At 48.4% G+C, this 47,219-nt stretch carries 40 protein-coding genes, 1 tRNA gene and 1 rRNA gene (1 of these 42 cut by a window edge); 20 read left to right on the top strand and 22 right to left on the bottom strand.

From position 1 onward, the window contains the following. Positions 1-186, top strand: the 3' portion of a protein-coding gene (locus IEV19_RS10710; RefSeq protein WP_188370641.1) for a hypothetical protein. The gene continues 111 nt to the left of window position 1, outside the view; 186 of the gene's 297 nt are visible here — the last part of the coding sequence; its start codon lies beyond the left edge, outside the window; its stop codon occupies positions 184-186. A 133-nt stretch (positions 187-319) separates the two neighbouring features. On the opposite strand, the gene IEV19_RS10715 is transcribed toward IEV19_RS10710, so the two are convergent. Further along, positions 320-392, bottom strand: a tRNA-Met gene (locus tag IEV19_RS10715). A gap of 121 nt (positions 393-513) precedes the next feature. On the opposite strand from IEV19_RS10715, the gene IEV19_RS10720 reads away from it, so the two are divergent. Then, complete coding sequence (locus IEV19_RS10720; RefSeq protein WP_188370642.1) at positions 514-1,878, top strand: alanine/glycine:cation symporter family protein; 1,365 nt, start codon at positions 514-516, stop codon at positions 1,876-1,878. After that, entirely contained in the window at positions 1,859-2,749 is an 891-nt protein-coding gene (gene era, locus IEV19_RS10725; RefSeq protein WP_188370643.1) for a GTPase Era, read from the top strand. The genes IEV19_RS10720 and era overlap by 20 nt, the downstream gene beginning before the upstream one ends. On the opposite strand, the gene IEV19_RS10730 is transcribed toward era, so the two are convergent. Further along, positions 2,740-3,249: a GTP-binding protein gene (locus IEV19_RS10730; RefSeq protein ID WP_188370644.1), complete on the bottom strand. Its 510-nt coding sequence runs from the start codon at positions 3,247-3,249 to the stop codon at positions 2,740-2,742. The genes era and IEV19_RS10730 overlap by 10 nt on opposite strands. 128 nt (positions 3,250-3,377) lie before the next feature. Between IEV19_RS10730 and der the strand changes: the two genes are divergently transcribed. Beyond that, entirely contained in the window at positions 3,378-4,679 is a 1,302-nt protein-coding gene (der, locus tag IEV19_RS10735) for a ribosome biogenesis GTPase Der (RefSeq protein ID WP_188370645.1), read from the top strand. 3 nt (positions 4,680-4,682) lie between these two features. Here der and IEV19_RS10740 read toward each other — a convergent pair whose 3' ends face one another. Genes IEV19_RS10740 through IEV19_RS10765 form a run of 6 tightly spaced genes read right to left on the bottom strand, consistent with a single transcriptional unit; the run spans position 4,683 to position 8,395 of the window. Next, entirely contained in the window at positions 4,683-5,144 is a 462-nt protein-coding gene (locus IEV19_RS10740) for a hypothetical protein (RefSeq protein ID WP_194419548.1), read from the bottom strand. Positions 5,145-5,190: 46 nt separating this feature from the next. Further along, positions 5,191-6,003, bottom strand: coding sequence for a TPM domain-containing protein (locus tag IEV19_RS10745; protein WP_188370647.1), 813 nt, complete (start codon positions 6,001-6,003; stop codon positions 5,191-5,193). Beyond that, positions 5,984-6,427, bottom strand: a complete 444-nt coding sequence (locus tag IEV19_RS10750; RefSeq protein WP_188370648.1) for a TPM domain-containing protein — start codon at positions 6,425-6,427, stop codon at positions 5,984-5,986. The genes IEV19_RS10745 and IEV19_RS10750 overlap by 20 nt, the downstream gene beginning before the upstream one ends. 3 nt (positions 6,428-6,430) lie before the next feature. After that, positions 6,431-7,030, bottom strand: coding sequence for a LemA family protein (locus IEV19_RS10755; protein ID WP_188370649.1), 600 nt, complete (start codon positions 7,028-7,030; stop codon positions 6,431-6,433). 58 nt (positions 7,031-7,088) lie between these two features. Next, on the bottom strand, positions 7,089-7,418 hold the full coding sequence (locus tag IEV19_RS10760) for a MerR family transcriptional regulator (protein ID WP_188370650.1): 330 nt from the start codon (positions 7,416-7,418) through the stop codon (positions 7,089-7,091). After that, positions 7,418-8,395: a M23 family metallopeptidase gene (locus IEV19_RS10765; RefSeq protein ID WP_188370651.1), complete on the bottom strand. Its 978-nt coding sequence runs from the start codon at positions 8,393-8,395 to the stop codon at positions 7,418-7,420. The genes IEV19_RS10760 and IEV19_RS10765 overlap by 1 nt, the downstream gene beginning before the upstream one ends. 104 nt (positions 8,396-8,499) lie before the next feature. On the opposite strand from IEV19_RS10765, the gene alaS reads away from it, so the two are divergent. Both alaS and IEV19_RS10775 read left to right on the top strand, forming a co-directional pair. Beyond that, complete coding sequence (gene alaS / locus IEV19_RS10770) at positions 8,500-11,112, top strand: alanine--tRNA ligase (protein WP_188370652.1); 2,613 nt, start codon at positions 8,500-8,502, stop codon at positions 11,110-11,112. Between the two features lie 4 nt (positions 11,113-11,116). Then, on the top strand, positions 11,117-12,082 hold the full coding sequence (locus IEV19_RS10775) for a GSCFA domain-containing protein (protein ID WP_188370653.1): 966 nt from the start codon (positions 11,117-11,119) through the stop codon (positions 12,080-12,082). Here IEV19_RS10775 and IEV19_RS10780 read toward each other — a convergent pair. The 3 genes from IEV19_RS10780 to IEV19_RS10790 all read right to left on the bottom strand — a co-directional run bounded on the left by IEV19_RS10780 (position 12,077) and on the right by IEV19_RS10790 (position 14,769). Then, positions 12,077-13,831 (bottom strand): aromatic amino acid hydroxylase, encoded by a 1,755-nt coding sequence (locus tag IEV19_RS10780; RefSeq protein ID WP_188370654.1) that lies wholly within the window; start codon positions 13,829-13,831, stop codon positions 12,077-12,079. The two genes, IEV19_RS10775 and IEV19_RS10780, sit on opposite strands and share 6 nt — an antisense overlap. Positions 13,832-13,962: 131 nt before the next feature. After that, complete coding sequence (locus tag IEV19_RS10785) at positions 13,963-14,544, bottom strand: DUF4136 domain-containing protein (RefSeq protein ID WP_188370655.1); 582 nt, start codon at positions 14,542-14,544, stop codon at positions 13,963-13,965. A gap of 66 nt (positions 14,545-14,610) precedes the next feature. After that, positions 14,611-14,769: a C1orf53 family protein gene (locus IEV19_RS10790; RefSeq protein WP_188370656.1), complete on the bottom strand. Its 159-nt coding sequence runs from the start codon at positions 14,767-14,769 to the stop codon at positions 14,611-14,613. Positions 14,770-14,929: 160 nt separating this feature from the next. Here IEV19_RS10790 and IEV19_RS10795 point away from each other — a divergent pair, with 160 nt between their 5' ends. Genes IEV19_RS10795 through hemL form a run of 4 tightly spaced genes read left to right on the top strand, consistent with a single transcriptional unit; the run spans position 14,930 to position 18,312 of the window. Continuing rightward, positions 14,930-15,301, top strand: coding sequence for a hypothetical protein (locus IEV19_RS10795; protein WP_308418535.1), 372 nt, complete (start codon positions 14,930-14,932; stop codon positions 15,299-15,301). Then, positions 15,274-16,203 (top strand): 1-aminocyclopropane-1-carboxylate deaminase/D-cysteine desulfhydrase, encoded by a 930-nt coding sequence (locus IEV19_RS10800; protein WP_229732541.1) that lies wholly within the window; start codon positions 15,274-15,276, stop codon positions 16,201-16,203. The genes IEV19_RS10795 and IEV19_RS10800 overlap by 28 nt, the downstream gene beginning before the upstream one ends. Continuing rightward, positions 16,200-17,018: a glucosaminidase domain-containing protein gene (locus IEV19_RS10805; protein WP_188370657.1), complete on the top strand. Its 819-nt coding sequence runs from the start codon at positions 16,200-16,202 to the stop codon at positions 17,016-17,018. Before IEV19_RS10800 ends, IEV19_RS10805 begins: the two co-directional genes overlap by 4 nt. 4 nt (positions 17,019-17,022) lie before the next feature. Next, positions 17,023-18,312 (top strand): glutamate-1-semialdehyde 2,1-aminomutase, encoded by a 1,290-nt coding sequence (gene hemL / locus IEV19_RS10810; RefSeq protein ID WP_188370658.1) that lies wholly within the window; start codon positions 17,023-17,025, stop codon positions 18,310-18,312. 28 nt (positions 18,313-18,340) lie between these two features. Here hemL and IEV19_RS10815 read toward each other — a convergent pair whose 3' ends face one another. From IEV19_RS10815 to IEV19_RS10825, 3 genes are all read right to left on the bottom strand, one after another. Beyond that, complete coding sequence (locus IEV19_RS10815) at positions 18,341-18,784, bottom strand: DUF4890 domain-containing protein (protein ID WP_188370659.1); 444 nt, start codon at positions 18,782-18,784, stop codon at positions 18,341-18,343. A gap of 167 nt (positions 18,785-18,951) precedes the next feature. Continuing rightward, on the bottom strand, positions 18,952-19,116 hold the full coding sequence (locus IEV19_RS10820) for a hypothetical protein (RefSeq protein ID WP_188370660.1): 165 nt from the start codon (positions 19,114-19,116) through the stop codon (positions 18,952-18,954). Positions 19,117-19,313: 197 nt separating this feature from the next. Beyond that, positions 19,314-21,809, bottom strand: coding sequence for a zinc-dependent metalloprotease (locus IEV19_RS10825; protein WP_188370661.1), 2,496 nt, complete (start codon positions 21,807-21,809; stop codon positions 19,314-19,316). A 269-nt stretch (positions 21,810-22,078) separates the two neighbouring features. Here IEV19_RS10825 and IEV19_RS10830 point away from each other — a divergent pair, with 269 nt between their 5' ends. Both IEV19_RS10830 and IEV19_RS10835 read left to right on the top strand, forming a co-directional pair. After that, positions 22,079-22,690 (top strand): hypothetical protein, encoded by a 612-nt coding sequence (locus tag IEV19_RS10830; protein WP_188370662.1) that lies wholly within the window; start codon positions 22,079-22,081, stop codon positions 22,688-22,690. Positions 22,691-23,043: 353 nt separating this feature from the next. After that, entirely contained in the window at positions 23,044-23,472 is a 429-nt protein-coding gene (locus tag IEV19_RS10835; RefSeq protein WP_188370663.1) for a hypothetical protein, read from the top strand. Between the two features lie 57 nt (positions 23,473-23,529). On the opposite strand, the gene IEV19_RS10840 is transcribed toward IEV19_RS10835, so the two are convergent. The 3 genes from IEV19_RS10840 to lysS all read right to left on the bottom strand — a co-directional run bounded on the left by IEV19_RS10840 (position 23,530) and on the right by lysS (position 28,297). Further along, positions 23,530-24,963 carry an SLC13 family permease gene (locus IEV19_RS10840; RefSeq protein WP_188370664.1) on the bottom strand — a complete coding sequence of 478 codons (1,434 nt, stop codon included), beginning with the start codon at positions 24,961-24,963 and terminating at the stop codon, positions 23,530-23,532. A gap of 97 nt (positions 24,964-25,060) precedes the next feature. Further along, positions 25,061-26,458, bottom strand: a complete 1,398-nt coding sequence (locus IEV19_RS10845; protein ID WP_188370665.1) for a PKD domain-containing protein — start codon at positions 26,456-26,458, stop codon at positions 25,061-25,063. A gap of 150 nt (positions 26,459-26,608) precedes the next feature. Then, positions 26,609-28,297, bottom strand: coding sequence for a lysine--tRNA ligase (lysS, locus tag IEV19_RS10850; protein ID WP_188370666.1), 1,689 nt, complete (start codon positions 28,295-28,297; stop codon positions 26,609-26,611). A 149-nt stretch (positions 28,298-28,446) separates the two neighbouring features. Here lysS and IEV19_RS10855 point away from each other — a divergent pair, with 149 nt between their 5' ends. From IEV19_RS10855 to IEV19_RS10865, 3 genes are all read left to right on the top strand, one after another. Beyond that, complete coding sequence (locus IEV19_RS10855) at positions 28,447-28,602, top strand: YqaE/Pmp3 family membrane protein (RefSeq protein ID WP_188370667.1); 156 nt, start codon at positions 28,447-28,449, stop codon at positions 28,600-28,602. 20 nt (positions 28,603-28,622) lie between these two features. Further along, entirely contained in the window at positions 28,623-29,321 is a 699-nt protein-coding gene (gene lipB, locus IEV19_RS10860; protein ID WP_188370668.1) for a lipoyl(octanoyl) transferase LipB, read from the top strand. Positions 29,322-29,428: 107 nt separating this feature from the next. Then, positions 29,429-29,653, top strand: coding sequence for a hypothetical protein (locus IEV19_RS10865; protein ID WP_188370669.1), 225 nt, complete (start codon positions 29,429-29,431; stop codon positions 29,651-29,653). A gap of 97 nt (positions 29,654-29,750) precedes the next feature. On the opposite strand, the gene IEV19_RS10870 is transcribed toward IEV19_RS10865, so the two are convergent. Further along, positions 29,751-32,195, bottom strand: coding sequence for a ribonuclease HII (locus IEV19_RS10870; protein ID WP_188370670.1), 2,445 nt, complete (start codon positions 32,193-32,195; stop codon positions 29,751-29,753). Positions 32,196-32,223: 28 nt separating this feature from the next. Next, positions 32,224-32,826, bottom strand: a complete 603-nt coding sequence (gene rnhB / locus IEV19_RS10875) for a ribonuclease HII (protein WP_188370671.1) — start codon at positions 32,824-32,826, stop codon at positions 32,224-32,226. Between the two features lie 211 nt (positions 32,827-33,037). Between rnhB and IEV19_RS10880 the strand changes: the two genes are divergently transcribed. The 3 genes from IEV19_RS10880 to IEV19_RS10890 are packed head-to-tail and all read left to right on the top strand — an operon-like array spanning position 33,038 to position 38,426. Then, complete coding sequence (locus tag IEV19_RS10880; protein WP_188370672.1) at positions 33,038-36,052, top strand: SusC/RagA family TonB-linked outer membrane protein; 3,015 nt, start codon at positions 33,038-33,040, stop codon at positions 36,050-36,052. Between the two features lie 12 nt (positions 36,053-36,064). Continuing rightward, positions 36,065-37,567 (top strand): RagB/SusD family nutrient uptake outer membrane protein, encoded by a 1,503-nt coding sequence (locus IEV19_RS10885; RefSeq protein WP_188370673.1) that lies wholly within the window; start codon positions 36,065-36,067, stop codon positions 37,565-37,567. A 19-nt stretch (positions 37,568-37,586) separates the two neighbouring features. Then, positions 37,587-38,426, top strand: coding sequence for a hypothetical protein (locus IEV19_RS10890; protein ID WP_188370674.1), 840 nt, complete (start codon positions 37,587-37,589; stop codon positions 38,424-38,426). Positions 38,427-38,772: 346 nt separating this feature from the next. Here IEV19_RS10890 and IEV19_RS10895 read toward each other — a convergent pair whose 3' ends face one another. From IEV19_RS10895 to IEV19_RS10905, 3 genes are all read right to left on the bottom strand, one after another. Then, positions 38,773-39,438 carry a hypothetical protein gene (locus IEV19_RS10895; RefSeq protein WP_188370675.1) on the bottom strand — a complete coding sequence of 222 codons (666 nt, stop codon included), beginning with the start codon at positions 39,436-39,438 and terminating at the stop codon, positions 38,773-38,775. 75 nt (positions 39,439-39,513) lie between these two features. Next, on the bottom strand, positions 39,514-40,218 hold the full coding sequence (locus IEV19_RS10900; RefSeq protein ID WP_188370676.1) for a hypothetical protein: 705 nt from the start codon (positions 40,216-40,218) through the stop codon (positions 39,514-39,516). Continuing rightward, entirely contained in the window at positions 40,215-44,537 is a 4,323-nt protein-coding gene (locus tag IEV19_RS10905) for a thrombospondin type 3 repeat-containing protein (protein ID WP_188370677.1), read from the bottom strand. Before IEV19_RS10905 ends, IEV19_RS10900 begins: the two co-directional genes overlap by 4 nt. Positions 44,538-44,720: 183 nt before the next feature. On the opposite strand from IEV19_RS10905, the gene IEV19_RS10910 reads away from it, so the two are divergent. Then, a complete protein-coding gene (locus IEV19_RS10910) occupies positions 44,721-46,697 on the top strand; it encodes a putative porin (protein WP_188370678.1) in 1,977 nt (658 codons plus the stop codon). 340 nt (positions 46,698-47,037) lie between these two features. After that, a 16S ribosomal RNA gene (locus IEV19_RS10915) occupies positions 47,038-47,219 on the top strand; the annotation flags it as partial.

Below are 47,219 nucleotides of genomic sequence, written 5' to 3' on the forward strand. Positions count from 1 at the left end.
TTCCTCGCTATGTTCGGAAGCGGCCTGGGGGGTGGCTGTACAAAGAAAGCCATTCGCCATGCTGTGCATGGCGCTGCTTTTTCATTTGCTACAAGTTTAACCAATATTGAAATTGCTTTGCCAAGGGGATTGGATTCTTTCCTCCCCACCTTCGTTGAAAACTTCGGTGGATCGGAAAGGGCCTAAGGAGGTAGCTTTACAAAGAAAGCCATCAAACTCGCCAGGGCGAGTTTGCTCCTTTTCCTTTGCTCCCAAGCTGGAACAAGTTCCGCTTGTCCGCAAAGAAAAAGCCACCAACTTTCGTTGATGGCTTTCTTTGTAGCGGGGACTGGACTCGAACCAGCGACCTTCGGGTTATGAGCCCGACGAGCTACCTACTGCTCTACCCCGCGATGTGGACGGCAAATATACAACGGTTTTTTAGCAATATCAAGATTTCCCCGGAGAATTATTTGGAGCCGCCGGGATGGCCAAACCTGTAAAAATACCTACCTTCGGACGCGAAGAAACTCTATGGAAGCGATCAACGATTTTCTTTCCGCCCTCATCCCATATACGGAATGGCCCATGTTTATCCTGCTGATCGGTGGGGGGCTTTTCCTGGTCTTCTATTCTCGGTTTTTGCCCTATCGGTTCTTTGGGCATGCGATCGCCATAACCTCCGGGAAATACGACGACAAGAATGCCAAAGGTGATGTGAGTTCCTTCCAGGCCCTAAGTGCGGCTGTGGCTGCCACGGTAGGCCTCGGGAACATCTCAGGCGTGGCCATCGCCATACACGACGGGGGACCCGGAGTAGTCTTCTGGATCTGGGTTACCGCCCTCCTTGGCATGTGTATCAAATTCTATTCCTGCAGCCTGGCCATCATGTACCGGGGTACCGACTCCGAAGGGAAGATGCAGGGTGGCCCCATGTTCTACATCACCCAGGGAATAGGCCCAAAGGCCAAACCCCTGGCCACCTTTTTCTGTATCTGCGGACTGTTTGGCTTCCTGGGGGTCTTTACGGCCAACCAGTTTACTGAGACGTTTATGAGTGTGGTAGACCCAGTAGAAACGGTGTACGCTACCAGTGAATTCAACTGGAAACTTGGGATCGGGATCGTGCTTGCGGTGATCACGTCCTTTGTGATCTTCGGGGGGCTGACCAAGATCGCCAGGGTGGCTTCGGCCATCGTACCCTTTATGGTCCTGGTCTACCTGGTCTCTGTGATCGTCGTTATGGCCCTGAATTCAGAACTCATCTGGCCTTCCCTGAAAATGATACTCACCGAAGCCTGGAATTTCAATACTGTCGTAACAGGTGGGTTCTGGGGCCTGGTGATCATAGGGATCCGCAGGGCTATGTTCTCCAATGAAGCCGGACTCGGAAGCGCCCCTATGTACCATGGACAATCCAAGAATGACGAACCCATTAAAGAAGGCCTGGTGGCCATGCTGGGTCCCTTTATCGACACCATCATGGTCTGTACCTTTACTGCCGTGGTCATCATCCTGAGTGGAGCATACCTCGAAGACGGAAGCGGGATCGTCATGACCCTCACCGCCTTCCGAAGGACCCTCTTCGGATACGGAGATGAGCTCCTGATGCTGATCGTCACCGCCTTTGCCCTTTCCACCCTCTTTACCTATTCCTATTACGGGGTAAAGAGTTTGTCCTTCCTCTCCAATGCGAGGATAGGTAAATGGTACAATGTGTATTTTGTGGTCATGATCATCTTTGCAGCCGTAGCTTCCCTTGAACTGGTCAAGAACCTGATCGACCTCTCATACGCCCTCATGGTCATTCCCAATATGATCGCGGTGTTGTACCTTGCACCCAGGGTGAATAAAGCCGCCAAAAAATATTTTGCCCAACATGCCCAACGTAAAACATAAAGCCGGTTTCGTCAACATCATTGGCAATCCCAACGTGGGGAAATCTACCCTCATGAATGCCTTCGTAGGGGAGAAACTCTCCATCATCACCTCCAAGGCCCAGACCACCAGGCACAGGATCCTGGGGATCGTGAACGGGGAGAACTTCCAGGTGATCCTTTCGGATACTCCGGGCATCATCAAGCCGGCCTATGAATTGCAGAGCGCCATGATGGACTTTGTGAAATCGGCCTTTGAGGATGCTGATATCCTACTGTACATGGTCGAGATAGGTGAAAAGGCGTTGAAGGACGAGGCCTTCTTTGAAAAGATAAAGAACAGCCAAATCCCGGTACTGCTTTTGTTGAACAAGATCGATACGGCAGACCAGGCCCTCCTTGAAGAACAGGTGCAATACTGGCAGGAACAATTGCCTAAGGCTGAACTCCATCCGATTTCGGCCCTGAGCAATTTTAACGTAAAGAACGTTTTTGAGCGTATCATTGAACTGCTCCCTGAGAGTCCGCCCTATTTCCCAAAGGACCAGCTTACGGATCGGCCTGAGCGCTTTTTTGTGAACGAGACCATACGTGAAAAGATCCTGAAACACTACAAAAAGGAGATCCCTTATGCCGTGGAGATCGAAACAGAAGAGTTCCTGGAGGAAGAGGGGATCATCCGGATTCGCTCCGTGATCATGGTGGAACGGAATTCACAAAAAGGAATACTCATCGGCCACAAAGGCAGCGCCCTGAAAAGGGTTGGGGTAGAGGCGCGCAAGGACCTGGAGCAATTCTTTGACAAGCAGGTCCACATTGAGCTCTATGTAAAGGTCAACAAGGATTGGCGCAGCGACAGCAGACAGCTTCGGAGGTTTGGGTATCAATCCTGAGCCTTGGCCTTATCTCCCAGTACATTCATCAGGAATGTGTGGAGTTCTTTCATCTGGGGTTTCCCCTTTTTCTTCCCGGCCCTTCCCATCGCATAGAAGATAAACCAGAGGACCACCATGCCTCCCATGGCTCCTATCAACCACCCATAGGGTTTGTTCAGGACGGCACTGCTGTAGGCCCAGATCCCGAAGATGATAAACAAGGTGGCCACCCCGAAGTGGAGGAACATAAAGAAGGTCCACAGGGTAGGGTTAGGCCCGAAAAGCCCATATATCCTGCTCCCTCCGTTCTCTTCTTCAAGGATCTCCAGGTGGAGCTGGGGCGACCAGAAGTGGGCGTCATCCGATTTGAATTTAATAAACACATGATCGTCCATCCGCTTGATGTGATAAGGAACCCCTTCTAACTCTTCAAAGGCTTCCAGCAGGGTCTCCTTGGGTTCCCCCCGCTCCAGGTTGAAACGAGGGCGCAACACGATCTCATTGGGCAGTGGTTTCATAGTCATTTTATCAAACGAGAAGTTACAATATTAGGTGCAATTTTTAGCTTTTGAGATCATAAGAGTTCTGATATTTCTCATCTTGTTTGTCAATACATTAATACTACCTTTGCCCCAAGTTTTTAGCTATGAGTGCAATTGTGGCCATTGTGGGCCGACCCAATGTGGGTAAATCGACCTTCTTCAACCGTCTGATACAACGGAGGGAAGCCATCGTCGATGCTGTGAGCGGTGTGACACGCGACCGTCATTACGGGAAGAGCGACTGGAATGGGAGGGAATTTACCGTGATCGATACGGGTGGTTACGTACTCGGCAGTGATGACGTCTTTGAAAAGGAGATCGACAAACAGGTAGAGCTCGCCATTGGGGAGGCTGATGCGGTTATTTTTATGGTAGATGTGGAGACCGGGATCACCGGCATGGACGAGGACGTGGCCAAATTGCTCAGGAAAGTGGAAAAACCCGTATTCCTGGCCGTGAACAAGGTAGACAATACGCAACGGCTGCAGGATGCCGTGGAATTCTATTCCCTGGGGCTGGGAGAATATTACCCCATCTCCAGCATAAACGGTAGCGGTAGCGGGGAGTTGCTCGATGACCTAATAAAAGTACTGCCGGAGAAAATAGAGGAGAAAAGTGAACTGCCCCGGTTTGCCGTGGTGGGCAGGCCCAATGCCGGTAAATCGTCCTTTATCAATGCCCTAATAGGGGAGGATCGATACATTGTTACCGATATCGCCGGCACTACCCGCGATAGCATAGATACCCGCTACAACCGATTCGGATTTGAGTTCAACCTGGTGGATACGGCAGGGATCCGGAAGAAATCCAAAGTAAGGGAAGACCTCGAATTCTACTCTGTGATGAGGTCCATCAGGGCGATCGAACACTGTGATGTCTGTATCCTCCTTTTGGATGCCACCCGGGGTTTCGACGGGCAGGTGGAAAACATCTTCTGGCTGGCGCAGCGCAACAACAAAGGCATCGTGATCCTGGTAAACAAATGGGACCTGGTGGAGAAGGACACACAATCGGTAAAACAGTACACCAAAGCCATTAAACAGGCTATTGAGCCCTTTACAGACGTCCCGATCGTCTTTATTTCTGCCCTGACTAAGCAACGGATCTACAAGGCGATAGAAACCGCAGTGGAAGTATATAAGAACCGCAGCAAGCGGATCCCCACGAGGAAATTAAACGATGTGTTGCTGCCGATCATCGAGCAGACCCCGCCTCCGGCCTACAAGGGCAAGTACGTAAAGATCAAGTACATCACCCAGTTGCCTACGCCCTACCCGCAATTTGCTTTTTTCTGCAACCTGCCTCAGTATGTCCGCGATCCCTACAAGCGCTTTCTTGAAAATAAGCTCAGGGAGCACTTCGACTTTACAGGGGTGCCCGTGACCATTTTTATGCGCAAGAAATAAGGCCTAGATCAGAATGATGGTGAAGATACCGGAATTGACCCTGTATTCCACAATAGCATTCTGAGAAGTGAGTTCCCTTATTTCCAGCCGGTCGCCACAACACGGATAATCAGTCACCCCGAAGGTCACCGAAATGTCGACCTCAAAGTCATTCCCAAGAAAGATCGTGTAGTTATAATTACCCGCCTTCCAGTCGAAACTGGAGATCTCCAGGTATCCGGTGGTCGCTCCCTGAGTATTAGGGAATACCTTTATCTGCAGCTCTTCTGTGGTGGCCCCTGTCACTTCAATATTTTCCAGGGTATAGGTTTCGTTGGAGATCACATTCTGGCCTTCGGAGATCAGCTCCAGGTTGATGGAATCCCCTGCTGCGCAAAGGACCAGAGAGCAATCAATACCTTTTTCTTCCACGCAGCCCAAAAGAGAGAAGCAAACGAATCCGATAAAGAAGTATCTCAATGCCAAAGCATACTTTTTAGTGAGAGTCATGGTTCTCAAAGGGGTTGCGTTCCTACCATCCCCCAGAGGCCCCGCCACCGCCGAAACCTCCGCCACCGAAGCCGCCGCCGAAACCTCCGCCTCCAAAGCTGCCACCTCCGAAGCCGCCACCCCGGCCTTTATAGCTGCCCCGACCCATGTTGCTGAGGATGATCACATCCCAGATATCGAGCCCCTTGTGGCGTCCGCCGCCTTTTCCGCCCCCTTTGTTCTTTCGGTTGGCGTAGATGATCAGCAAGACGATAATAAAGATCACGAAGAGGATCACGATCAGGACAAAGATGGCCTTTACTTCCTTGGCTACGGGATTGGTATTCTCCTCCAGCGCTTTCTGGAACTCTCCACTCAGTACCTGGAAGATAACATCGGCCCCTTTGTTGAGTCCGCTTGCATAATTGCCATTTCTGAACTCCGGAACGATGACCAGGTCGATGATCCTGCTGCACATGGCATCCGTGAGCCGGCCTTCCACCCCGTACCCTGTACTGATGGCTATTTTGCGGTCGTCATTGGCTACGAGGACCAGAACCCCGTTGTCCTCTTTCTCCTGCCCGATCCCCCATTTCTGACCCCATTGGGCACCCAGATAATTGATGTTCTCCCCTTCCGTGGAAGCGATGATGGCCACCACGATCTGGGTGGAGGTGGTGTCTGAGTAGCGGATGAGCTTTTCTTCCAGGGCTTTTCGATCGCTCTGAGACAACAGGGAGACATAATCGTATACACTGGTCTGCAGCTCGGGTTTCTCCGGAATGGTGAACTGAGCTGTACCCTGTGAAAAGATGCACAGGAACAGAAGAAGGATACTAGCTTTTAGATACCTCATTGCTCAATTCGTTTGTATCGTCGCTTTTAAATGGGAAGTGTACTTTTAATTCTTCCCCGGCTTTCAGGATTCCTGCCACGATCCCCTGTTTAAATTCACCTTTTTTAAAATGTGCCTGTATGACCTCTTTTGTATCATTCCAAAAGGTCTTGGGAACTACCTCGTTTATACCCTTGTCTCCATAGATCACAAAGGTTCTGTCCAACACTGCAATATAGATAAGGACCCCGTTGGCATCCCGGGTCTTGTCCATCTCGAGTTCGTGGAATACTTCCTGAGCCCGTTCGTAGTGGTCCGAATCGGTATGGTGTTCAATGTGCACCCGGATCTCTCCGGAAGTATTCTTCTCCGCCTCGCGGATAGCACGGACGATCTCCTGTTCCTCTTCCTGTGTTAAAAACGCTTCAACCTTAGATTCGGACATGGATTAATCGAATTCGAAGTTCACATCAGGGGCATTCTCTGAACCCGGACTGGCCTGGTAACGGGCCATTTCCTCAAAGCCGAACCAGCCGGCGAGAATCTTGTTAGGGAATTTGGTGGTATGGATGTCGTAGATATTGACGGCTTCATTGTAGCGGTCCCTGGCCACGTTGATCCGGTTCTCGGTGCCCTCCAATTGGGATTGCAGGTCGAGGAAGTTCTGGTTGGCCTTCAGGTCGGGATAGCGCTCAACCGTAACCAGTAACCTGGACAAAGCTGACGACAATCCGGTCTGTGCTTCCTGGAAAGCGGCCATTTTTTCAGGGGTCAGGTCATTTACGTCGATGTTGGTAGAGGTGGCTTTGGCCCTCGCCTCGATCACATCGGTAAGCGTTCCCCTTTCAAAATCGGCTGCTCCCTGGACGGTTTTCACCAGGTTACCAATGAGGTCATTACGCCTCTGATAGGTGCTTTCCACGTTAGACCAGGCCGTTTTGGCATTGGCCTCATATTCTACCGCGGTGTTGTTAAATCCTACTGCCCACTGGTAGAGCCCGAATGCGACCACGACCAGGATAATTACGGGAATTAACCATTTTTTCATAAGTGTTCAGAATTAAAGTTAGGTATCTGTATGTCTAAAAAAAGCCCCAATTGTTACATCAGAGCTGGTTTTTGATCTTGATCAGTTCGGCCTTGACCTTCTCGAGTTTCTGGATGATCTCGAAGTTCGACAGGGTTTTCTTTCGCTCTTCCTTCAGGTGGATCTTGGCCCCTTCCAACGTAAAGCCCCGCTCTTTTACCAGGTGGTAGATCAGGTGGAGGTTCTTGACGTCCTCAGGGGTGAACTTGCGGTTGCCTTTTGCGTTCTTTTTTGGCTGAAGCACGTCGAACTCCTTTTCCCAGAATCGGATCAGGGAGGTATTTACATCAAAGGCCCTGGCTACTTCGCCAATGCCATAATACCGTTTTTCAGGAAGTTCTATATGCATCAGTCAAGGGATTGGTTCTCTTGGTTGGCGTATTTCAGCATGTTCTCGAATTCTTCAGCTGTCAAACTGCCGTAGTAGAAGTTGATAGGGTTGATCCGTTCCTCGTCTTTCCAGACCTCGTAATGCAGGTGGGGTGCTTCAGACCTTCCTGTACTGCCAATAAATCCGATCAGGTCGCCCCGCTTCACTTTCTGCCCTCTTTTGACGTTGTAATTGCTCAGGTGGGCGTAGAGCGACATATATCCATAACCGTGATCCACCCTGATATGCTTGCCGTACCCGGAGGCGTTATTATCCGCCCGGGTAACGATACCATCACCGGTGGCGTAGATAGGCACTCCCTTGGGGGCGGTAAAATCCATTCCCCAGTGCATTTTTCGCGCTTTGGTGAACGGATCTGACCTCCATCCGTACCCGGAGGCCATGCGGGTCAGGTCCTCATTTTTTACCGGTTGGATGGCGGGGATGGACGCCAGCAATTTTTCTTTGTCCTCGGCGAGTTTTGTGATCTCGTCCAGAGAACGGGACTGTATCACCATTTGCTTCTGGATCACGTCCAGTCTGCGCGTGGTGGCAATGATCATTTCGGAATTATTAAAACCTTCGAGGGATTTGTAGCGATTTACCCCACCGAACCCGGCACGTCTCTGTTCTTCCGGAATGGGGTTGGCCTCAAAATACAGGCGGTAGATGTTGTTATCCCGGTCTTCAATATTCGCCAATACCTGCTCAACCTGCTCCATTTTCTTGTTGAGCAGCTCAAACCTGAGTTCGTAATTCTTGAGTTCGCGGGCAAGGGATAATTCCCTGGGGGTGTTGAGGATATTCGTGTTGAGGAGGAAGATGAGTCCGAGGAACCCAAACAGGGCCGAACCCAGGATAAAAAGGAAGATGTTCCTGTAGCGTCGGGTTTTCTTAAGCTCTATTTTCCGATAGGAAAGCGTATCCGGATCGTAATAGTACTTAACTTTAGACATGAATGTAATTTATCCTATTTTTGTGCTTCCAAAGTATCAAAACAAACAAATATAAAAATTGTTTTGCAGAAAGCGTTAAAATTACCAAAACCTTAGCTTTTTCTATGACTTCCAGCGAGATACGCGAAAATTTCCTGGCTTTTTTCAAGGGTAAGGACCACACAATCGTACCCTCTGCTCCCATGGTGATCAAGGACGATCCCACCCTGATGTTCACCAATGCCGGGATGAACCAGTTTAAAGAGTATTTCCTGGGGAACAGCAAATCAAAATACCCCCGTATCGCAGATACCCAGAAATGCCTCAGGGTGAGCGGAAAGCACAACGACCTGGAAGAGGTGGGTAAGGACACTTACCATCATACCATGTTCGAGATGCTGGGCAACTGGAGTTTTGGTGATTATTTTAAAAAAGAGGCCATTTCCTGGGCCTGGGAACTCCTGACAGAGGTCTACAAACTCGACAAGGACAGTCTGTATGTTTCCGTTTTTGAGGGCAGTGAAGACGACGAGCTGGAGCTCGACAAGGAAGCCTATGATCTGTGGAAGGCTATTGTCCCGGAAGACAGGATCATCCTCGGCAGCAAGAAGGACAATTTCTGGGAGATGGGCGACCAGGGACCCTGCGGGCCCTGTTCAGAGATCCATGTGGATCTGCGTTCAGCAAAAGAAAAATCAAAAATACCCGGGGCCAGTCTCGTCAATCAGGATCACCCCGAAGTGGTGGAGATCTGGAACCTGGTCTTCATCCAATACAACCGCAAGGCCGATGGGAGCCTGGAATCCCTGCCCGAGAAACACGTAGATACCGGGATGGGCTTTGAACGCCTTTGCATGGCCCTGCAGGGAGTGAAATCGAATTACGATACAGATGTCTTCCGTCCTATCCTGAAAGAGGTAGAGACTATCACAGGGGAAACCTACGGATCTGATCCCAAAAAAGACATTGCCATGAGGGTCGTGGCAGACCATATCCGGGCGGTGGCGTTTTCCATAGCAGACGGGCAGCTGCCCAGTAATGGCGGGGCCGGATACGTCATCAGGCGCATCCTGAGAAGGGCCGTGAGGTATGGATTTACCTTTTTGGGGCTCCATGAACCTTTTCTTTACAAATTGGTGAAGGTATTGGTAACCCAAATGGGGTCTGCATTCCCGGAATTGAAAAAACAAACTGCTCTGATCGAGAATGTCGTCAGGGAAGAGGAGCATTCCTTCCTGAAAACTCTGGAGCAGGGACTTATACTACTGGATGAGGTGATAGCCCAGACCAAAGACAAGGAGGTAGACGGGCAGAAGGCCTTTGAGTTGTACGACACTTTCGGCTTTCCCATAGACCTGACAAGCCTGATCCTGAGCGAAAAAGGATATACCCTGGATGAAGCCGGCTTTGAAAAGGCGATGCAGGAACAGAAGTCGAGGTCGAGGTCGGCCTCCGAGGTGGCTAAAGACGACTGGCAGGTGGTGCACCCCAATGGGGAACAGGAATTCCTGGGGTATGATCAGCTCAAGGCAGAGGTCAGGCTGTTGAAGTACCGGAAGATCTCCACGAAAAAGGAAGGGACCCAGTTCCAACTGGTGTTCGACAAGACCCCGTTTTATCCCGAGGGTGGTGGCCAGGTCGGCGACAAGGGTTATCTGGAGGTCCCCAATGGGGATGTGGTGTATATCCTGGATACCAAAAAGGAGAATAACGAGATCGTACACTACGCGAAAAACCTCCCCAAACACCTTAATGATCCTCTTACGGCGGTGGTAGATGCCGAGTCCAGGGCCAGGACTGCCCGGAATCACAGCGCTACCCATTTGTTACACCAGGCCCTGAGAGAGATCCTGGGCTCCCATGTGGAACAAAAAGGTTCAGCTGTGCATGCAGGTCATTTGCGCTTCGATTTCTCACATTTTGCGAAACTGACAAATGAGGAGCTCAAAAGAGTAGAGGATTTTGTCAATGAACGCATTCACGAGCACTTGCCCTTGCAGGAAAACCGCAAGGTTTCCATGCAGGAGGCTATGAATGAAGGGGCGATCGCCCTGTTCGGAGAAAAGTACGGAGATCAGGTTCGCACCATACGCTTTGGTGATTCCATCGAACTCTGCGGGGGAACACACGTGCAAAACACGGCCGAGATCTGGCATTTTAAGATCGTCTCTGAAGGGGCTATCGCCGCAGGGGTGCGCAGGATCGAGGCTATCACTTCGGATGCGACCAGGGAATACTTCCGGGAAAAGGAAGAACAGCTAGACGAGATCAAAGCACATTTAAAAAGCAGTGGGGACCCGGTGAAGGCTATCGAAAGCCTCATGGAGGATAATGCCCAGCTGAAAAAAGAGTTGGAAGCCTTGCAAAAAGACAAGGCAAAAGGCCTGAAATCTGAGATCAAAAAGGAGCTGGAACAGATAAACGGCTACAAGTTCCTTTCGAGAAAGGTGGACATCGATGCTGGGGCTATGAAAGACCTTTCCTTCGAACTAGGGCAGGAGGAAGAGAATCTGTTTCTTCTCCTGGGAGCTGAGAAGGACGGCAAAGCCCTCCTCAGCTGTTATATTTCGAAGGACCTGGCGGCTTCCAAAGGATGGAACGCCGGACAGATCGTACGGGAGCTCGGGAAATACATTCAGGGGGGTGGTGGTGGCCAACCTTTCTTCGCTACGGCCGGGGGTAAGAATCCCGATGGATTAAAGGAGGCGCTTGATAAGGTGCGCACCCTCATATCCTGATCCCATGGAACTCCAGACACGCCTTAAGATACCCCAGCACCCAAACCCCATTTCCTATTCGAGTGAAACCCTGTTGATGGGTTCCTGTTTTGCGAGCCATATGGGAGGTAAATTGTCCTACTACCAGTTCAGGAATACACTGAATCCTTTTGGAACGCTTTTTCATCCCAGGGGGATCTGTAATCTCCTGGAAAGGGCAAAGACAGGACGATATTTTAAGGCAGAAGATTGTTTTTACCACATGGAGCGATGGCATTGTCATGAAGTGCATTCAGATTTGAGCCATGCCAACCGGGAGGAGATGCTCAAAGAGCTGAACGGCAAGGTGGACCTCACAGCCGAGTTGCTCTCCCGAGTCTCCCACCTGGTCTTGACACTGGGTACAGCCTGGGGTTATGTTCGAAAGGAAAGCGGGCAGTGGGTGGCGAATTGTCATAAGGTACCCCAGCGTGAGTTCGACAAGGTGTTATCCTCCCCTCAGGAGATACAGCAAGATCTCATAAAAGCCCTGGATCTGGTCCTGGAAGCAAATCCTGAGATTTCGGTGATCTTAACGGTTTCACCCGTGAGACATATGAGGGATGGCTTTGTAGAGAACCAGCGAAGCAAGTCGCACCTTTTTGTGGCCTTACATGAAGTTCTTGAGATGTATCAGGACGGGGGAGTCACCTATTTTCCGGCCTATGAATTGATGATGGACGAGCTCAGGGATTACCGGTTTTACGAGATGGATATGCTGCACCCCAATGCCCTGGCGGTGGACTATATCTGGGAGCGATTCCGATCAGCCTGTATTCAATCTTCAGAAAATCCCATCATGGCGCGCGTGGAAGAGATTCAAAAAGGCCTTAACCATCGGCCTTTTAATCCGGGATCTAAGGCTTATACCTCGTTTGCGAATGATCTTAAAGAGAAAATCGCAGGCCTGAAAAAAGAATATCCTTTTATGTCGTTTGACACCGGACTATGAGGCCACTTTTTCGGCATCCACCAGGCCGATCCCGTCATCGATCAGGTGACCTACTTCAGGCCGTCTCTGTTTTACATCCTGAAGGTGATCCAGGATTTCACCTGCAAAATCCTCATCCCTGTTATTCCTGGCCAGTTCATACAATTCTACGGAGAGCAGCCAGTCTTCCGGATAGTTCTCCCTGATTTCTTTAAATACCTTGTTCCTGGAGATGGTCGTATTGCTCCCTTCCCTGAACTCCCGAATCTGCCGATAAAGTTGCTGAAGTTTCTTTCGCTCAGCGGATATCACAGGTTTGATGGTGGTGCTTGTCACCTTATGGGTGATAAGATCGAAACTCGACAGGTCGGCCGGGCCATTGAAGGCCGAAACGATCTTGTCTCCCACAGCCATGTGATACAGGCCAAAGGAAGGTTCAAAAAGCACGGTATCCCCATGGGTCACCGTACAATCCTTAAAAGTGATCAGAATGATCTCCCCCCGGAGGTTACGGGTACCTGTAATGATCTCGCCTTCTACCTTAATTCCTCCTTCGAATTCAAGGGTCTTGCGTTCTCCTTCATAAATGTTGTACGCCTTCAGGTCGCGTGGGCTCATATCCTCTATCGCCAGGTTGATCCCCTTTAACTTTCCTATGGGTGATCCAAAACCTTCGGGATGGTTTTTGGTGCTGTGGCCCACCAGTTCCTTCTCACGGTACGCTAGGGCAGTGGGCCCTGTGGTCTGAATATAGACGGGAAGATTTTGGTGTTCGATGACCCGGGTAAAGGAGCCAGAGATCTGCAGTCCTGTACTCAGTTCCAGCGTACATAGTTCCCTGGAGGCGATTACTTTTTTCACCCCATCCAGTCCGCCTTTTCTCAAAGCCATGGTGTTGGCAAATTCCTCCAAAACCTGACTCAGGTAAGCGAAGTCAGGTGTTACGAACAATTGGGGTTGCGGTTTGGTAATGTCGAAAGAGGTGTGTGCCGCTTCAATCGAATAGGGGACCTTCTTCACCTTGTCGGTCATGCACCAGGCGCTTTCCCCTATGGAGGAAAGCAGGCCGGCCCCATAGATCTTGGGTCGGTCCAGTGTACCGATCAGCCCGTATTCCACGGTCCACCAGTGCAGGTTACGAATGAGAGCGATCTCGCTGGGTTCTCCCATATTGTTCTGGAGTTCCTCTATCTTCTTTTCTGCTTCCTCTATGGTCTTCTCTGGCGTTCCGGGCGCTTCCTTGATGATGGACAGGTGCCTCACCGCTTCGTACAATTCATGGTCCTTGGCATTGGAAAGCGCTTTGCACCCAATCTCACCGAACCTCCTCAGGTATTCTGCATATTCTGGGTTTGCTATAATAGGTGCATGCCCGGCCCCTTCGTGGATGATGTCCGGGGCGGGGGTGTATTCGATGTGTTCGAGCTGGCGGATATCCCCGGCGATCACCAGGACGTTATACGCCTGAAATTCCATAAAGGCCGAAGGGGGAATAAAGCCATCAACGGCCACCGCTGCCCATCCGATCTCCTTCAGGATCCGGTTCATCCCGTACATGTTTGGGATATGGTCAATTGAGATCCCGGTTTTTGCGAGCCCGTCCACATAAGAACGATGGGCCACCTTGCTGAGGTAGTCCACATTCTTCCGCATCACATATCTCCATACGGCCTGATCTATAGCCGTGTACTCCTCGTAATTCTGAGGTTTTATGTATTGCTTCAGATGCTCGGGTAATTTATCCAGGATGGGGTTGCTCTGGTAGCTCATAAAGTGAATTTTGATATACCCTCAAAGGTAAGAAATCACAGGCATAAATCCATGATACAGGAGTGTACTGACGCGCATTTCCGGTGCGTATATGGAGATAAAAAAACCGCCTTTGAAGGCGGTTTTATTTTTTAGCTTGAAGGTGCAGTATTGGGGGGATACCGCTCCATGATCTCGGAGACGAATTCCCGAATCCTCGCTTCCTTCTTGTCTATGTTGTCGATGTTACTAAGCGTTCCCACACCGCGACCCTGCCAGATAAGTTCTTTGGTCTTGGCGTCGATAAGGTCGATGTAAAGAGAACCTTCGGTACGGGTACTCACATTGTTACCCCATCCGGGTCCGCCCCACATCCAGGGATTCCAGAAGCCCCATCCGGGACCCCAACCCCAGCCCCAACCCCAGCCCCAGCCGGCGTTGTTGTAGACATCCACGCGTTCGCGTTCCTTGGTAAAAATGCTCACCATAAGATCGGGTCTTTCTGATTTCACAAAACCTTTATTGGCCATTTCCGTTTCTATGGCCCTCAGGATCCTTTTCTTGTCCAGGTCAGAGATCTGGGCCTTGTCTATCCCTGTCTTGTAAAAAGCGTAGGTCTTGTAGGAATTGAAATCTGCATTCCTGTCGTAGTCCGCAACTACTCGCACAGAAACACATGAACTTGCCAGCACAAGCAAGGCAAGAGGCAGTAATACTAAAATTCTCTTTTTCATAAATACAGTTTTTTAGGGGTAAGGAACACTAAAAAACGCTCAAATATCATGCCGAATAATCCCCGGTCAGCGTCTTTTAACCCTGGGATCGAAGCCATACGGACAGTGTCTGCAATTACTTTCACAACAATACCCCCTTTTGAGGAGGTATTGTTCCGTGAATACTTTATATCCTTCTTCAGAAAGGTAAAAATCCCCATCTTCCAGGGGTATGATCTTTTTCACTCTCGAACGTTCATTCAACCTCTTACAAAATTACGGGTTTTCATCTTAATATCCCATGCCTGCAAAGCAGTTGCTGGCTCAGGTGAGTTAGAACACTATCCTCTCATTTAACTCATATTCAAGGATGCCCGGGTTCCGTTCAAAGAAAAACACCTTATTTTTGAGTCTGAGGAAGGAAATACTCATGGTGATCATCAGCAGATACTTTTTTTACAGGAATTATGTGGCTCTTACCCTATGGCCTTTTATCATCCTCAAGACTCCGGAGTTAAGCCGCGATAAGGTACTGATCAACCACGAACGCATTCACTTAAGACAGCAGGCGGAACTCCTCATCCTCCCGTTCTATCTATGGTATTTGCTGGAATGGTTAATTAAGACCATCAGGTACCTCAGTCCTTATACAGCCTATCGCAACCTCAGTTTTGAAAGGGAAGCCTACAGGTATGAATCAGACCCCACTTATCTTCAGAGGAGAAAAAGATTCTCCTTTACACACTATCTTTGGAAGGCACAACCGAATCGTCCGTGACCACTCCCACTCAGGAAATACAACTCCCGCTACTTGAGGAAGCGGGGATCTGTCTCCGAATCCGGAGGGAGGACCTCCTGCACCCGGTCGTCTCAGGAAACAAATGCCGAAAGCTGAAGTACAATCTGGAGGAGGCCCTAAGACAGCGGCATGACACCCTTTTGACCTTCGGAGGGGCTTATTCCAACCACATCCCCGCCACAGCATTTGCCGCTGCAGAAAACGGGTTGAGATCCATCGGATTCATTCGGGGAGAAGAACTCGCAGATTCATGGAAGGACAATCCCACGCTAAAATACGCTTCGGAAATGGGCATGCAATTGGAGTTTGTTAGTCGGACTGCGTACCGAAAAAAGACGGATAAAGCATTTCTGCTGGATCTTGAAAACCAATACGGCCGCTTCTATATTGTCCCGGAAGGGGGCACCAACCTGCCCGGGATCAGGGGATGCCGTGAGATCCTGCAACCCGGGGATGAGGCATACGATGTCATCGCCTGTGCTGTGGGAACCGGTGGTACTCTGGCTGGGATAAGCATGTCGGCATCTGAAAAGCAAAAAGTCCTGGGATTTCCTGCCTTGAAAGGGGATTTTCTTCACAAGGTCCTGGAAGGTCTTACCCCCAATGACAACTGGACCCTCACCTGTGATTTCCATTTCGGGGGATACGGGAAAGTGACAGGAGAATTGATCGGCTTTATCAATGATTTTAAGGCGCAAACCGGGATTCCCCTCGACCCTGTATACACAGGCAAAATGATGTTCGGCCTGCTAAAAATGGTGGAGGAGGGACACTTTGAAAAAGGGACGCAAATCCTGGCCATTCATACGGGCGGACTTCAAGGGATCACTGGGATGAATGGCATTTTGAGAAAAAAGAACTTACCTTTGCTTACTGTATGAGGAAGATTTTTTTTACCTGTGCCCTGCTTGTGCTCATCTGGGGATGTGGCACCAAGAAAAAAACTACTTACGCCAAAGGGCCGGGCTCCGGTTTGGAAACTGAAAGATTCAGGGGAGATGCAGATCCCCAGTCCATGCCTGAAGATACAGGGAGGTTCATGGAATTCCCAATTGCTTCAATCGAAGATTACATAGATACTTTTTCCGAGATCGCCCAGAACGAGATGAGGGCCTACGGGATCCCCGCGAGCATAACCCTTGCCCAGGGAATTTTGGAAAGTGGTTTTGGGAGAGGGGAACTGACCCTGAAGACGAACAACCACTTCGGGATCAAATGTCATACGGGATGGGAAGGTCCTTATGCCCTGCATGACGATGATGAGGCAGGAGAGTGCTTCAGAAAATACAACCACCCTGTGTATTCCTTCAGAGACCATAGCCTCTTTCTTACCACTAGGTCGCGTTACGCTTCCCTGTTCGAGCTCAGGAAGGACGATTACAAAGGATGGGCACGAGGGCTCAAACAGGCCGGCTATGCCACCGACAGAAAGTATCCTGAGAAGTTGATCAATTTCATTGAACGTTACCGGCTTTACGAGTATGACAGGGCAGTGCTGCAGGGCGACCTCGCCGTTGCCAAAAGGTCATCTTCTGACCAGTATCAGGTTCACATAGTTCAGGAAGGGGATACGCTCTATTCCATTTCGAGGCGATATTTTACCACGGTAGAAGCATTAAAACAGCTGAATGCCCTGAATGATAATATTATTTCCGTAGGACAGGAATTGAGAATACAGTCCAACAATATCAGATAAGATCATGAAGTACCAAAGAAGCAGCGCCCTTTTCAGGGAGGCTCAACGCTATATTCCGGGTGGGGTGAATTCCCCGGTCCGTGCTTTTAAGGCTGTGGGGGGAACCCCGGTTTTTGTAAAAGAAGCCAAAGGCGCCTACATATACGACGTGGATGGAAACCGCCTGATAGACTACATATCCTCCTGGGGTCCGCTAATCCTCGGCCATGCTTTTGAACCTGTTCTGGAAGCTGTGATCGAGAAAGCCAAAAAAGGGACCTCTTTCGGCATGCCCACAGAGATAGAGACGGACTTGGCCAGGCTCGCCGTCTCCATGGCACCGAACATCGATAAGATAAGGTTTGTGAACAGCGGAACGGAAGCCTGCATGAGTGCGATCCGACTGGCCAGGGGTTTTACGGGAAAAGAAAAGATCATCAAATTCGCAGGCTGTTACCACGGCCATGCGGATGCCTTCCTGATCCAGGCAGGCAGTGGGGCGGTGACCTTCGGGAGTCCGAATAGTCCGGGTGTAACCCAGGGTACAGCCAATGACACCCTCCTGGCCCGTTACAATGACCTGAACAGTGTAGACGAACTCATTGCCGCCAACCAGGGTGAGATAGCTGCAGTTATTATCGAACCCGTGGCAGGGAATATGGGATGCATCATCCCGGAAGAAGCCTTCATTCAAGGATTGAGAGAAAGGTGCACCAAGGCGGGGATCCTGCTCATTTTCGACGAGGTCATGACCGGTTTCAGACTGGGACGCGGAGGAGCGCAGGAAGTATTGGGCATCCCTGCAGATATTGTCACGTATGGAAAAGTCATAGGTGGGGGATTACCCGTAGGAGCTTTTGCAGCCAGAAGCGAGATCATGGACCACCTGGCTCCTGAAGGTCCGGTCTATCAGGCGGGAACTCTCAGCGGTAATCCTCTGGCAATGAGTGCCGGATTGGCCATGCTCACTGCCCTAAATGAGAACCCCGGCGTCTTTGATAGCCTGGACAAGAAAACCCGGTACCTTCACAAAGGGATTGAAGAAATACTTATGGATCAAGAGATACCCCACCAGATCAACCGTTTTGGATCCATGATCTCCGTGCATTTCACGGAAGAGCCGGTGGTCGATTTCGAAGGGGCTGTCAGAGGGAATAACGATACATTCAAAGCCTATTTCCACGGGATGCTCTCAAAAGGTGTCTACCTTCCGCCCAGTGCTTTTGAAAGCTATTTCCTGAACGATGCCCTGAGTTATGAGGACATCGACTTTACCCTTGATGCCCTAAAGCAGATAGCACCGAAATTGAAATAAGAAAAGGACCCGCACGGGTCCTTTTTTGTTAATGTCTGCCCCGACCATCCCGGTCGCCTTTAGGCCTGTGGTGTTTCTTGTGATGCATGGCCTTTTCCCATTTTTCGAATTGCTCCTCGTTGAGGATCTTCTTCATTTTCTCCTTACTGGCGATCATGTGATCCAGGCGTTCACTTTCCCTGCTGAATCGTTCATCGGAGCTGAGGTCTTTACGCGACCTATCATCTCTCTCCTCTTTACGGGCCTCCATTTTTTCCTTGCGCAGGCGGGCATTCTCCAGATGAAGTTTCTGAACCTCCTCCTGCTGTGCCTTCGAGAGGTCGAGTGCAAGGGTCATACGTTTTGTTTTGAGGGTAGCGACCTGTTCCGGGGTCAGTGGGTCTTCTGAGTGCCTGGGACCGTGTTTATGTCCTTCCTGGGCCACTGCACTGTAACTGGCTATGACGAGCATAGCGATCATGATTTTTTTCATGTGTTGATGATTTAAGTTATACTCCTTTGACCTGTAACCGTATCAAAGGTTTAGTGCAGGAGGAGGATTTAAGACAGAATTAACGCTTGAGTTCTAAAACGAAAAAGCCCCGCTGGGTGCGGGGCAATTTCTATGGGTGATTTGGGGATATGTATTCTGGTAAACGCCTACAGAGCTTCGTCTTTCTGTTGTTGCAGATCTTCCGTCTGGGTCTGCACCAATTGGATATCCTCAGTTTTAAATTCTTCTGAGGATGTTTCCACCTGGCTGTAGATCAGTACAGAAGCGATGAAACAAATGAGGTAGATAAGACTTTTTACTTTGTAAGGCATGATCTGGGGTTTTTAATTTCATCACTAATATAGGACGTAAAAGCAGGTGGTTTCCCGGAATGTTGTCCAGCGGCAGCCTGGTTGTGGTGAAAAGGCCGAAAGTTGTGGTAAACGGTAAAATGACTTTGAGGTGATAAAAAACAAAAGGTACCGTTCACAGAGGAAACGGTACCTTTTACAGAATGCATTTTCAGCTTTTAGCTTGGATCCAGAATCTTTTCTATACGTTGCGCAATGTCCTGGAGGTGATATTTGCTCATCCGGTCAGAAGTCCTGTTCACCGCGTTCAGAGCAGCAGACCTGATGGTGCTCAGCTCAGCTCTGGCGATAGATCTCAGGTCGGATTGACTCATGGTTACTGCCGTCGACTTTCTGTATCCTCCAAAGTCGGGCAGCTTTCTCTGGTCTTCGGCCTTCATAATATACTCCAGTCGGTCTACATGAGCCTTTTGTAAGTTCCTTCGATACGTATCTATGGTCCTGCCGCTACGCAATTCAGACCAAAGCCCGCGCCTGATATCGGTCATCAGGTCGATGAGGGTATAAGCCTCGTTTCCGTGCAGGGCTTCGTATTCTACCAGCCGTTCCATTTTACCGAGGCTCAGCAGGTTGTTCAGGGTGCGCTCCTGCAGTCCTCTCAGCCTCTCTACAGAACCTGAATATTCGATCTTTGCAAACAGGTCTTTGTCGATAAGCCACTCCGGGGTCTCAAACAGCTGATCGTGCAGGAATGCCACGCAATTCTCCTGATGTTCTTTAGGTACATAGGTATATACAGGGCCTTCCTGCTCGTAGGTTTTATGGTTTTCATATACCCCACCTATATTGTTGGAAACATGTCCCATATAGCGGTTAAACTGTGAGAGCACCTGGCCGTAAAGCGTTTCCAGGTCGTCATAGTTCTTCCCATCTTCTTTGGTCCATTCAACCAGGTTGGGAACGATGCGTTTCAGGTTCTCGATCCCGTATTCACTGGCAAGGATCGCATTGTCACCCAGGTCCTCGGTCTGAGAGCTTGGGTCGACCACGTCTCCGGCCTGCTGGTGTCCGAATCTGTAGAGGGGATCTCCGGCATGCTCCAGTATCCAGGAATCAAGGACCGGCTTCTCCTCCTCGGCTGATTTATCTAAGATGGGACGGTATCCCCATTTAATGGCGTATTTATCATAGATACCGATGTTCGGCATCAGGGCCACATCCCCGTCCTCGGGCTGGGCGATGTAGTTAAAGCGGGCGTAATCCATAATGGAAGGAGCCGTGCCGTATTTTTTTGTAAAGGAGGGTGATCGAAGGGAATCTACAGGATAGGCCACGCTGCTACCCATATTGTGGGGCAGGCCCAGGGTATGTCCCACCTCGTGAGATGATACGAACCTGATCAGCCTTCCCATCACTTCATCCTTGAAGGCCACGCCCCGGGCATCCGGGTTGATGGCAGCTGTCTGTACAAAGAACCAGTTCCTCAACAGCGTCATCACATTGTGGTACCAGTTGATGTCCGATTCCAGGATCTCCCCGCTTCTCGGGTCACTCACGTGAGGTCCGTTTGCGTTGGGGATGGGTGAGGCCAGGTATCGAACTACCGAATAACGCACATCCTCGGGAGACCACTCAGGGTCTTCTTCAGGGGATGGCGGGTTTTTGGCGATGATCGCATTTTTAAAACCTGCCGCTTCAAAGGCTACCTGCCAGTCTTCGATCCCTTGTTTGATGTAAGGGACCCATTGTTCAGGGGTGGCGCGATCTACGTAGTATACGATAGGTTTCTTGGGTTCAACCAGTTCACCTCTCTTGAACTTTTCCATGTCCTCTTCTTTTACTTCCAGTCTCCATCGGTCGAGGTAAGTAATAGTCTTGCTCTCTTGTGCGTCTAGACCGTAATCTACCTGGCCTCTGGCGAACCAGCCTACCCGTCTGTCGAAATACCTTCTTTTCATAGGTTCCTTTGGCAGCAGAATCATAGAGTTGTTGATCTCAATGGAAATAGAACCGAGGCTCTCATTGGATGGAGGATCCCCGGCGTTGTATGTTTTCACATGCCTGGCTTCGATGTTCAGGGGATAGCTTTTAATGGATTCGATAAAACTCCTGCTGTCATCCAGCCTTGTAGCTTTGTAGCGTTTTTTATAGCGGTCGGGCATACCCAGGGCCTGAACGTCCTTGGTAAAGAGATCGTCGACCTCTATCACTGTGGCCGGGTTAAGGGAATCCTTATTAAATGCCTTGATATCGAAAGAATAGAGCACCGGTTCAAAATTGGAATTGACCACGGCCTCGTGTACGGGAAGACTGTCAGCGGCTACCACGTCGTGACTTACCACACGGAGGAGCACCTTTTTGGGCTTCTTTTCCCACCTCAGAACCTGAGTATTGATTTTTCCACCCCCAAAACCAATGCCTGAAGCTGTTTTGGAAATCCTGCTAACCATAAGCATCTCCCGGTTAAAGAGGGAATCCGGAATTTCGTAAAAATGGGTGTCATCCACCACGTGGACCTTAAAAAGGCCCTCATCGGTGACGGCCTCCTTGGTGATGACCTTGTCGTAGGGTTCAATATCACCTTTTTTACTTTTGGCTGCAGGTTTGGCAGCTTCTGTTTTTTTCTTCTTCTTAAAAAGTTGTGCATCGACCGATTGGGAGTATCCTGCAAAAAGTAGTATAACCAGGATCTTCGGAAGTAATTTTCTTATCATTTTCAGGTTCTTTTGATTTTGAAATTTTTCAAAGAACTGAAAAAATCACACAGGGTTCTGTTAAGGATTTCTTAAGTAGGGCAATGCAGGTCTGGCCCTGGGGATACCTATATAACTTTCTATAAATCATACTATTAAGATTAAAAAACACCTGAAAAATCTCTTCAGTTCTGAAGGTTTTCAAGTGTTAATTATCAGCCAACAATGTAACATCTTACGTTTTTTAAAGTCTTATAGACATAGAATTACAACCATCAATCAATCGAGAAATGAACAAACTATTTATCCTATGTGGAATGGTTTTCCTGGGGATAACCTCCACGCCGCAATCACCCGAAACTATTGAATCAGAATCTTTTGAAACCCTGTCACCTGTGACACTCAAGGCTACCTGGAAACAAGATCAGGTCGGGCATCTGAACCTTAAATCAAAGGTCTGTGAGGAAACGGTTTATGCAGAGGATCTGGATGTTGCTTCAATCCTCTATGAGGAAGACGAAGAACCTATTGAACTGGGGTTTGACACCCGGGAGTACCTGCCCGAGAATTTTAATCCTTATGTGACTTATGTCGACTTTAGTGCAATTCCTTATATCGAAGGGGAGGAAGAGGAAGTGTTCCCCGGAACATTGATGGCACTATTGCCTGAAGGATTCAATGCCTATGCAGCTCCTGTCGATGTTATGAATGTATCATATATCGAGGAAGAAGACCTGGACCTGGGCTTCGATACTAGTGAGTGGCTGCCCGAGGGGTTTGATCCTTATTTCCGCGACCTGGATCTGGACACCATTGTGTACATTGAAGAAGGTGAAGATCTCGACCTGGGATTTGATACCTCCCTCTACCTTCCGAAGGATTTTGATCCCTATAGTCTGTAAAGCATCTTTAAATGAAATAAAGATTTCATTGAGATATTTGAATTAGTTAGTTGAGAAGCCCCGCTGATGCCGGGGCTTTTTTATGGTGAGGGTGAGTTTTTAAACAGAGAGGCATCATTTGCAGCTGATTAACAAATGTTTAACTCACTGCATTGGTGGTAATAAAAGAGGGTCGCAACTGCCTTAAAATATCTAAATGAACCTCCTAATTATCAACTTGATAAGAAGAATCTATAGAAATTACGAAAGTCATAATCATGACTGATATTGCAGATTGTTAATCATTTCTGAAGGGCAATAAAAACGGGGTTTTTGGGTTATATCTTTGCCTTAAAATGTAACCAGAAAATGTTATGAATACACAAAATACATTACTTTATATCTTTCTTTTCTTCGGTTTTGGATTGAGTTCATCAGCCATGGAAAAGAATAACGAGATCAACCTGGAAGTGGATTCCATCACCTATATTGAAGAGGAGGACTCTGCATCTTTGGACTTTAATACGGAGGCTTTTTTACCGGAGGATTTCAACCCATACAGTGCGCCTGAAAACATTCTTCATGTAAGCTATATAGATGCTGAACAGGAAATCGATCTGGGGTTTGATACCGAGGAGTACCTGCCGGCCGGATTTAATCCTCACCGCTTTTTTTTCGATATCCATTCCATTGAATATATCGAAGATGAAGAGCTGTTCGATATCGATCTAGCGATTATAATCCAGGTACCGACATCAGGAATTATGATCGCCTATGACAGGGAGCCCGGCAAAGGCTTCTAACATCTGAATCAAGATTTTTCTACATCCCCGGAAGCACCTTTCTTCCGGGGATTTTTTTTAGAATAACAGGGGTAAAATAAACTGGAACATAAGCACCAGCAGGACCACCGAGATCAAATTCAGGATGACACCCACCCTGGCCATCTGGTGTACCTCGATATAGCCGCTGGCAAAGACGATCGCATTAGGTGGGGTGGCCATCGGGAGCATAAAGGCACAACTGCTGGCAATGGTAACAGGGATGAGCAGGTGCAGCATGGGAATCCCCAGTCCGATAGCGATACCCGCTACCACAGGGGCCAGGACAGCCACCAGGGCCACGTTGCTCATCAGCTCCGTCATAAAAAGCATCAGCAGGATCAGCAGGGAAGCGGTGAACAGGATCTGGAAGTCACTGTTGGCGATGGCTCCTGAGACCACATCTACCAGTCCGCTACTCGACATCCCGTTGGCCAGGGCCAAACCTCCTCCGAACAGGATCAGAATACCCCACGCCAGTTTATGGGTATCCCCCCAGGTAATTATAAAGTCGTTTTTCCTCAGATTATAGGGCAAAGCGAAAAGAGAGATGGCCCCGATCATGGAAATGATCGTATCAGAAAGCCCCAATGAAGGGAAGATACTGTTGATCACTGTGCGGAATACCCACAGAAATACGGTCACCCCGAAGATGGCCAGGACCATTTTTTCCTTCCCTGATGTAGGCCCCAGTTTTTTGAGTTCTTCCTGTATGACCTGGTGCGAAGCCGTAAACTGCAAATGCCGGTTGGGAAACATCCATTTTACCAGTACCCAGTAGCAGATCAGCAGCAAGATGGCTGAAAAGGGCAGGCCAAAGCTCATCCATTTCAGGAAGGAGATTTCGATCTGGTACTGGTTCTCCAGAAGACCTATCAATACGGAATTCGGAGGGGTGCCTATTACAGTGGCGATCCCGCCTGCATTAGCCGAGAAGGCGATCCCCAGCATCACACTGAGGGCAAAATTCCTGTCGTCCTTCGTGAATCCATCCTCGTCGTGAATCAGGAGGCGGATCACCGACATGGCGATAGGGAGCATCACAACCGTACTGGCCGTATTGCTGATCCACATGCTGAGGGTGGCCGTTGCAATCATAAAGCCCAGCACCACCTTGTTAGGGGTGGTCCCTGTGATCCGGATGATGGTCAGGGCGATCCGTTTGTGGAGGTTTACCTTTTCAAGGGCCAATGCCAGCACAAAGCCCCCGAAGAAAAGAAAAATGATCGGACTCCCATAGTTGGCTCCTACCTCCGTGATATTCATTACATCAAGGCTGGGAAAAAGCACCAACGGTAACAATGCAGTTACGGAAATAGATACTGCTTCCGTGATCCACCAGACCACCATCCACAAGGCCGTGGCGATCACGGCATTGGCGTGTTCCTTACCGGGCAGGAGGTCCGGGAGGTTGATCAAAATGAAGAAAAGGGCCGGACCCAGAAAGAGGCCGATTCTCTTACTCCAGGGCATAAGGTGTAATTTTGGCCTAATCTATAGGTTATTTTTCAGTTGGGAAAATAAAAAAGGGAGCGAACCGCTCCCTTTTCCGAACATGGCAACCAACCCTTTACGGAGTGAGATCAATGATCGAAAGATCACTGTCACAGGCTCCGTAGAAGATCTTAATTTCGTTTTCTACATCGTATCCCGCGATGAAATACAGCACGTTGTCTTTCTGTACGATCTCAGGCAGGTAATTTCCGTTGTATTTCACCTGGGCGATCTGCACCCCTTCAGCGCTGAATTTTCGAAGGTAATTATCCGTAGAGATCACAAATGAATTTCCGAGTGATATCAGGGCTTGTATGTTGGAAGTACCCTCGTAAAATTCTTCTTTTAGGATATTCCCCTCGCTATCCGTAACACGCAATTCTCCATTGGCGTACATGGCCAGGTTGCCATTGGAGAGTTCCACAAGCTGATAACTTCCGTTAAACCCATTACAGTCTGAGACCATTCCGGTAAGAGAGGAGTCCTCATAGATGACGTGGTCTGTCACATTCAGATCCCCGTCCATAAATACCAGCAGGGGTTTGTAGTTCGTGACATAGGGCAGGGTCGTGTTTTTGTTGAAAACAGCCCCGTAGGCAACGTAACCCCCGTCTACCTCAATCATGTCTCCTATCATGGAGTCGGCAGGCCCAAAGGAGTTCAGGGTAACCGCAAAAGCGTCTCCGCTGCTATTTCGTTTTTCAACCGCGGTCTTGTAGATCCCTCCATCTGCCTGTGTCCCGAAATATAGGTAATCTGCCCCTGCGGGAAGCTGACCGTAACTGTGTTTCGTCGCACTGCTGATGGCATTCAGCAAGGTCCATACACTGGTATAATTGACTTCCTGCGTTCCGTACAAGCTGCCGAGTGTCCTTGAGAAGACAAAATTCATTTTGCCGCTGGAGTAGAAGTTTACGAAACCACTACCCGAATTATAGGGTTTGTCGGCGATATAGTTGGAAGCATACTGAAGTTCTTCGTCGAATTCCCGGTAATAATATTTGGAGCCTCCTCCTCCTACATTGTCCTGTAATAGCTCCAGGGTATAGATGTTTCCGGTGATGGGATGGATCCCGGCCTCAAGAGGCAAGCCTGTATATCCTTGAAGGATCTCCGGGAAAAGATAGGAAGCTTCAATAACCAGAACGGTTACCGATTTTGACTGGGTTTTGGTTTCTTCTCCGTCATATACGGTAAGGGTGATCTCATAAGTTCCCCCTTCTTCAAAGCTGACCGAGGGATTCTCCAGTTCGCTGCCTGTACCATTGCCAAAATCGAAGGAATAGGAGGTGGCCCCTTCAGAACAGTTACTGATGGTCAGTACTTCCCCTACGCTCAGGGTGGTATTGCTCAACTCAAAACAGGCTTTCAGGGATACCCCGTCATCGGGATTGTCATCGATCAGTGTGAGGCCGTCCTTGGAACAACCCAAAAGAAATATAAGGCCCAGACCTAAGAGGTAGATTTTTTTCATAAACACAGATTTGAGGTTCCATGTTTATAAAACGTCTGCAGGCCCTTCTTATTTAAAAAATTAACAGGTTTTCGATGACTTGCATAGGCTGTAACCTACTGATAATAAATATTTTAGAAAATATTAACAGGTATTTCGTCGATAAAGTCCCTACAGCAGGGTACAAAGGAGATCCTCACCTTCTTTGACCACTTTTACCAGGCCATGTGCATTTAATCCTTTCATCCCCTTGTCCCAGGCTTTATTGCTCAATCCTGCTTTCTCCTTGAGGACGGGCAGGGAAACGGGATTTTCTTCCTTGAGAAGTCCGAGAATGGTCTTTTCATTCTCACTCAAGTCAGGTAACTTCTTTTCGGGTCGCATCTGAGGGAAGAAGAGCACTTCCTGTATGGAGGCGTTGTTCGTCATCAGCATGACCAGCCGGTCTATCCCGATCCCGATCCCGGAAGTGGGTGGCATACCGTATTCCAGGGCGCGCAGGAAGTCCTGGTCGATAAACATGGCTTCGTCATCCCCTTTTTCGGAAAGTTTTAATTGTTCCTCAAACCGCTCCCGCTGATCTATGGGGTCGTTCAGCTCAGAATAGGCATTGGCGATCTCTTTTCCGTTCACCATGAGCTCAAAACGCTCTGTGAGTTCAGGGTGGGTGCGGTGTTCCTTTGTAAGCGGACTCATCTCCTTTGGATAGTCGATAATAAAGGTGGGCTGTATGTAATGCATCTCGCATTTTTCACCGAAGATCTCATCGATAAGCTTGCCTTTGCCCATGCTGTCATCGATCTCGATATCGAGTTTTTGTGCGACTACCCTGATCTCTTCCTCGCTCATCCCGCGAAGGTCATAGCCCGTGTGTTCCTGAATCGCTGTCAGCAGTGATACCCTGGGATAAGGCGCCTTAAAATCGATCTCATTTTTTCCCACTTTTACTTTGGTGCTGCCATGGGCGTCCACAGCTACCTTTTCAAGCAGGCGTTCTGTGGTCTCCATCATCCAGTTGTAGTCCTTGTAAGCCACATAGAGTTCCATGACGGTGAACTCAGGGTTATGGGTGCGGTCCATCCCTTCATTCCTGAAATCCTTGGAGAATTCATACACCCCTTCAAACCCTCCCACGATCAACCGCTTGAGATATAGTTCATTGGCTATACGAAGATAGAGTGGAATGTTCAGGGCATTGTGATGGGTGACAAAAGGCCTTGCTGCCGCTCCTCCCGGGATGGGTTGCAGGATAGGGGTTTCCACCTCCAGGTAGCCCATCTCGTTAAAGAATTCCCGTATGCTGTTGGTGATCTTAGTCCTTTTGACAAAAGTATCCTTGACCCTGGGGTTGACCACCAGGTCTACGTAGCGCTGGCGGTACCGCTGTTCCGGGTCATTGAACTCGTCATAGACATGACCCTCGGCATCCACCTTGGGGAGAGGGAGGGGCCTTAGCGCCTTGCTCAGAATATCGAAATGCTTCACCATGACGGTCTTTTCCCCTACCTGGGTTGTGAAAAGGGTGCCATGAACACCAATGATATCCCCTATGTCCAGTAATTTCTTGTAGACGTCATTGTATAAAGTCTTATCCTCCCCCGGGCAGATCTCATCACGGTTGAAGTATACCTGTATCCTGCCTTCACTGTCCTGCAACTCGGCAAAGGAAGCCTTTCCCTGGATCCGCCTCGACATGAGTCGGCCTGCGATCACGACCTTTTTCCCTTCCTCGTAGTTCTTTTTGATTTGGGTCGATTTCGTATCCACCGGATACAGGGCAGCGGGATAGGGGTTGATCCCCATCTCCTTTAATTTGGCCAGTTTCTCCCTCCGTACTACTTCTTGTTCAGACAGTTGCATATTCCAAAAATTGAGCTGCAAATATAGCCAGATACAGGCAATCTTTCAATGAAAATCACCTTCAGGAAGTAAAAATAAAAAGAGGATGAGACTGTAACGTTTTAGGGATATGAGATACTGATAGAGTGCATCAATCAAAATACATCGCAATGAGCTTTTGGCGCGTCTTGCTGGCTATCCTTTTCCCTCCCCTGGCGGTTATCGGGAAGGGATGCGGCTCTATTCTTATCGTTTTCCTGCTCACCCTCTGCGGGTGGGTGCCCGGGGTAATCGCAGCCCTGATCATCTTGAATAATCCCAACTGATCCTCGTATCTTTGCTGCCTATGAACAAAAAGGTAGGCGTACAGGATCTGGGATTAAAAGACTACAAGGAAACCTGGGATTACCAGGAAGAGTTGTTCCAGGAGATCCTGGGGATCAAGATCCGAAACCGTCGGGAAGGAGGGGAATTGCCTACTCCCAACCACTTTTTGTTTGTGGAGCACCCCCATGTATATACCCTGGGGAAAAGCGGTGATATCAGCAATCTGCTTGTCACAGAAGCTCAGCTGCGGGATAAGGGTGCCACGTTCTACAAGATCAACAGGGGAGGGGATATCACCTACCACGGGCCTGGACAGATCGTGGGGTATCCCATCCTGGACCTTGACAATTTCTTCACCGATATTCATAAATACCTGCGACTGCTGGAGGAAATTATCATCCTGACCCTGGCCGACTATGGCCTGAAAGGAGAACGATCCCAGGGGGAGACCGGGGTCTGGCTGGATGTGGGTACCCCATTCGCCAGAAAGATCTGTGCTATGGGGGTCAGAGCCAGCCGGTGGGTCACCATGCACGGCTTCGCCTTCAATATCAATACGGACCTGTCTTATTTTGATATGATGATCCCCTGCGGTATCAAGGGCAAGGGCGTCACCTCTCTCAATGTGGAATTGGGCAAACAGGAGGTGCCTATGCAAGAAGTACGAGAAAAGCTACTCCGACATTTCGGAGTGCTTTTTGAGGCCGAGATGACGTGATTTGTCATCAAACCCCACTTATAATTAAAATTTAAATCCCTGTAAATGTAACATTTAACGGGCTGATGCGTCTATATAGTACACAACCTAATTAAAGAACAACTACAATGTCAAGCATCAGAACACAATTCACGCACAAGAGCATCATGCTGGGTCTGCTTTTCCTGGGGATGTTGTTGAACTCACAGTTTGAGTCGTGGAGTTCAACCGATGCCGTCGCAGAACAGGAAGTGAACTCGTCATCAGAATTACAATCGGAAGAGTCTTTAGAATCTGATACTATGAATTCAGACGAGAACAGATCTGAAGTGAGTATGGCCGATTTTGGTTAACATTTAGCTTCTAAGGACCATAAACCCCCTTGCAAGTACTCTATTTTATTAAATCTTGAATCAAGAAATTTAAGTAAGACTTTGCTCTTCCTATTGATTAATTAAGACTGTAAACGATCAGCGAATTCTCCTCAAATTTGGCAACGATCTCCACCTTTCTGTCGTTATCCATGTCTGAGAGGTCGATAGGAGAGTTGGCGTAGACAGGGAATCCGGCAAACGGAATAGCATTGCTGTCAAACAGGTAAGCGCGCTGTGTTTGTATATCGGTGACACTCACGTAGATCTTGTCGTAGATATAGAAGATGCGGGGTTTAGTGTACACGCCTAGGTCCAGGACCGCCTTGTTCCCCTTGATGGTGAGTTCGTTGTCATTCATTAGGGATAAGGTTTTAATGGTGGCATCCATCCCGTGGTCGGCTGCCAGGTTGAAACGCGTTTTAGTGATCCTGCCCCGGGTATCTGTTGAAAACAGGGTTCCCGTTTTGTCCGTCACAATAAATTTGTCGTTATAGATGTAGACGTCATTGTCTGAAAATTCGATCTTCTCCTTAACGGCTACCCTGGTATCCCCAACGCGATTAAGGATTTTCAAGGACCCGTCCTCCAGGCGGAAGACCAGATAATCCCTTGTTCCCACCCTGAAGTGTCTGGGTCGGTCCAAGACAGGGCTGTCGGCCTTTGTGTATTTAAATCCTGTAACTATATTTCCCTTGCCGTTGTACATGCGTACATCGCTCCCCTGGGTGATGACAAACCTGTAATTGCGGTTCCCCTCGTAATCAAAGACAGCCAGCGGATTCAGGACCGGGCCGGAGAATTTCATGTCGAAGGGTGCCACTTCCTTCCCATTCCTGTCCAGCACGAGGAACTGGTTATTTGTGGTAAAGGCGAGTTGCAGTCGGCCGTTTTTGTACAGGTCGATCTGCTCTATCCTGCCCTGAACTCGTCCTTCCAGCTCCTTTTTCCAGAGGATCTTCCCTTCTGATGAGATGAGGTAGAGGTTGTTCTCTGTATCCTGTACCACAATCTCTTTTTTATTGTTCCTGTGGTCCGTAACAAATTGGGGAACGGTCGCCAGGGGAGCATCTAGCTGCAAGGTGAAGCGCGGACTGACCCCTTGCTTCCTTACACTGCTGGATTTTCTCTTTTTGAAGATGTTGAGATGACAGAAAGAACGGTCTGCCACTACCTGGAAAGCCAATAAGGGATCCCCAATAGCCGCCTCATTTGCGAGCCTGAACAGCTCAGAGGGCAGGAGGTCTGAGGCCACGTCCTGTAATTTTTTACCGTCGCCTATCAACAGAAGTGAGGAAGCCTCTGCGAGTTCTTCTTTTGCGCTCTGATAGATGGCCGACTTGTCATAGGAGTTTCCGCTATTGATATTGCGGATGATAAGTTCCAGAAATTCCTTTGTGTCACTGAAGACAAAGGAGTTGTCCAGAACTGCGTAATGCGTAAAGCTAAAATCCCTGATAAATGAGGGGAAAGCTTCTTCCAGCACGGAATTAGGCTTTAGCACACCTATTTCCTTGCCCTGGTAATCATAACTGTCCTGACGTGCGTCCTGAAGGAATTCGGCCAGGCTAAGTGCACCGTATGTATTCAGCAGGACAGCCCTGTTGTTCCCTTGGAAGACAAGTCCGACTGCCTCCGAGGTACGGAACAGAGAATCAGAAATCTGATTGCCAGGAAATACCTTGCTCTGATTTTCGGCAAATGCGCTGTGGTCTGCGAAAGAAATGGTCAGGAGTCCGTCAGCTCCTTCTGGGGTCAGCGAGGCAAGGGTGTTCAGCACGGGCCGGGTCTGATCAAAAAGACCGATCAGGGAAGGGAGGCTGTCATTCTCGACTCCAACCCCCGTCCACTGCCACTTGTCCTGTGAAAGGCTGAGGTCTAAGGCAAGCGATCCCGCCAGTCCGGACCATTCGGTTCGGTTTTTAATAGCCGGACCTGCCAAGGAATCCGCTTTTTCCGAATCGACAAATAGAGTGAAAGGTCTTCCTGTTGCAGAACTTTTCAGCAAGGATATACGCCTCTGATCCTGATCTTCAGGAAGGCTCGAAGTATCAAAGGAAGTGATTAAGACGGAATCCAGACTGGATAATCTAATGCTTCCAAGATCCTTAGAGAAAATTTTTTGGGTAAATGAAGCTTCTGCTTTGTCAGTATCCAGGGGATCTGCGGGTAATTCCCCTGTTACTGCCAGGCTGTCTTTTTCCTTTGGTTCCTCCCTGATTCCGGAAATATACAGATAGGACAGGCTGTCGCCTTTAGTGGGAAGTGCTGCCAGGTAACCGGATTCCTCAGGAGAGAGGTGTTTCAAGTGTTGCAGGAATTCAAGAATGGGTAAATCGGTTGATGTATCCTCCTTTAGAAATTCGTGATCCAATTCTCTGAGGGCTCCTTCAGGATCGTTGACTTTCAAAATATAGACGGCATTCCGGGGGATGGCTTCTTCGGGTAAGAGGTCGGATCGCTCCAGCGGATTACACGCTGCGAACAGAAGGGCGATCAGACCCAGCCTAAGAATACCTTTCATACGCCTGTTTTGGAGCAAAAATAGGATTTTAAAGCTCAAGGGATAACTGTTCATTCCTGATTTTAAAACTTTTTCGATGGTACTTGGTCAGGCCGTATTCCCTAATTGCAGCTCGGTGTTCCTCTGTGGGATATCCTTTATTCTGCCGCCAGTTGTACATGGGGAATTCATCGTGTAATGCTTCCATGATCCGGTCTCTCGAATTCTTTGCCAGTACCGATGCTGCGGCGATACTCATATATTTTCCGTCTCCTTTTACAATGCATTCATGGGAATAACCTGCAAAGGGTTTGAAGCGGTTCCCATCTACCAGAATATGTCTGGGGGCTACCTCGAGCTTATCCAGAGCTCTGTGCATCGCAAGGATGGAGGCATTGAGGATATTGACCTCATCGATCTTCTCGGGCGGGATATGCACAATTCCGAAGTCAAGTGCAAAGGTTTCGATCTCCATCTCAACCCTGAATCGCTGCTCAGCAGAAAGGACCTTGGAATCGTTGAGCAAAGTTGATGTAAATCCGGGGGGCAGGATCACCGCTGCAGCGGTGACCGGACCCGCCAGGCAGCCCCTTCCGGCCTCGTCTGTTCCTGCCTCAAAGAGGAATCTGTGATATTCTCTTAATCTACCCAAGTGTATTATCAGAAAAACAGGTTAATAATGGTTTTTGAGGAACTTATCTTCAAATACTTTGCTAAAAGTACAGGGAATCCATAAAAATGTTGAATAATCGATAATAAATCTACATATTTTAACATGCCTTAACCTCCTGTTCACTTCTCATTTGGATAATTAAAAGTTAATCATCATTTTTGCCACTGGCTAATTCAAAAAATCTAATTAAATGAAATCAAAGTTAACATGGATGTTGACACCTTTGTTGGTGCTCTGCATGAGCTTTTCTTTTGCACAAGAGAAAAGGATTTCGGGTAATGTGACGGACCAGAACGGTCTGCCCCTGCCTGGTGTTGCTGTTTTGGTTGAAGGAACCACGACGGGAACGCAAACCGATTTTGACGGAAACTATACCATCACTGCCCGAGTAGGTCAGGTTCTCAGGTATAGCTATCTGGGTCAAAAGACGGTGACGAGAACGGTTGGTGCTTCCAACACGATTAATGTTCAAATGGAAGATGACGCTGAAGCACTTCAAGAAGTCGTAGTGCAGGGTTATCGAAACTCCACCAAGGAGAAGTCCAGTATTGCATCGGTAACGATCAACGCTGAGACCATCGAGAACAGGCCTAATGCGAGTTTTGTACAGACACTTTCAGGTCAGGTGGCCGGTCTGAACATTACGACCTCTACAGGTCAGCCCGGTGCTGCTTCCAACGTTAACCTTCGTGGTGTTACCTCCATTAACGGTAATACTCAGCCTCTTTACATTATTGATGGTGTACCTGTAGACCAGTCGAACTTTAGGAGTTTGAACCCACAGGACATTGCCTCTGTATCAGTCCTTAAGGACGCGGGTGCAACGGCCATCTACGGTAACAGGGGTGCGAACGGTGTAATTGTGATCAAGACCCGCCAGGGAAATTACAACACAGGTCTTCAGGTGAACTACACCGGGATTATGAGTTTCAGTACCCTGCAGGACAATGATTACAACCTGATGGATTCGCAGGAGCAGCTAACTCTTGAAAAGCAGAGAGGTGCCGGACGTGGAAACCTGCTGACCGATCAGGAGATCGCAGAGGCTCCTACTTTTGACTGGGCTGATTTCTTCTTCAGGACAGGGTTGACACAAAACCACACCCTTTCCCTTCAGTCGGGAAGCGAAAACTTCTCTCAGTTTACCTCCTTTGGATATTTTGATCAGGAAGGTATCCTCCAGGATTCCGGTCTGAAAAGATTCAGTATCCGAAACAACACTTCAGGGAAATCTGAAAATGAGAAGTTCAACTACAGCACGAATTTGACCATTAACTATTCTACCTCCAACGAGCCAAACTCAATTGGTTCGGGAGCGATCAACAGGAACTATATTCTAGGTGCTTACCAATCTGTACCTTATATCACGCCTGATGATTACGTGGATGGTGCGGCATTATTGTCTCCGCTCCTTTTCTCTAATACACCTCTTTTCCTTTTGGATCGATTGAGAACATACACGAGGAAAGAAGAAGAAGTAAGGCTTATAGGAAGCTTCCAGGCCGGGTATGAGATAGTACCAAACCTTTCCGCTAACTTGACCATGAGTGCGGATTACCAAAGTACGTTCCTGACCAGGGCTGAGGGTCCAACCTCTTTTAACGCATTGTTATTCGGTGGTGCTGAGAACCCAACTTCCGGTTTCCAGCAGCAAATCTCAACAAGGCAATTCTCTTATAACCAGGTTACGTCTCTGAACTATACAAATACCTGGGGCAAGCACTCCCTTGACGTTGGTGCTTACTCGGAATACTTCAAGGCTCACCTTAGGGGCTTTGGTTTCTTCGCCAACGGTTTGAACCCAAAGACTTTCTATCCTGGTGATGGAGCCGGTTTGATCCCTGTATTCTTTGACACAAATGCAGGAGCACTCTTGTTTCCTGATTTTCCAAACGCTACGATCAGGAACGCCGGACTGTTCTCTATCTTCAGCCAGGCTGATTATGACTTCGACGGTCGCTACGGTATCACCGGAACGATCAGGAGGGATGCTTCCTACCGATTCGCAGGAAGTAACCGTTATGCGAACTTCTTCTCTGTGGCCGGTCGATGGAACATCGACAACGAGTCCTGGATGGAAAACTCCATCTTTGATGTGTTAAAACTCCGTGCATCTTATGGTACCTCAGGTAACCAGAACATCTCCGGAGTAGGATATTTCTCTGCGCCTGACCTTACGAAGAACTTCTTTGCAACAGGTACAGGATACGGAGCTCAGAACTCCATCTTCCTTTCACAGATCGCTAACACCACTTTGAGATGGGAGACCGTGACTCAATCTAACGTGGGTATTGACTTCGAGTTGTTCAACAACCGCTTGAGAGGTAGTGTTGACGGTTATATCAAAGAAACTTCTGATCTCTTCCAGAGTACTCCGGTTTCTGCAGTGAACGCAGTAACTCAGCTGGATGCCAACACGGGAGATCTCAAGAACACAGGTGTTGACCTTACGCTGAACTACAACATCCTCAACGGAGGTGATGATGGATTAAATCTTGTCCTGAATTTTGTAGGGAACTACAACAAACAGGAACTGAGTAACCTTCCAAGCGAGGATGGCGAGCTTATCGGAACCGGTAGGAATGGTGGTAAACTCTTTGAGTACTTCACTATCCGCTATGCGGGTGTTAACCCTGCTAATGGTAACCTCCTGTTCCTGGATGCTGATGGGAATGTTACTGAAAACCCCGATGCCGATACTGACAGGGTTTGGTTGGATAAGAACATCTTCCCTGATTTCAACGGAAGTTTCGGGTTTAACCTGGATTACAAAGGTTTCTTCCTGCAAACTCAGTTCAACTACACTGTGGGAGTGGATCGATTTGACAACGACCTGGCCAGTTTCCAGAATCCTGACAACATCGGACAGTTCAGGTCTTCTCGTGACCTGCTGAGGGTTTGGACTCCTGACAACAGGATCACTGATATCCCTTCATATGATGCATTTAACAGGGCGGCCGTTGGATCTACCAGGTTCCTGAGGAACGCCGACTATATCAGATTGCGTTTTGCATCTATCGGATACAGTTTCCCTGCAAAATATCTGGAAGGAACTGGGTTGTCAAGACTCAGGATCTTCGGTAATGCAGAGAACCTGTTTACCATTACTGAGTGGAGAGGTTTTGATGCAGAGGCACTGAGCAACACCTCACGCCTGTATCCGACACCTAAGACACTGTCAGTAGGATTTGAATTAGGATTTTAAATAAAAAGAGCAATGAAAAATTATAAAAAGATATTTTATCTATTTGGTTTGGTGACTATGCTCGTGGCCTGTAATGATGCCATCGACATTGACCAGCCAGGACGATTAGACGCGGATGCGGCCTTTGAAAGTGTGGCAGATCTGCAGTCGGGACTCCTCGGGGTCTATGCTAACTACGACCTGAGTGGTGAGATCGCCTTCAGCTCTATCTTTACCGATGAATTGTCTATCGGTTTTGATAACGGAGGACAGGGTCTCGCTGACTATGGATTCGTTTTGAACGCGGGTAGCACGGCTCCTGCTGTATTCTGGACAGGCGGATATGCTGCCATTAACTCGGCCAACAGGCTGATCGAGGCTGCGGAGATCATTACTCCAGAAGCTGGGGAACAAACCCAGTACAACAACATCCTGGGGCAGGCTTACTTCCTTAGGGCATGGGCACACTGGTTCCTAATGGAGTATTTTACCACGGATTACGCAGACGACAATGCTCTTGGTATTATCGCTCTGGACAGGGTTCCAACAATCGATGAGCAGTTGTTGAGAAACACTAATGGAGAGGTATATGCTTTAATCCTCGGTGACCTGGATCGCGCACAGTCTCTTATTGGAAATGATACCAGTGATCCTACTTTTGTGAACATAGATGCGGTCAACGCTCTTCGCGCAAGGATTGCCGCCTACCGTGAGAACTATACTCTGGCCGCTACCTTGAGCCAGCAGTTGCTGGACAAGTACGGTCTGGCCAACAGGGCTCAGTATGAGGCTATGTTCCTCGATACGGATAATACCGAGATCATCTTTAAGCTGGAGCGTACGAACAACGATCCTTTTGATGGTCAGGGAGCCACAGGTAGTCCTGCTGCCGGGGGATGGGCCGGTGCCCGTTTCGCCTTTGTCGATGCAACCTTATCAGGATCTCCTTATTTCGAGATGGGACGTTCCCTTTTCAACCTGCTGGATCCAGCCGATATCCGTTACGATGTGAACGTGGCGCCTACCAGCTTGATCGACCCAGATTACAACATCAATAACGATCCTGCTACCGATATTTTAGTGATCCAGAAGTATCCTGGTTCTGAAGGTCAGCCTCTGATGAACGACCTGAAAGTGTTCAGGTCTTCTGAGATGTTGCTGATCCGTGCTGAGGCTTATGCCGATGCAGGAAGCATTAATGGGGCTACCAATTCTACGGCAGCCTTGCTAAAGCAATTGAGAGATGCTCGATTCGGTACAGACACCGCGCTGCCTGTTTTTGCAAACCAGACCGAGGCTTTTGCCGCCATTCTGAATGCAAGGAGGATCGAGTTGGCCTTCGAAGGTCACCGTTACAAAGACCTCAAGAGACTAGGTGAGCGCGCCAATCAAGGTGTGCTGAAAGATCCTATCGATTGCGCTTTTAACGGAGCCTGCAGCCTGCCTGCAACCGATTACAGGTTCACCCTGCCTCTGCCTATTGTAGAGTTCAACGCGAACCCAGGTCTTAGAGAGCAACAAAACCCTGGATACTAATCCATAAAAAGCGTAAACAATGAAAAAGTATATAACCTTATTATTCGTAAGCCTCTTCGCCTTAACAGCATGTGAGGAGGATCTGGTGATCTACGATGTTGAAAATGGTCAGGCGATAGCGACCATTACCAACGGGTCACAGCAGACACTGCCTGTGCCAGATACAGGAGACACAGCGATCATTGAAGTGGGTGTGACCACTGTTTCTGACGTGGATCGTTCCATTTCTATCAGTATTGATCAAACTCAGACCACGGCTCAACCCGATGAATATTCCATCGATCAGAGCACCCTGGTTATTCCTGCAGGTTCATTTGTGGGTCAGATCGAGATCGACGCTAACTTTAGTGCAATCCCAGAGACAGGTATCACCAGCCTTGTCATCAATGTAGATGACGTTGCTGGAGCAGACGCTTTGGAAGGAACCCTGACGCATACTATCAATTTCTTCAGGTTCTGCCCGTTTGAGGGTGATGCAACCTTCCTAGGCGATTACCAGTTAGAGACCGTTACCCTCGGAATCTTTGATACACCAACCCTGACTGACGGCGTAGTAACCATCAGCCAAGGGGCTACTGTGGCCGACAGAAGGTTCAGCGTTGCCGCATATCCGGCATTCGGTGCCTTTACTCCCTTCCAGTTCTCATTTAGTTTGATCTGTGGAGAGATTGTCGTTTCTCAGGTAGAAGGAATTAATGTGGGATGCGGTGGTGCTAACGGTATTGCACCGACAACGGCTACCATTTCCACGTACGATTCCGCAGACGATTCTGAATTGATCATCAATTTCATTGATGACTATCGCGACCAATGTGGTTGGGGTGCTCCTGAAGTACAGATTCGTCTCACCAAGATATAAGTAATCTAACTTACTATCAGAATATAAAAGGCCTCCTTTCAGGGGGCCTTTTTTGATTGATGAATTACTAATAAGGTAAAGGATGTTCTTAGATTATTTCCAAATTTACCAGGAAAGCTATGAAACTTGGCGGACTCTATCTACCGGTATGAGATGTAATTTAATTCACGAAGTTTAAACGATGTAAACAATTGAGGGAAGTTACTTTACGTAACTTCCTTAAGGCAACGTTGTCCCGATGGGCTCAATAGTAAATAATGAAGTTTGTTAAGATCCTCTGCGTTGAGATCAAATAAAAACCCGCACTACTCTAGTGCGGGTTTGTTACTTAGATGAAAATAAGAATTTACAGCGAGTTGTAATAGGCTAATACCTGCAGAACTTCTTCTTCTGTCTTCATCTTTAGTTTGTTCTTCTTGGAGAAGTCCTCCACTTCCTTCTGATGGTCCGGAAGGGCCGCCAGGATATCCTTACTCCTGAGCCTCACCTCTACTCCCGGATTGCCTTCGGTGATGATGTAATAAGAATTGTCATCATCGAATTTAGCAGGCTGGTCCTTGGAATAGGAAGAAATAGCAGCTCGCTCCTCCACAAACTCTTTGTGCTGCCTGAAAAGCAGTCGAGCTTTGCCTTTGTTCATCTCCACGAAATAGGCTTTTCTGATCGCTCCGTTGTTTTTGTAGTTTTCAATGCGATAGAGCTTCCCCCCGATTTCAGCACTGAGGTATTCTCTTTTCAGCAGGGTGATAACCCCTTTATCCGTCTTCATTTCTATACCGTCCTGGTATGCATTGAACCTGAGAAGTCCGTTGTAAGGCTGTTGTCCTTCAGCAAATACTTTTCCCAGCACAAATTCCTCATTGGCGTAAGGAGAGCCCTGAACATTTTCAGGGAGATTGTTAATCCCCCCCAGGGTGGTGTTGTTGATGTATTCCGTAGGAAGTTCAATGTTTTGGCCGAAGGCAAAGGATGCGCCCAGGGCAAAAACGAGCATAAGATTTTTTTTAATCATTGTTTTAATAGGATTTATTTGCTGAAATAGAATCAAATACCATTCCAGCTTTGGTTCATTTTTGATTTTCTGTCATTATTGCACTCTGAAATCGAAGATCTCCGACTGGGATGTATTTCCCTGGCTGTCCCTCGAAAGGATGCGCCAGTAATGGACCGTGCCGGCCGCTATAGTAACCTCAAAGGTGCTATCCGCCGTTGTACCCAGGGAAGTCAGGTTGCCCGGATCCGTTCCGAAGAATACCTCAAAATCAGTCAGATCATTGTCTACATCGCTTCCTGCCCATACCAGGTCAGTTGTTCCTGTGTCTGCCACCGTCGATCCCCTTTCAGGGCTTACGACCTCAGCCGGAAAAGGCGCGTAATTCTCCACTCCAGGCCCCTGATTATAGAATCGCCATGTAGCACTTGTGGCTGTTTCATTGGTACCGGTGGCCCTGGAGACCACAAACCATTCGTAGGGAACCCCTCTCAGCAAGATGATGGTGGCACTGTTGGTATTGGCATCCGTCCTGGCCGTATTGTTGTTGTCCAGGTTGCGGATGTTCAACTGGTATGTATCAGCGTTCTGGGCCTCGGTCCATCGAAAGGTGACACTGCTCTGCGTCTCGTTGATCACCGTGCCTTCATTGCACTCCGTATTGTTGTCCGGAAAGATGAGAGTGGCAGCTGACGGGGGTACAACCGCTGGTGGTTCCGGTTCAGGATCGGGATCCCCGCTCCCTCCGCAAGAGATCATCAGCAGGGCCAGAATCGCGATTAGTTTTAATTCGTATCTCATTTTCTAATGATTTTATAGTTTAGTAAACCGGTGGATGTTCTGACATTTAAGAGATATATCCCCCTGGAAAGCGCATCGACATTAAATCGAATCTCATTGTTCTCAGTATTGTATTTTTTGCGGAAGACCGTTCTCCCATTGAGGTCGAACAAGGCTACCTCCACCTGCTCTGATCTATTATTCCCCAGATAAATATTGAGGTCACCAGACGAAATAGGATTCGGGTAGATCAGGAGTTCATCACTGAGTCTGATCACCTCCTCAAATATACCCTGACAGTCTTTTTCCGTTCTGACTGTAAGCACGTTTTCGACCTTCTTAAGTTCTAAAGTGATCTGGTTTGCCGTAGTCCGGAATACTTCTCCGTTAAGATTGATGGTGTAAGATTTGCCTCCCGACAGGTCGAGGGTGACTTTATTGTCGAAAGAATCTACCTTGGAGGAGACCGAGAGGTCCTGAGGTTCGGAGATCAGTACGGTAAAGCAGGTTTGGTAGTTCGCCTGGCCTTCCACTGTGATACAGACCTCATAAGAACCGGAGATCAGATTCTCGACCGTTAGCGTGTTCGTAAACCCTAAGCTTTCATTCAGACTGCTCCCGGAGATCGTGGCGGTATAGTTCAATGCTTCAACAGCTTCTATGGTAATACTTCCGTCATTGTTACCGGGGCAAGTTTCTCCTGTGCTGATGATAGCGAAGTTATTTGAGGGCAGGCTGAAGACCTCACATCCCGTAACATCGACCACGGCTCCCGGAGGGGTGTTATCGCACAGGTCATTGGCGTTGGGTACGCCGTCGTTGTCAGCATCGTCATCACAGACATCCCCTATTCCGTCCCCGTCAGTGTCCTCCTGGTTGGGATTGGCTACAAGTGGGCAGTTGTCCTCTGTATCTAAAATACCGTCATTGTCATCATCTGGATCACAGGCATCTCCCTGTCCGTCGCCATCAGTGTCTGTCTGACTTGCATTTCCTACCAGAGGGCAGTTATCATCTACGTCGAGTATGCCATCATTGTCATCATCCTCGTCATCCTGGAAGCCTTCCACGACCAGGTCGTCAATGATCACTCCTTCCTGCGTCACTGCCGGATCGGAATGGAAAACGATCCTGAAGATCACGTTGGATTCCCCCGTAAGGTCGGGTTCCCCCAGGGCGGCATTGGCCGTAAAATCATAGGCGTATTCCTTCATGGTCGCGTCTGTCCCGGTCCATTGTGCTCCCGGGCAATTCTGGCAATCGTCATCCGTGCCGGAACTATCATTGGTGCGGTCGCTGTTGTACCAGTTGGGCTGACTGTTGATGTTCCCCAAAACTTGCCAGTTGGCGCCGTCATCGGTGCTGTATTCCACATAGACGATATCGAAATTGATCTCCAGGTCAAAGGCCATCTGGAATTTCAGGACGGGAGCCAGGATGCCGGACAATTCATAACAGTCGCTCACGAGGTAGGCAAGTGTCCCATCCGGATGGTTCCCATCGAGATTAGTGCCGTAAACCTGAGTGCCAGAGCTTGCCTGGTTGAGGAGGGTACCGGTAGGAACACCTCGTTCCCAGAGCGGAGTGCCTCCTCCATCATTGTAAGTATTTAAAGCGTCAGCTGCCGTTTCAAAAGTGTTCACCTCTCCACCGAGTCCAAAACCATTGACATAGAAGACGTGAGAGATGGTATTGTTATCGGGGAAAGCGTCGTTCGGGATAGAGACAGTTACCTCCAGAGTATATTCCCCAATGGTCGATAGACTGAGGGAGGGAAGGGGTATAGTAGCGGTTTCCTCGCTATTCAGTGTAACGGGTGCATCAAAATTCTGAGCACTACCGCCATTGAGACTATAGCTCACGTTCACGGTTGTGATAGGATTCAGTCCGTTATTCTCTACGACGATCTCAGGGAAGATCTCCCCACATAGGAATAAGTCATTAGCTGGGTAAAGCGATACCAGCCTTACATCATTGTCCGGTACCTGTATAGGAATAGGGGATTGCCATACGCCCCGCCCATAGGTAGAAGCTGTGATCAGCTCGTCATCCAGGCTTATGTCCAGGTCGCTGATGGCCACACTCGGGAGATTTGTAAAATAATCTTCCCACTCCGTCAGGGTGTCATCAGTCCGGTATACGCCCAGGCTGGTCCCGACATAAATGGGGTTATCGGTGTGCCGTCCCTGGTGGACGATGGAGAAGAAGGCCTGGTCTGTCGGGATGTTATAAGTGATATTCGTTTCCAGCCCTGCATCTCCGTTCGCATTAACGGGAATCTTGACGATCTCCTTTTGCACGGGTTGATTTGATTGACTGATCCCTACCCTGGAAGAGGTCACATAGTAGACAAAGGAGCCGTCATTTGAATTGACGGTCATATCTGAAATATCAGCATCGGCGATGAAAAAGGCTGTAAAATTTTGTCCCCCGTCTCCGCTGCGATAAATAATGTTGCCTTCGGCGGCGTATATCACGTTGGGATCTGTGGGGTCGACTTCGATGTCATCAATGTTTCCGTCTCCGAAATCATTGGACCATTTTTCCCAGGCATTGCCAACGAGCTTGTAAACCGCATCGAATCCCGAATAGATCTCCCCAGTACTGCTTATAGCCAGGGGGGTGATCCAGTTTCCCTGTATGGTATTGTTGTTTTCATCCCTTGGCGGACCTACATACCCGATGGACTGGCCTGAATTGGAGGAAATGTTAAACGAGCCACCGAACTGTGTGAAGCCGTACACCAGGTTGTCATTGTTGGGGTCGATCACGTTGTCCATTCCGTCTCCCCCGTGGTAGTTCTTCCATTCCCCGTTCTGAAGGATCTGCCCCCCATTATCCTGCAATCCTCCTATCATCTTGGAGGAATTCGAAGGAGATACTGAGAGCCTGTAAAACTGGCCGACGGCCATTCCAGCGGAGTAATCTGTAAAGGTGGCGCCACCGTTTGTCGATCTGTAAATTCCTCCGTCCGTACAGGCAAATACCTGATTATTGAAGATTTTTATAGTATGTATATCTGCATGGGTGTAAGCTGAATTATTTACAAACCACTGGTTCAGGCGGGTAAAGGTATTACCACCATTTGCACTTTTCCAGATGTTCAGGCAACCCATGTAGAGCTCGTTGGCATTGTTGGGGGATACTTCAAAGGCCAAATCGAACCAGGCCTGGCTGGATTCCATGATGTTGGTGGTATTCGGGCTTTCGGTAAAAGTAGCCCCACTATCTGTCGATTTATAAAGGCCCTGATAACTGAAGTTACTCGACCCTGTATTGGCCGTCAAAATATAAAGCACTTCAGGATCTGCAGGGGATACTCCCAGCAATGCTCTTCCTGAGTTTGTAGGTAGCACCAGATTTTGTCCGGTCCCTTCATTTCGTAAATTGGTAAATGAATCTCCCCCATTTGTTGATTTAAAGAAGTTGACCTGGTTGCCACTTCCACCTAGATATCTCCCTACAATGGTATAAACCGTATTAGGGTCTCCCGGTTTGAGTTTTAGATCGGCAATATATCCCGTCAGTTTTCGATCCCAGGTGTTCCCTCCATCGAGACTTTTATAAAGTCCAGAATTTGTGGCCACCCATAAAACATTGGAATCAGAAGGATCGATCAGGATCACTGTCATGAGGGTGTTGAAATCAGAATTAGAAGGGTTGAGTCCGGTTTCCTGCCAGGTGGCTCCACCATCCAGTGACTTGAAGACACCTACACTATAAGAGTCTGCGGCGTCATCGTCTCCGGTGGCAATATAGATGACATTCGAGTTATTGGGATCGATGGCAATGCTGGAGACCCCGATCTGTGGGAAATCGTCAAAAAGATTGGTCCAGGTAGCCCCGGCATTCGTGGTCTTCCAGATCCCTCCGGCAGGTGCTCCCACGTACCAGGTATTGGGATCGTTGGGATCTACCTCTATGGCATTTGTCCTTCCTGTCCCGGGTAATCTTCCCGAGAATATTCCGACCTGTTGCGGTCCTACCGAGGTCCATGCACTGGTGGGGTTTGTGGTCATTGCCTGGCGGCTCTGCTTGTTTTCCCAGGCCTGCCAGAGTTTTTTGGGGGTGGGCAGGTAGCCCTGCTGATCTACGAAATGCATCCAGTAATTCTCCCACCGTTTATAAGGTTTAAATCCACTTCCTTTGGCATTGATGTCCTTGTCCTTCCAGTATTCGTCAAAGGCCTCACTGATCTCAAAAATAGAGCGGGGTTTATCAGGGGAAAGCGACTCGAACTGTTCACCATCAGGACCCGCCAGCCAGGGGGCATTCTGGTTGAACTGGGCATGGGAGTACAAGCCCGCTAGGAGGCAGAGCATGAGTAATTTTCTTATCATGTAATTTTTTTGACTAATATCCCGAAAATCTCCGGTTATTTCAATTTTATTTGTTCAGTGGACTCGTTTTTTGGGAAATTCTGAACAAGGAATGCACAATATAGGAAATAGATGTCTTTTCTTACCCGGGTTTCACGTTTCTTTAGTACTAAAAAAAGTACCTTTGCCGGAGTCTGTTTTTTTATGAGATACCTGATCGCAATTGTAGCTTTTCTTATGATATACCCGGCTGTAGCCCAGGAAACACTACCTCCCCCGGGTAAACAAAAAGACTCCACACAATTCAGGAAACAGAATTTGAGGCAGAGTCTGGTAACTAGTGGAACGGAAGCTGTCAACAAGATCGAGGAGTACAAGATCATCTCCTATTCCAGGGATACCACCTACCTCGATACCACCCTGACGATCCAGAAAGAATACAGGTATAATTATCTCAGAAGGGACGATTTTGAGCTCATGCCTTTTGCCAATGTGGGCCAGCCCTACAACAGTCTGGGGGTCGACCTTACCAGGCCCAACCTCTATCCTCAGATTGGAGCCCGGGCGAGGCATTTCAATTACCTGGAGAAAGAGGATATAGCTTATTACAATGTGCCGACGCCACTTACTGACCTGTTTTTTAAGACCACCTTTGAACAGGGGCAGTTACTTGATGCGATGATCACCTTCAACACCTCGCCCAGGTTTAACTTCTCCATCGCTTACAAAGGATTTCGATCCTTAGGTAAATACCAGTTCAGTCAAATGGAATCAGGTAATTTCAGGACCACTGCAAATTACCAGTCCAGGAACAACAGGTACACCCTTCGGGCTCATATTGCGGGTCAGGACATTTTGGGGGAGGAGAACGGCGGACTGATCGCGAAGGAGTTGCAGTTTGAATCAGAGGACCCTGAATTCAGGGACCGATCGCGGATAGATGTGTTCTTTACAGACGCCCGAAATAAGATTTTAGGTAAGAGATATCATCTGGACCAGAGGTATGCACTGGCCAGAAGAAAGGATTCAGTGTCTGATTCCTCTTTGGGAATAGGTCATGAGTTCACTTATGAAACAAAGTATTATCAATTTCAGCAAGACGCCCAGAACGATTTTTTCGGGGAAGACCTGTTCAGCCCGATTGACGACAAGGCCTACTTAAAGACCTTCTTTAACGGCGTAAGCCTGGATTATTCCAACAAATTTCTGGGAACGATCAAAGGATATGTGAACTGGTTCCAGTACGATTACTATTTTGACAGCATCCTGATTACGGAGGAAGGGACGATCCCTAATCAGCTCACGGGAGATGAGATCTCCGTCGGGGGCAGTTACGATAAACAGATAGGTCCGTTTACCCTGAATGGGAACCTCGCCTATGGAATCACTGGGGACCTCACTAACTACATCTTAGACGCTTCTGCCAGACTGAAGCTCAACGAGAAAAACGAGGTTGGCTTCAGTGTCCATGCTTCTTCCCGTAAACCTAACTTCAATTTTCTGCTGTACCAGTCGGATTACTCGAATTATAACTGGTACAATGCGGAAACCTTTGAGGATGAAAATGTACAGAGTTTGCAGTTTGATTTGAAATCACAGGTTTGGGGAGATCTCACCGCCCTGTATACTACGACAGACAACTATACGTATTTCTCCTCCAATGCATCTGCGGCACAAGTAGCAGAAGGGGAGGCCAATGCCTTTGTGACGCCTAAACAGGAAGGAAATCCGGTCAACCTGCTAAAGGTAAAATATCAGAAAGAATTCAGATTGGGTAAATGGGCCCTTAACAATACGGTCATGTATCAGAATGTCACCCAGGACAGTGAAGTGCTAAACCTGCCTCAGCTGGTCACACGCAATACCATATACTTTTCAAGTGATGTCTTTAAAAAGGCCATGTTCCTTCAGACAGGGGTGACCTTCAAGTATTTTTCGGCCTATAATATGAATGCCTACAATCCCCTACTGGGTGAATTCTATGTGCAGAATCAGGAAGAGCTTGGAGGGTTCCCGCTACTCGACTTTTTTATCAATGCCAAGGTGAGGCAGACGAGAATCTATCTGAAGGCGGAGCATTTCAATTCCTCCTTCTCAGGCAACACATTTTACGCAGCTCCCGGCTATCCCTATCGCGATTTTGTCATCCGATTTGGGCTGGTCTGGAATTTCTTTTCCTGATTGCGTAAATACTGCAGCTAATATTTTTCCAAAATCACACCTCATAATCAGGGTTTTAGAAAAGGATTTTTCGAATTAAAAAATTTTTCTTGCAAGGAGTTGTGCAACCGAAAAAAGGGTTCTATATTTGCACCCGCTTAACGAGAGATCGTTGGGCGTAAGAGTAAAGAAGATTAAGTTCATTGATATATTGGTAGACAGCGAATTAAGCCATTTGATGGTGTTTTTACACCAGATAATGGATTGATTAAAAGATTTTTTGATTTTTTAAGACACAAGAACCGTTTTGGGGCGGGACAGCTTTTTAGTTGGATGCATTGATGAGATATTTAATGTTATAACGATGAAGAGTTTGATCCTGGCTCAGGATGAACGCTAGCGGCAGGCCTAACACATGCAAGTCGAACGGTAACATAGGAAAGCTTGCTTTTCTGATGACGAGTGGCGCACGGGTGCGCAACGCGTATAGAACCTACCCTGTACAGGGGGATAGCCCGGAGAAATTCGGATTAATACCCCGTA

It is taken from the genome of Muriicola marianensis, from assembly GCF_014638095.1.
In the GTDB taxonomy this organism is placed as follows: domain Bacteria; phylum Bacteroidota; class Bacteroidia; order Flavobacteriales; family Flavobacteriaceae; genus Muriicola; species Muriicola marianensis.

Coding starts and splice junctions, on each gene's coding strand:
- IEV19_RS10720 (WP_188370642.1), top strand. CDS start 514: ATGGAAGCGATCAACGATTTTCTTTCCGCCCTCATCCCATATACGGAA.
- era (WP_188370643.1), top strand. CDS start 1,859: ATGCCCAACGTAAAACATAAAGCCGGTTTCGTCAACATCATTGGCAAT.
- IEV19_RS10730 (WP_188370644.1), bottom strand. CDS start 3,249: ATGAAACCACTGCCCAATGAGATCGTGTTGCGCCCTCGTTTCAACCTG.
- der (WP_188370645.1), top strand. CDS start 3,378: ATGAGTGCAATTGTGGCCATTGTGGGCCGACCCAATGTGGGTAAATCG.
- IEV19_RS10745 (WP_188370647.1), bottom strand. CDS start 6,003: ATGAGGTATCTAAAAGCTAGTATCCTTCTTCTGTTCCTGTGCATCTTT.
- IEV19_RS10750 (WP_188370648.1), bottom strand. CDS start 6,427: ATGTCCGAATCTAAGGTTGAAGCGTTTTTAACACAGGAAGAGGAACAG.
- IEV19_RS10755 (WP_188370649.1), bottom strand. CDS start 7,030: ATGAAAAAATGGTTAATTCCCGTAATTATCCTGGTCGTGGTCGCATTC.
- IEV19_RS10760 (WP_188370650.1), bottom strand. CDS start 7,418: ATGCATATAGAACTTCCTGAAAAACGGTATTATGGCATTGGCGAAGTA.
- IEV19_RS10765 (WP_188370651.1), bottom strand. CDS start 8,395: ATGTCTAAAGTTAAGTACTATTACGATCCGGATACGCTTTCCTATCGG.
- alaS (WP_188370652.1), top strand. CDS start 8,500: ATGACTTCCAGCGAGATACGCGAAAATTTCCTGGCTTTTTTCAAGGGT.
- IEV19_RS10775 (WP_188370653.1), top strand. CDS start 11,117: ATGGAACTCCAGACACGCCTTAAGATACCCCAGCACCCAAACCCCATT.
- IEV19_RS10780 (WP_188370654.1), bottom strand. CDS start 13,831: ATGAGCTACCAGAGCAACCCCATCCTGGATAAATTACCCGAGCATCTG.
- IEV19_RS10785 (WP_188370655.1), bottom strand. CDS start 14,544: ATGAAAAAGAGAATTTTAGTATTACTGCCTCTTGCCTTGCTTGTGCTG.
- IEV19_RS10805 (WP_188370657.1), top strand. CDS start 16,200: ATGAGGAAGATTTTTTTTACCTGTGCCCTGCTTGTGCTCATCTGGGGA.
- hemL (WP_188370658.1), top strand. CDS start 17,023: ATGAAGTACCAAAGAAGCAGCGCCCTTTTCAGGGAGGCTCAACGCTAT.
- IEV19_RS10815 (WP_188370659.1), bottom strand. CDS start 18,784: ATGAAAAAAATCATGATCGCTATGCTCGTCATAGCCAGTTACAGTGCA.
- IEV19_RS10820 (WP_188370660.1), bottom strand. CDS start 19,116: ATGCCTTACAAAGTAAAAAGTCTTATCTACCTCATTTGTTTCATCGCT.
- IEV19_RS10825 (WP_188370661.1), bottom strand. CDS start 21,809: ATGATAAGAAAATTACTTCCGAAGATCCTGGTTATACTACTTTTTGCA.
- IEV19_RS10830 (WP_188370662.1), top strand. CDS start 22,079: ATGAACAAACTATTTATCCTATGTGGAATGGTTTTCCTGGGGATAACC.
- IEV19_RS10835 (WP_188370663.1), top strand. CDS start 23,044: ATGAATACACAAAATACATTACTTTATATCTTTCTTTTCTTCGGTTTT.
- IEV19_RS10840 (WP_188370664.1), bottom strand. CDS start 24,963: ATGCCCTGGAGTAAGAGAATCGGCCTCTTTCTGGGTCCGGCCCTTTTC.
- IEV19_RS10845 (WP_188370665.1), bottom strand. CDS start 26,458: ATGAAAAAAATCTACCTCTTAGGTCTGGGCCTTATATTTCTTTTGGGT.
- lysS (WP_188370666.1), bottom strand. CDS start 28,297: ATGCAACTGTCTGAACAAGAAGTAGTACGGAGGGAGAAACTGGCCAAA.
- IEV19_RS10855 (WP_188370667.1), top strand. CDS start 28,447: ATGAGCTTTTGGCGCGTCTTGCTGGCTATCCTTTTCCCTCCCCTGGCG.
- lipB (WP_188370668.1), top strand. CDS start 28,623: ATGAACAAAAAGGTAGGCGTACAGGATCTGGGATTAAAAGACTACAAG.
- IEV19_RS10865 (WP_188370669.1), top strand. CDS start 29,429: ATGTCAAGCATCAGAACACAATTCACGCACAAGAGCATCATGCTGGGT.
- IEV19_RS10870 (WP_188370670.1), bottom strand. CDS start 32,195: ATGAAAGGTATTCTTAGGCTGGGTCTGATCGCCCTTCTGTTCGCAGCG.
- IEV19_RS10880 (WP_188370672.1), top strand. CDS start 33,038: ATGAAATCAAAGTTAACATGGATGTTGACACCTTTGTTGGTGCTCTGC.
- IEV19_RS10885 (WP_188370673.1), top strand. CDS start 36,065: ATGAAAAATTATAAAAAGATATTTTATCTATTTGGTTTGGTGACTATG.
- IEV19_RS10890 (WP_188370674.1), top strand. CDS start 37,587: ATGAAAAAGTATATAACCTTATTATTCGTAAGCCTCTTCGCCTTAACA.
- IEV19_RS10895 (WP_188370675.1), bottom strand. CDS start 39,438: ATGATTAAAAAAAATCTTATGCTCGTTTTTGCCCTGGGCGCATCCTTT.
- IEV19_RS10900 (WP_188370676.1), bottom strand. CDS start 40,218: ATGAGATACGAATTAAAACTAATCGCGATTCTGGCCCTGCTGATGATC.
- IEV19_RS10905 (WP_188370677.1), bottom strand. CDS start 44,537: ATGATAAGAAAATTACTCATGCTCTGCCTCCTAGCGGGCTTGTACTCC.
- IEV19_RS10910 (WP_188370678.1), top strand. CDS start 44,721: ATGAGATACCTGATCGCAATTGTAGCTTTTCTTATGATATACCCGGCT.